The 54,294-nt window shown below is 61.8% G+C and carries 48 protein-coding genes; 28 read left to right on the top strand and 20 right to left on the bottom strand.

From position 1 onward, the window contains the following. Positions 1–141: 141 nt before the first annotated feature. Both NPS29_RS22095 and bfr read left to right on the top strand, forming a co-directional pair. Positions 142–360 carry a bacterioferritin-associated ferredoxin gene (locus NPS29_RS22095; protein ID WP_274135103.1) on the top strand — a complete coding sequence of 73 codons (219 nt, stop codon included), beginning with the start codon at positions 142–144 and terminating at the stop codon, positions 358–360. 201 nt (positions 361–561) lie between these two features. Next, on the top strand, positions 562–1,038 hold the full coding sequence (bfr, locus tag NPS29_RS22090) for a bacterioferritin (protein WP_274135102.1): 477 nt from the start codon (positions 562–564) through the stop codon (positions 1,036–1,038). Between the two features lie 252 nt (positions 1,039–1,290). Here bfr and grxD read toward each other — a convergent pair whose 3' ends face one another. The 3 genes from grxD to NPS29_RS22075 all read right to left on the bottom strand — a co-directional run bounded on the left by grxD (position 1,291) and on the right by NPS29_RS22075 (position 4,296). Continuing rightward, on the bottom strand, positions 1,291–1,620 hold the full coding sequence (gene grxD, locus NPS29_RS22085) for a Grx4 family monothiol glutaredoxin (RefSeq protein ID WP_093461226.1): 330 nt from the start codon (positions 1,618–1,620) through the stop codon (positions 1,291–1,293). 116 nt (positions 1,621–1,736) lie between these two features. After that, positions 1,737–3,845 carry a molybdopterin oxidoreductase family protein gene (locus NPS29_RS22080; protein WP_274135101.1) on the bottom strand — a complete coding sequence of 703 codons (2,109 nt, stop codon included), beginning with the start codon at positions 3,843–3,845 and terminating at the stop codon, positions 1,737–1,739. 148 nt (positions 3,846–3,993) lie between these two features. Then, on the bottom strand, positions 3,994–4,296 hold the full coding sequence (locus NPS29_RS22075; protein WP_062387999.1) for a hypothetical protein: 303 nt from the start codon (positions 4,294–4,296) through the stop codon (positions 3,994–3,996). Positions 4,297–4,743: 447 nt separating this feature from the next. Here NPS29_RS22075 and argF point away from each other — a divergent pair, with 447 nt between their 5' ends. Both argF and NPS29_RS22065 read left to right on the top strand, forming a co-directional pair. Then, on the top strand, positions 4,744–5,664 hold the full coding sequence (gene argF, locus NPS29_RS22070; RefSeq protein ID WP_274135100.1) for an ornithine carbamoyltransferase: 921 nt from the start codon (positions 4,744–4,746) through the stop codon (positions 5,662–5,664). Continuing rightward, on the top strand, positions 5,661–6,740 hold the full coding sequence (locus NPS29_RS22065; RefSeq protein WP_274135105.1) for an ABC transporter ATP-binding protein: 1,080 nt from the start codon (positions 5,661–5,663) through the stop codon (positions 6,738–6,740). The genes argF and NPS29_RS22065 overlap by 4 nt, the downstream gene beginning before the upstream one ends. 128 nt (positions 6,741–6,868) lie before the next feature. On the opposite strand, the gene NPS29_RS22060 is transcribed toward NPS29_RS22065, so the two are convergent. Both NPS29_RS22060 and ybaK read right to left on the bottom strand, forming a co-directional pair. Next, the gene (locus tag NPS29_RS22060; RefSeq protein WP_274135099.1) at positions 6,869–7,657 is read right to left on the bottom strand and encodes a PhzF family phenazine biosynthesis protein; all 789 of its coding nucleotides are present in this window, start codon (positions 7,655–7,657) and stop codon (positions 6,869–6,871) included. 34 nt (positions 7,658–7,691) lie between these two features. Continuing rightward, positions 7,692–8,162, bottom strand: a complete 471-nt coding sequence (gene ybaK / locus NPS29_RS22055; protein WP_274135098.1) for a Cys-tRNA(Pro) deacylase — start codon at positions 8,160–8,162, stop codon at positions 7,692–7,694. Positions 8,163–8,445: 283 nt separating this feature from the next. Between ybaK and glpK the strand changes: the two genes are divergently transcribed. The 13 genes from glpK (at position 8,446) to NPS29_RS21990 (ending at position 22,911) form a co-directional block, all read left to right on the top strand. Beyond that, positions 8,446–9,948 carry a glycerol kinase GlpK gene (gene glpK, locus NPS29_RS22050; protein ID WP_274135097.1) on the top strand — a complete coding sequence of 501 codons (1,503 nt, stop codon included), beginning with the start codon at positions 8,446–8,448 and terminating at the stop codon, positions 9,946–9,948. Between the two features lie 190 nt (positions 9,949–10,138). Then, positions 10,139–10,894, top strand: a complete 756-nt coding sequence (locus NPS29_RS22045; protein ID WP_274135096.1) for a DeoR/GlpR family transcriptional regulator — start codon at positions 10,139–10,141, stop codon at positions 10,892–10,894. 277 nt (positions 10,895–11,171) lie between these two features. Then, entirely contained in the window at positions 11,172–12,710 is a 1,539-nt protein-coding gene (glpD, locus tag NPS29_RS22040; protein WP_274135095.1) for a glycerol-3-phosphate dehydrogenase, read from the top strand. A gap of 382 nt (positions 12,711–13,092) precedes the next feature. Beyond that, the gene (locus tag NPS29_RS22035) at positions 13,093–14,010 is read left to right on the top strand and encodes a glutamate/aspartate ABC transporter substrate-binding protein (protein ID WP_274135094.1); all 918 of its coding nucleotides are present in this window, start codon (positions 13,093–13,095) and stop codon (positions 14,008–14,010) included. A 119-nt stretch (positions 14,011–14,129) separates the two neighbouring features. Continuing rightward, complete coding sequence (locus NPS29_RS22030; RefSeq protein WP_274135093.1) at positions 14,130–14,876, top strand: amino acid ABC transporter permease; 747 nt, start codon at positions 14,130–14,132, stop codon at positions 14,874–14,876. Continuing rightward, complete coding sequence (locus NPS29_RS22025; protein WP_274135104.1) at positions 14,873–15,541, top strand: amino acid ABC transporter permease; 669 nt, start codon at positions 14,873–14,875, stop codon at positions 15,539–15,541. Before NPS29_RS22030 ends, NPS29_RS22025 begins: the two co-directional genes overlap by 4 nt. Beyond that, the gene (locus NPS29_RS22020) at positions 15,538–16,272 is read left to right on the top strand and encodes an amino acid ABC transporter ATP-binding protein (protein ID WP_274135092.1); all 735 of its coding nucleotides are present in this window, start codon (positions 15,538–15,540) and stop codon (positions 16,270–16,272) included. The genes NPS29_RS22025 and NPS29_RS22020 overlap by 4 nt, the downstream gene beginning before the upstream one ends. A 114-nt stretch (positions 16,273–16,386) precedes the next feature. Next, positions 16,387–18,279 carry a sensor histidine kinase gene (locus tag NPS29_RS22015; protein ID WP_274135091.1) on the top strand — a complete coding sequence of 631 codons (1,893 nt, stop codon included), beginning with the start codon at positions 16,387–16,389 and terminating at the stop codon, positions 18,277–18,279. Positions 18,280–18,432: 153 nt separating this feature from the next. Further along, the gene (locus NPS29_RS22010; protein WP_274135090.1) at positions 18,433–19,758 is read left to right on the top strand and encodes a sigma-54-dependent transcriptional regulator; all 1,326 of its coding nucleotides are present in this window, start codon (positions 18,433–18,435) and stop codon (positions 19,756–19,758) included. 287 nt (positions 19,759–20,045) lie between these two features. Beyond that, positions 20,046–20,966 carry an arginase gene (locus tag NPS29_RS22005; protein ID WP_274135089.1) on the top strand — a complete coding sequence of 307 codons (921 nt, stop codon included), beginning with the start codon at positions 20,046–20,048 and terminating at the stop codon, positions 20,964–20,966. Then, on the top strand, positions 20,963–21,337 hold the full coding sequence (locus tag NPS29_RS22000) for a transporter (RefSeq protein ID WP_274135088.1): 375 nt from the start codon (positions 20,963–20,965) through the stop codon (positions 21,335–21,337). Before NPS29_RS22005 ends, NPS29_RS22000 begins: the two co-directional genes overlap by 4 nt. A 7-nt stretch (positions 21,338–21,344) precedes the next feature. Then, positions 21,345–22,505: a GNAT family N-acetyltransferase gene (locus tag NPS29_RS21995; RefSeq protein ID WP_274135087.1), complete on the top strand. Its 1,161-nt coding sequence runs from the start codon at positions 21,345–21,347 to the stop codon at positions 22,503–22,505. Beyond that, positions 22,498–22,911, top strand: a complete 414-nt coding sequence (locus tag NPS29_RS21990; RefSeq protein ID WP_274135086.1) for an EamA family transporter — start codon at positions 22,498–22,500, stop codon at positions 22,909–22,911. Before NPS29_RS21995 ends, NPS29_RS21990 begins: the two co-directional genes overlap by 8 nt. Positions 22,912–23,136: 225 nt before the next feature. Here the strand turns inward: NPS29_RS21990 and NPS29_RS21985 are convergent, their stop codons facing one another. Together NPS29_RS21985 and NPS29_RS21980 are read right to left on the bottom strand one after the other, a co-directional pair. Further along, positions 23,137–24,003: a fatty acid desaturase family protein gene (locus NPS29_RS21985; RefSeq protein ID WP_274135085.1), complete on the bottom strand. Its 867-nt coding sequence runs from the start codon at positions 24,001–24,003 to the stop codon at positions 23,137–23,139. Positions 24,004–24,066: 63 nt separating this feature from the next. Further along, a complete protein-coding gene (locus NPS29_RS21980; protein WP_274135084.1) occupies positions 24,067–24,852 on the bottom strand; it encodes a MipA/OmpV family protein in 786 nt (261 codons plus the stop codon). Between the two features lie 252 nt (positions 24,853–25,104). On the opposite strand from NPS29_RS21980, the gene NPS29_RS21975 reads away from it, so the two are divergent. The 6 genes from NPS29_RS21975 to NPS29_RS21950 are packed head-to-tail and all read left to right on the top strand — an operon-like array spanning position 25,105 to position 32,386. After that, positions 25,105–25,803 carry an MtnX-like HAD-IB family phosphatase gene (locus tag NPS29_RS21975; RefSeq protein WP_274135083.1) on the top strand — a complete coding sequence of 233 codons (699 nt, stop codon included), beginning with the start codon at positions 25,105–25,107 and terminating at the stop codon, positions 25,801–25,803. Further along, positions 25,796–27,190: an aspartate aminotransferase family protein gene (locus tag NPS29_RS21970; RefSeq protein ID WP_274135082.1), complete on the top strand. Its 1,395-nt coding sequence runs from the start codon at positions 25,796–25,798 to the stop codon at positions 27,188–27,190. The genes NPS29_RS21975 and NPS29_RS21970 overlap by 8 nt, the downstream gene beginning before the upstream one ends. Further along, complete coding sequence (locus tag NPS29_RS21965) at positions 27,187–28,095, top strand: alpha/beta hydrolase (protein ID WP_274135081.1); 909 nt, start codon at positions 27,187–27,189, stop codon at positions 28,093–28,095. The genes NPS29_RS21970 and NPS29_RS21965 overlap by 4 nt, the downstream gene beginning before the upstream one ends. 3 nt (positions 28,096–28,098) lie before the next feature. Continuing rightward, positions 28,099–29,226, top strand: coding sequence for a GNAT family N-acetyltransferase (locus tag NPS29_RS21960; RefSeq protein WP_274135080.1), 1,128 nt, complete (start codon positions 28,099–28,101; stop codon positions 29,224–29,226). Continuing rightward, positions 29,223–30,992, top strand: coding sequence for an ATP-binding protein (locus NPS29_RS21955; protein ID WP_274135079.1), 1,770 nt, complete (start codon positions 29,223–29,225; stop codon positions 30,990–30,992). Before NPS29_RS21960 ends, NPS29_RS21955 begins: the two co-directional genes overlap by 4 nt. Next, the gene (locus NPS29_RS21950) at positions 30,989–32,386 is read left to right on the top strand and encodes a sigma-54-dependent transcriptional regulator (protein ID WP_274135078.1); all 1,398 of its coding nucleotides are present in this window, start codon (positions 30,989–30,991) and stop codon (positions 32,384–32,386) included. The genes NPS29_RS21955 and NPS29_RS21950 overlap by 4 nt, the downstream gene beginning before the upstream one ends. Here the strand turns inward: NPS29_RS21950 and NPS29_RS21945 are convergent. From NPS29_RS21945 to NPS29_RS21920, 6 genes are all read right to left on the bottom strand, one after another. Next, positions 32,346–33,320 carry a PfkB family carbohydrate kinase gene (locus tag NPS29_RS21945; RefSeq protein ID WP_274135077.1) on the bottom strand — a complete coding sequence of 325 codons (975 nt, stop codon included), beginning with the start codon at positions 33,318–33,320 and terminating at the stop codon, positions 32,346–32,348. The genes NPS29_RS21950 and NPS29_RS21945 overlap by 41 nt on opposite strands. Then, positions 33,310–34,779, bottom strand: a complete 1,470-nt coding sequence (locus NPS29_RS21940) for a purine-cytosine permease family protein (protein WP_274135076.1) — start codon at positions 34,777–34,779, stop codon at positions 33,310–33,312. Before NPS29_RS21940 ends, NPS29_RS21945 begins: the two co-directional genes overlap by 11 nt. A 177-nt stretch (positions 34,780–34,956) precedes the next feature. After that, a complete protein-coding gene (locus tag NPS29_RS21935; protein WP_274135075.1) occupies positions 34,957–35,973 on the bottom strand; it encodes an ADP-ribosylglycohydrolase family protein in 1,017 nt (338 codons plus the stop codon). Then, a complete protein-coding gene (locus tag NPS29_RS21930) occupies positions 35,970–36,683 on the bottom strand; it encodes a GntR family transcriptional regulator (protein ID WP_274135074.1) in 714 nt (237 codons plus the stop codon). The genes NPS29_RS21935 and NPS29_RS21930 overlap by 4 nt, the downstream gene beginning before the upstream one ends. Before the next feature lie 182 nt (positions 36,684–36,865). Next, a complete protein-coding gene (locus tag NPS29_RS21925) occupies positions 36,866–37,534 on the bottom strand; it encodes a DsbA family oxidoreductase (RefSeq protein WP_274135073.1) in 669 nt (222 codons plus the stop codon). A 73-nt stretch (positions 37,535–37,607) separates the two neighbouring features. Further along, positions 37,608–38,606, bottom strand: coding sequence for an alpha/beta fold hydrolase (locus NPS29_RS21920; protein ID WP_274135071.1), 999 nt, complete (start codon positions 38,604–38,606; stop codon positions 37,608–37,610). A 251-nt stretch (positions 38,607–38,857) separates the two neighbouring features. Between NPS29_RS21920 and metR the strand changes: the two genes are divergently transcribed. Further along, on the top strand, positions 38,858–39,775 hold the full coding sequence (gene metR, locus NPS29_RS21915; RefSeq protein WP_274135070.1) for a transcriptional regulator MetR: 918 nt from the start codon (positions 38,858–38,860) through the stop codon (positions 39,773–39,775). Positions 39,776–39,884: 109 nt separating this feature from the next. Here metR and NPS29_RS21910 read toward each other — a convergent pair whose 3' ends face one another. The 4 genes from NPS29_RS21910 to NPS29_RS21895 all read right to left on the bottom strand — a co-directional run bounded on the left by NPS29_RS21910 (position 39,885) and on the right by NPS29_RS21895 (position 43,864). Then, the gene (locus NPS29_RS21910) at positions 39,885–40,286 is read right to left on the bottom strand and encodes an NUDIX hydrolase (RefSeq protein WP_274135069.1); all 402 of its coding nucleotides are present in this window, start codon (positions 40,284–40,286) and stop codon (positions 39,885–39,887) included. Further along, on the bottom strand, positions 40,283–41,374 hold the full coding sequence (ddlA, locus tag NPS29_RS21905; protein ID WP_274135068.1) for a D-alanine--D-alanine ligase: 1,092 nt from the start codon (positions 41,372–41,374) through the stop codon (positions 40,283–40,285). The genes NPS29_RS21910 and ddlA overlap by 4 nt, the downstream gene beginning before the upstream one ends. Positions 41,375–41,571: 197 nt before the next feature. After that, positions 41,572–42,897: an APC family permease gene (locus NPS29_RS21900; RefSeq protein ID WP_274135067.1), complete on the bottom strand. Its 1,326-nt coding sequence runs from the start codon at positions 42,895–42,897 to the stop codon at positions 41,572–41,574. A 145-nt stretch (positions 42,898–43,042) separates the two neighbouring features. Next, positions 43,043–43,864, bottom strand: coding sequence for a carbon-nitrogen hydrolase family protein (locus NPS29_RS21895; protein WP_274135066.1), 822 nt, complete (start codon positions 43,862–43,864; stop codon positions 43,043–43,045). Between the two features lie 132 nt (positions 43,865–43,996). Here NPS29_RS21895 and NPS29_RS21890 point away from each other — a divergent pair, with 132 nt between their 5' ends. Beyond that, complete coding sequence (locus NPS29_RS21890) at positions 43,997–44,809, top strand: helix-turn-helix transcriptional regulator (RefSeq protein ID WP_274135064.1); 813 nt, start codon at positions 43,997–43,999, stop codon at positions 44,807–44,809. A 78-nt stretch (positions 44,810–44,887) separates the two neighbouring features. Then, on the top strand, positions 44,888–46,501 hold the full coding sequence (locus tag NPS29_RS21885) for an FMN-binding glutamate synthase family protein (protein ID WP_274135063.1): 1,614 nt from the start codon (positions 44,888–44,890) through the stop codon (positions 46,499–46,501). A 42-nt stretch (positions 46,502–46,543) separates the two neighbouring features. On the opposite strand, the gene NPS29_RS21880 is transcribed toward NPS29_RS21885, so the two are convergent. The 3 genes from NPS29_RS21880 to NPS29_RS21870 are packed head-to-tail and all read right to left on the bottom strand — an operon-like array spanning position 46,544 to position 49,396. Then, positions 46,544–48,010, bottom strand: a complete 1,467-nt coding sequence (locus tag NPS29_RS21880; RefSeq protein ID WP_274135061.1) for a glucosyltransferase domain-containing protein — start codon at positions 48,008–48,010, stop codon at positions 46,544–46,546. Positions 48,011–48,047: 37 nt separating this feature from the next. Beyond that, entirely contained in the window at positions 48,048–49,028 is a 981-nt protein-coding gene (locus NPS29_RS21875) for a glycosyltransferase family 2 protein (RefSeq protein WP_274135060.1), read from the bottom strand. Beyond that, the gene (locus tag NPS29_RS21870; protein ID WP_274135058.1) at positions 49,025–49,396 is read right to left on the bottom strand and encodes a GtrA family protein; all 372 of its coding nucleotides are present in this window, start codon (positions 49,394–49,396) and stop codon (positions 49,025–49,027) included. Before NPS29_RS21870 ends, NPS29_RS21875 begins: the two co-directional genes overlap by 4 nt. A 283-nt stretch (positions 49,397–49,679) precedes the next feature. On the opposite strand from NPS29_RS21870, the gene NPS29_RS21865 reads away from it, so the two are divergent. Together NPS29_RS21865 and NPS29_RS21860 are read left to right on the top strand one after the other, a co-directional pair. Then, positions 49,680–50,822, top strand: coding sequence for an OpgC domain-containing protein (locus tag NPS29_RS21865; RefSeq protein ID WP_274135056.1), 1,143 nt, complete (start codon positions 49,680–49,682; stop codon positions 50,820–50,822). A gap of 283 nt (positions 50,823–51,105) precedes the next feature. Next, complete coding sequence (locus NPS29_RS21860) at positions 51,106–54,231, top strand: transglycosylase domain-containing protein (protein ID WP_274135055.1); 3,126 nt, start codon at positions 51,106–51,108, stop codon at positions 54,229–54,231. Positions 54,232–54,294: the final 63 nt, after the last annotated feature.

The following is a 54,294-nucleotide window of genomic DNA, read 5'->3' as shown; positions in this document are numbered from 1 at the left end:
AGTGGAACGTGAGCTTTAGCATCCCTTCACCCGACCATTCATCGGCGTTCATCTGAAGGTTGGGAAGTAGTTTTGACAAGCATTCTCATTAACATTAGTATCCGTCCATATCGCAAATAACTCAGCGACGGTCCTTTTTTTATGTATGTCTGCCTCTGCACAGGTGTCACCGACGGACAAATCCGCGAAGCGATCATGGAAGGATGCTGCAGCTATCGTGAAGTGCGCGAGACCTTGGGTGTCGCCAGTAAATGTGGGAAATGTGCCTGCCTTGCGAAGGAAGTGGTGCGTGAAACCCTGACTGAACTGCAAACGACCCAGGCGGCCCTTGCCTACCCTGCAGAATTTTCTGCTGCCTGATTCAGCGAATTTCAAAGAACCGGACCCAGTGTCCGGTTTTTTTATGCCTGTAATTCAACTAGTTAGCGATAAGATGCGGAACAAAAACATTCTTATTCCTATTAATTTTCACTTATTATTCAATAACTTAGGTTTGACAGGCGATTGTTCGAAGCTCAGACTTGCGGCTTATATACGAACATCTTCGACAGGACCTCGATCATGAAAGGCGACATTACAGTCATCCAGCATCTCAACAAGATCCTCGGAAACGAGCTGGTCGCGATCAACCAGTATTTTCTGCATGCACGCATGTACGAAGACTGGGGCCTGAACAAGCTGGGCAAGCACGAGTACAAAGAATCCATCGACGAGATGAAGCACGCTGACAAACTGATCAAGCGCATCCTGTTTCTGGAAGGCATCCCGAACCTGCAAGACCTGGGCAAGATCCTGATCGGCGAACACACCAAGGAAATGCTGGAGTGTGACCTCAAGATCGAGCGCAAGGGTCATGCAGACTTGAAAGCGGCCATCGCCCATTGCGAAACCGTTGGCGACTTCGGCAGCCGTGAAATGCTCGAGGACATCCTGGAGTCCGAGGAAGAGCACATCGACTGGCTGGAAACCCAGCTGGGCCTGATCGACAAGGTCGGCCTCGAGAATTACCTGCAATCGCAAATGGGCGAAGAAGACTGATTCCAGCCTTCCCCCAAAACGCCCCGCCCGGTGTTCAGCCCGGCGGGGCTTTTTTATGCCCCGGGAAATCGGGCGGGTACCGGATTGGGTTCGCCGCAAAACCGTAGCAGCACGGCTTGCCGGCGGGGGCGGCCGCGGGATCGCCGACGCCGGCAAGCCGGACTGCTACGGGCGGTGGGCGCCAATGAAATGGACGCCCACAAAAAAGCCCCGCATCTCGCAAGAGACCGGGGCCTTTTTCAACAACCTGGATCAGGCAGTCGCGTTCTTCTCGACGGCAGCCTTGATCAGCGGCTGCAGTTCGCCTGCGGCGTGCATCTCGACGATGATGTCGCTACCGCCGACCAGCTCGCCATCAACCCACAGCTGCGGGAAGGTTGGCCAGTTGGCATATTTTGGCAGGTTGGCGCGGATTTCCGGGTTCTGCAGGATGTCGACGTACGCAAACTTCTCGCCGCATGCCATCAGCGCCTGGGAAGCCTTGGCCGAGAAGCCGCACTGAGGGGCATTCGGGGCGCCTTTCATGTAGAGCAGAACGGTGTTTTTGGCAATCTGGTCTTTGATCGTTTCGATGATATCCACGGAGCACCTCGGCTGAACTTTACGACTCTAAATGTCGACACGGTGGCGCATTGTAACGGAAAGCCTAGCGTAACGCTCGGTCTTGGCTTTAATTGCGACGATAGATATGACGCCCATCATGCCGCCGCTACCGTCACGGGTACTCCGTTGAGCGCCGCGTTGCCGGAAATCGCATCCAGCTGCCGTTCGTCGGTCAGGTCGTTGGCGCTCTCCCCCGGCTGCCCCTGGGCGATCTCCATCTGCACGCCCGGCCGGCCGTGGCCCCAGCCATGGGGCAGGCTGACCACGCCCGGCATCATGTCGGTGCTGCCCATCACCTCCACCTCGATCATCCCGACCCGCGAACTCACCTTCACCCGCTGCTCGTCACTGAGCCCGCGCGCGGCCATGTCCTGCGGGTTCATCAGCAACTGATGGCGCGGCTTGCCCTTCACCAGCCGATGATAATTGTGCATCCAGGAGTTGTTGCTGCGCACATGCCGCCGACCGATCAGCAACAGCTCTTCAACCGAAGGCGCCGGCTGCATGGCGAACCGCACAAGGTCGGCGAGGATCACTTCAGGCGCCGCCTGTATCCGCTGATTGGCGGTGCGCAACCGGGACGCAAGGTTGGGCCGCAGGGCGCCCAGATCCAGACCGTGAGGGTGCTCATGCAGCGTCTCAAGGCAAAGCTTGAAGTCCGATGCATCGCCGTACAGCCCTGCGCGCAAACCGCGATCGACCATCTGCGCCGGGGCGATGGTCGGTTTCAACTCCCGCTCGGCACGGGTGGCGAATGCGCGGGCCAGGCCCACGAAGATTTCCCAGTCGTGCAGCGCCCCTTCGGGCTTGGCCAGAATCGCGCGGTTGAAACGGGTGACGTTGCGCACCGCGAACATGTTGAACGTGGTGTCGTAGTGATCGTTTTCCAGCGCCGAAGTGGACGGCAGGATCAGATCGGCATGGCGGGTGGTTTCGTTGATGTAGAGGTCAACGCTGACCATGAACTCCAGGCCGTCGAGCGCCTGATCCAGTTGGCGGCCGTTTGGCGTCGAGAGCACCGGGTTGCCGGCCACCGTGACCAGCGCCCTGATCTGCCCCTCGCCCTCGGTGAGCATTTCTTCGGCCAGCGCCGACACCGGCAGTTCACCGCCATATTCGGGCAGCCCCGAGACCCGGCTCTGCCAGCGATTGAAGCCGCCGCCCGAAGTGGACGCCACCATATCCAGCGCGGGCGAGGTGCACAGCGCGCCGCCCACGCGATCAAGATTGCCGGTGACCAGGTTGATCAACTGCACCAGCCAATGACACAGCGTACCGAACGCCTGGGTGGAAATCCCCATGCGCCCGTAACAGACCGCCTTGTCAGCCGCCGCAAAATCCCGCGCCAATTGCCGAATCTGCTCGGCCGGGATACCGCAGCGCAGGCTCATGGCGTCGGCATCCATCTGCGCGATGGCCGCGCGCACCTCTTCGAGGCCATCCACCGGCAAGTGGCTTTCGCGGGTAAGGCCCTCGGCAAACAAGGTATGCAGCAGGCCGAACAGCAGCGCCGCGTCGGCGCCGGGGCGAATGAACAAATGCTGATCGGCGATGGCGGCCGTTTCGCTGCGCCGCGGATCGATGACCACCACCTTGCCACCGCGGGCCTGAATGGCCTTCAGGCGTTTCTCGACATCGGGCACGGTCATGATGCTGCCGTTGGACGCCAGTGGATTACCGCCCAGTATCAGCATGAAATCGGTGTGGTCGATGTCGGCAATCGGCAGTAACAAACCGTGGCCATACATCAGGTAACTGGTCAGGTGATGGGGCAACTGGTCGACCGAGGTCGCCGAAAAACGATTGCGGGTTTTCAGCAGGCCCAGAAAGTAGTTGCTGTGGGTCATCAGGCCATAGTTATGGACGCTGGGGTTGCCCTGATACACCGCCACTGCGTTCTGGCCATGACGCGCCTGAATGTCCAGCAGGCGCTCGGCTACCAGATCGAACGCCGCCTGCCACTCGATGGCCTGCCACTGATCGCCCACGCGCAGCATGGGCTGGCGCAAGCGGTCCGGATCGTTCTGGATATCCTGCAGGGCCACGGCCTTGGGGCAGATGTGCCCACGGCTGAAGGTGTCCAGGGCGTCGCCCTTGATCGAGCTGATGCGCACCGAGGCATCGTCTTCGCGGGTGGTTTCGATGGTCAGGCCACAGATGGCCTCGCACAGGTGGCACGCACGGTGGTGCAGAGTCTTGGTCATCGCCAGTCTCATATTCTTGTTCGGCGACCGGGGTGATCGCGCAGACAAAACTATGGCGCCTGGGGCAGCACTTCGCCAGAAACGTCAGTGCCGTGAATCGGACAGCATCAGGCGAGCCGATGGCCCGCCTGCGCAAACAGAAAGGAGATCAGGAGGCGGAACCGCCAATGGGGGTGACCACCTTGCGCTGCATCTGGATCTCGTGAACGGTCTCGACCTGTTCCTGGGAAACCTGAACGCCGGTGAGTTCACCGATCAGACGCCAATGATCGTCAAGCCCGGCACTGATAGTGGCCATGCGGTCGATCATGCGACGACCTGCCGAGCGGGTCACCTCATCCTCGCTGCGCATCAGCTCGAACGACATCGACGTCATGGAAGCCGTGAGGTGCGTGAGGGTACGGGCGGTGAGCCCGAGCAGTTCCGTCAGTTGTTTCTCTTTTGAATCCATTCCCCACCTCTTCTGGAGGACATAAGCGGCCTTTATAACCCACGCCACAGGTTTAGGAAACGTCCGGGTTTCCGGGGCGTGAAGCATGTCGCAAGGTTTGCATCAATTTGAAACTATTACAGAATCGGCAGTAATTGCGCATTCTTTAGAGGCCGGTGTACAACCTCTGGCGTTCGACAACGCAGAGATGGCGAAGTGCCTCTCCTGCCCGAGCAACTGTAGCACTTCGTTACATGAAAAGCGTCCTGACAGCGCCGTTTTCAGGCTACCGAACGTCTGACGAATATTTTCCAGCAAGCCGGGCCTTGGCACGAGGCGACATTTTCTTATACCCTCGCGCCTTCCCTATCCGTCGCCCCGTGCGGCTTTTGCCGCAGGTCTCGCCCGTTTTCCCGATAAAACCCGGCTTTGAGGATCTGCGGTCTGTTGCAGACAAGGTAGTTAATGATGAGCGCAAGGCACTTTCTCTCGATGATGGACTACACGCCAGATGAGCTCGTCGGCGTGATTCGTCGCGGCGTGGAGCTAAAGGACCTGCGAAATCGAGGGGTGCTGTTCGAGCCGTTGCGCGGCCGCGTGCTGGCGATGATCTTCGAGAAATCTTCGACTCGTACCCGTGTTTCGTTCGAAGCCGGCATGATCCAGCTGGGCGGCCAGGCGATCTTTTTGTCGCCCCGTGACACGCAACTGGGCCGCGGCGAGCCGATTGCCGACGGCGCGCGCGTCATGTCGCGGATGGTCGATGCGGTGATGATCCGTACCTTCGCCCACAGCAACCTCACCGAGTTTGCCGCCAATTCCCGCGTGCCGGTCATCAACGGCCTGTCGGATGACCTGCACCCATGCCAGTTGCTGGCCGACATGCAAACGTTCCTCGAACATCGCGGCTCGATCAAGGGCAAGACCGTGGCCTGGATCGGCGACGGCAACAACATGTGCAACAGCTATATAGAAGCGGCGATCCAGTTCGACTTCCAATTGCGTGTCGCCTGCCCGGAAGGCTACGAGCCTAACCCGCACTTCATGGCGCTGGCCGGCGACCGCGTTACCCTGACCCGCGACCCGCGCGAAGCGGTCAAGGGTGCGCACCTGATCAGCACCGACGTCTGGACCTCCATGGGCCAGGAAGACGAAACCGCCAAGCGTATCGCCCTGTTCAAGCCGTTCCAGGTCACCCGCGAACTGCTCGACCTGGCCGCCGATGACGTGCTGTTCATGCACTGCCTGCCGGCGCACCGGGGCGAAGAGATCAGTGAAGACCTGCTCGACGACGCCCGTTCGGTCGCCTGGGACCAGGCCGAAAACCGCCTGCACGCGCAGAAGGCCTTGCTGGAATTCCTCGTGGCCCCTGCCCTGCAACCTGCCTGAGTGAACTGATGCTGCTCAAACTGCGCAACCTCGCCTGTGGTTACCAGGACCAACGTGTGGTGCAGAACCTCGATCTGCACCTCAACGCAGGCGACATCGGTTGCCTGCTGGGCTCCTCGGGTTGCGGCAAGACCACCACCCTGCGCGCCATTGCCGGATTCGAGCCGGTGCATGAAGGCGAGATCGTGCTGGCCGACGAAGTCATCTCCCGGCCCGGATTCACCCTGGCCCCGGAGAAGCGCCGCATCGGCATGGTGTTTCAGGATTACGCGCTGTTTCCGCACCTGACCGTTGCCGAGAACATCGCCTTCGGCATTCGCAATCACCCGCGCCAGGCGCAGGTGGTCGAAGAGATGCTGGAGATGGTCAACCTCGGCGCACTGGGCAAGCGTCATCCCCACGAGCTTTCCGGCGGCCAGCAGCAGCGCGTGGCCCTAGCCCGTGCGCTGGCGCCCGAACCGCAATTGCTGCTGCTGGACGAACCCTTTTCCAACCTCGACGGCGAACTGCGCAGACGTCTGAGCCATGAGGTGCGCGACATCCTCAAGGCCCGTGGCACCAGTGCGATCCTGGTAACCCACGATCAGGAAGAAGCCTTCGCGGTCAGCGATCATGTCGGTGTATTCAAGGAAGGCCGGCTGGAGCAGTGGGACACGCCCTACAACCTCTATCACGAACCGGCGACGCCTTATGTCGCAAGCTTTGTAGGCCAGGGCTATTTCATTCGTGGGCAATTGCTCGACGGTGAAACCGTACAGACCGAACTCGGCCTGCTGCGCGGCAATCGCGCCTATGCGGGCGTCAATGGCACCCCGATGGATGTGCTGCTGCGCCCCGACGACATCGTCCACGCCCCGGACAGCGAGCTGAAGGCCAGAGTCGCCAGCAAGACCTTCCAGGGTGCGGCAACTCTCTACCGCCTGCGCATGCCGACCGGTACCCAGCTTGAAGCACTGTTCCCAAGCCACGTGGACCTGCGCGCCGGGGATGAAGTGGGGATTCGGGTTTCGGCTGAGCATCTGGTGTTGTTTGCGGCGGTGGGTAGTGTGCCGGCGCACATGAACACCTTGGCCTAACAAACGCCACAAACCCTGTAGGAGTGAGCTTGCTCGCGATTGCGGCGTGTCAGTCACCTCAACAGCGCCTGAAAAGACGCTATCGCGAGCAAGCTCACTCCTACAGGTGATTGGGTTGCCTGGCGGGGTCAGCCGAGGGTCAGCGTGCCGCTTGCCACCAGCGTCGCATACCCGCCGATCTTCACCCGGTCGCCTTCCAGCCGACAGAACAGCTCCCCGCCGCGTCTCGAACACTGAAACGCCGTCAGGCTGAATTTGTTCAGCCGCGCCGACCAGTATGGAATCAGGCTGCAGTGGGTCGAACCTGTCACCGGGTCTTCAGGAATGCCGTTGCCCGGCGCGAAATAGCGCGAGACGAAATCGTGCAACTCCCCATCCCCTTTGGCGGTGACGATCACCCCCGGCCACGGCAGCCGGGCGATGGCGGCCATGTCAGGCTTGCACTCGCGAACCGCCTGCTCCGACTCCAGCACCACCATCAACGCGGCGGCACCCAATGCGTCTACCACATCGGTGTTCAGCGCCCGTTCGATGTCCACCGTCACCCCGACCTCGCTCGGCGGCATCGCCGGGAAGTCGAGCCACAACCGGCCGCTCTCCCGAGTGACGGTCAAGGGGCCTGACTTGCTGAGGAATTCGATGGTGTCGGCTGTTTCTGCATATTTTTCGAATAACACGAACGCACTGGCCAACGTCGCGTGCCCACACAGCGGCACCTCGTTGGTGGGCGTGAACCAGCGGATGTGCCAGCCCTGGGCCTCGCGCACGACAAATGCCGTTTCCGACAGGTTATGTTCGGTCGCAATGTGCTGCATCAACTCATCCGACAGCCAGGCATCGAGGCGGTAGACCATCGCAGGATTGCCCGCGAAAGGTCGGTCACTGAACGCGTCGACTTGATGGAATTCAAGCTGCATGGAAGGCATCCCCAATCGTTGAAGGTGGCGCGGCTCATTCACGACCAATCTGAGCAAAGATCGCACTGGTGTGTTGTGCGAGTACCGCAGCGGACAACTCGACCTCAAGCCCGCGTCGACCAGCGCTGACAAAAATCGTCGCGAACGGTTGAGCCGACTCATCGATAAAGGTTCGCAGTCTTTTCTTCTGCCCCAACGGACTGATGCCGCCCAACAGATAACCCGTCGCACGCTGGGCCGCCGCTGGATCGGCCATTTCGGCCTTCTTCGCACCGGCAGCATGGGCCAGGGCCTTGAGATCCAGCGAGCCCACCACCGGCACCACCGCCACCAGCAATTCGCCCTTTTCGGTACTGGCCAAGAGCGTCTTGAAGACCTGGGCCGGTTGCAGGTTCAGCTTCTCGGCGGCCTCCAGGCCATAGGAAGCCGCCTTCGGATCATGTTCGTAACTGTGGACACGGTGTTCGGCGCGGGCTTTCTTCAGTAAATCCAATGCAGGGGTCATGCAGCACTCCAGACGACCAGGGTGTTTCTTGTTGGCAGTCATTACTTTAGGCCATCGGCCCTGTAAACGCTGCAAGCGCGCACACTCCTGGCAACGAATTTTCGCGGACGATGCAAAACCCGGTGACAGTTCGCTTTCGACCTTTGACAATGTTCGTTTACGTCTATATTTTTTCGAATACGAATATTGCGCGCAGGCACCCCTGTTGCCTGCGCAACCGGGGCGCTTGCACGTAAACTGATAGCAGCCCCCAGGATACCGGCTTCATTACCAGGCAACCGACATGACCGATAACGACAAGAACTACATTATTGCCCTCGATCAAGGCACCACCAGTTCCCGTGCCATCATCTTCGACCGCGACGCCAATGTGGTCAGCACCGCCCAGAGCGAGTTCGTACAGCATTACCCGCAGCCGGGCTGGGTCGAGCATGATCCGATGGAGATCTTCGCCACCCAGACCGCCTGCATGACCAAGGTCCTGGCCCAGGCCAACCTGCATCACAACCAGATCGCCGCCATTGGTATCACCAACCAGCGCGAAACCACGGTTGTGTGGGAGAAGGACACCGGCCGCCCGATCTACAACGCCGTGGTCTGGCAGTGCCGTCGCAGCACGGAAATCTGCCAGCAACTCAAGCGCGACGGCCTTGAGGACTACATCAGGGAGACCACGGGCCTGGTCATCGACCCGTACTTTTCCGGCAGCAAACTCAAGTGGATTCTCGATCACGTCGAAGGCAGCCGCGAACGCGCCCGTCGTGGCGAGCTGCTGTTCGGCACCGTCGATAGCTGGCTGATCTGGAAATTCACCGGCGGCAAGGTCCACGTCACCGACTACACCAACGCCTCGCGCACCATGATGTTCAACATCCACACCCTGGAATGGGATCAGCGGATGCTGGACGTGCTCGACGTGCCTCGGGAAATGCTCCCGGAGGTCAAGTCTTCATCTGAAGTCTATGGCCACAGCAAAAGCGGCATCGCCATCGCCGGTATCGCAGGCGACCAGCAATCGGCGCTGTTCGGCCAGATGTGCGTGGAGCCCGGCCAGGCCAAGAATACCTACGGCACCGGTTGTTTCCTGCTGATGAACACCGGCAAGAAAGCGGTCAAATCCAATCACGGCCTGCTGACCACCATCGGCTGCGGCCCTCGGGGCGAAGTGGCCTATGCGCTGGAGGGCGCGGTGTTCAACGGCGGCTCGACCGTGCAATGGCTGCGTGACGAACTGAAAATCGTCAATGACTCCATGGACACCGAATATTTCGCCACCAAGGTGAAGAACAGCAATGGCGTGTATCTGGTCCCGGCGTTCACCGGCCTTGGCGCGCCCTACTGGGACCCCTACGCCCGTGGCGCGCTGTTCGGCCTGACCCGTGGCGTGAAGGTCGATCACATCATCCGTGCGGCCCTGGAGTCCATCGCCTACCAGACCCGCGACGTGCTCGATGCCATGCAGCAGGACGCCGCCGAGCCGCTCAAGGCCCTGCGCGTGGACGGCGGCGCGGTGGCCAACAACTTCCTCATGCAATTCCAGGCCGACATCCTCGGCACTCAGGTCGAACGTCCGAAAATGCGCGAGACCACAGCGTTGGGCGCGGCGTATCTGGCGGGCCTGGCCATAGGTTTCTGGAGCGGGCTGGACGAGTTGAAGGACAAGGCCGTGATCGAGCGCAGGTTCGAGCCGCAGTGCGACGATGCCGAGAAGGAAAAACTCTACGCGGGCTGGCGCAAGGCGGTGGACCGCACGCGGGACTGGGAGCCCCACGAAGACGCCGAATAACCCACATACCCCGTAGCAGCACGGCTTGCCGGCGGGGGCGGTGTATCAGTTGAATCATTTTTACCTGACCCACCGCTCCCGCCGGCAAGCCGTGCTGCTACGGGAACGCATCTAACTCCAGATTCTTTTTCCGGCTGACAGGTAATGGCCGCCTGCGGCATCATGGGCGCTCTTGCCCGAAGGAAAAAAAATGAATCTGCCACCCCGTCAACAGCAGATCCTCGAGCTGGTCCGTGAGCGCGGCTATGTCAGCATCGAGGAAATGGCCCAGTCGTTCGTCGTTACCCCGCAGACCATCCGCCGCGACATCAACCAGTTGGCGGAGATGAACCTGCTGCGTCGCTACCATGGCGGTGCTGCCTACGACTCCAGTATCGAGAACACCGCGTACGCCATGCGTGCCGACCAGATGCGCGACGAGAAACAGCGCATCGCCGAGGCGATTGCCGCGCAGATTCCCGATCATGCCTCGCTGTTCATCAACATCGGCACGACCACCGAATCCATCGCCCGCGCCCTGCTCAACCACAATCACCTGAAGATCATCACCAACAACCTGCACGTGGCTTCGATCCTGAGCGGCAAGGATGACTTCGAAGTGCTGCTGGCCGGTGGCAACGTGCGCCGCGACGGCGGTGTGGTGGGTCAGGCGAGCGTCGATTTCATCACCCAGTTCAAGGTCGATTTCGCCCTGGTGGGCATCAGCGGCATCGACGAAGACGGCAGCCTGCTGGACTTCGACTACCAGGAAGTGCGCGTCTCTCAGGCGATCATCGCCAACGCCCGCCAGGTGATTCTGGCCGCCGACTCCAGCAAGTTCGGCCGCAACGCCATGGTCCGCCTGGGCCCGATCACCCTGATCGACTGCCTGGTGACCGACCAGCCGCCGGTGCCGGCCCTTGCGCAACTGCTGACGCAGAACAAGATTCGTCTGGAAGTGGTTTGAAGTGGCAGTCGCTCCGTAGCAGCACGGCTTGCCGGCGGGGGCGGCGTGTCAGACACCCACTTTTTGACTGACACACCGCCCCGCCGGCAAGCCGTGCTGCTACGGGACGAAGCGCCGTCTATGTTCGCTTTTGTTCCTTTACTTTCCCTTCAATCAGTATTTTCAATCGATACTGAGTGGTTAGACCTGTCTTATTGGTTTATCATTTTCGAAAATGAACTCAAATGTTCGATTTCGCCAAAAGCGAACATGATCGAATTCCAGACAGGAGGCCCCGATGGCCCACTCAGCGTTCCCTGCTCCACCCCTTTCAGAGGTCTACGACATCGCCGTCATCGGTGGCGGGATCAATGGTGTCGGGATCGCGGCGGATGCTTCGGGCCGTGGCCTTTCGGTGTTCCTCTGCGAAAAGGACGATCTGGCCAGCCACACCTCCTCGGCCAGCAGCAAGCTGATCCACGGCGGCCTGCGTTACCTGGAACATTACGAATTCCGCCTGGTGCGAGAAGCCCTGGCTGAACGTGAAGTGCTGCTGGAAAAGGCCCCGCACATCGTCAAGCCGATGCGCTTCGTGCTGCCCCACCGCCCGCACCTGCGTCCGGCGTGGATGATTCGCGCCGGCCTGTTCCTGTATGACCACCTGGGCAAGCGGGAAAAACTGCCGGCCTCGAAAAACCTGCGCTTCGGTGCCAACAGCCCGCTGAACAGCTCGATCACCCGCGGTTTCGAATATTCCGACTGCTGGGTCGACGATGCACGCCTGGTGGTGCTCAACGCCATGGCCGCCCGCGAACACGGCGCGCACCTGCACACCCGCACCCGCTGCCTGAGCGCCCGTCGCAACGGTGGCCTGTGGCAACTGGAAATGGAACGCAGCGACGGCACCCAGTTCTCGGTTCGCGCCAAGGCGCTGGTGAACGCGGCGGGCCCGTGGGTCGCCAGGTTCATTCGCGAAGACCTGAAACTGGAATCCAAGTACGGCATCCGCCTGATCCAGGGCAGTCACCTGATCGTGCCGAAGCTGTACGAGGGTGAAAACGCCTTCATTCTGCAGAACGAAGACCAGCGCATCGTCTTCACCATTCCTTACATGGAACGGTTCACCATCATCGGCACCACGGACCGCGAATACACCGGCGACCCGGCGAAGGTGGCGATCACCGATGGCGAAACCGATTACCTGCTGAAGATCGTCAATGAGCACTTCAAGAAGCAACTGAGCCGCAGCGACATCATTCGCACGTACTCAGGCGTGCGTCCGCTGTGCAATGACGAATCCGATAACCCGTCGGCCATTACCCGGGACTACACCCTGGCCCTGTCGGGCGATGCCACGGAGGCGCCGATCCTCTCGGTGTTCGGCGGCAAGCTGACCACCTACCGCAAGCTGGCCGAATCGGCGATGCAGCAGTTGGCGCCGTTCTTCCCCCAGATGAAGGGAAGCTGGACCGCCAAGACCAGCCTGCCTGGCGGCGAAAACATGACCATCCCGGTGCAACTGGCCAGCGACCTGCAACAACGCTGCAGTTGGCTGCCCGCTGAAATCGCCAGGCGCTGGGCCATCACCTACGGCTCGCGCAGTTGGCAGATCGTCGATGGCGTGCAAAGCCTGGCCGACATGGGCGAGCACCTGGGCGGCGGGTTGTACAGCGCCGAAGTGGATTACCTGTGCCGGGCCGAATGGGTGACTCAGGCCGAGGACATCCTGTGGCGCCGGACCAAGCTGGGCCTGTTCACCACGGCTGAAGAACAGCAGAAGGTGCAGGCGTACCTGGACAAGATCGCTCGCCATAAAAGCACCATAGAAGCCGCCTGACCTCCTACACCGCCCCACTGTAGGAGCGCGCTTGCCCGCGACCGCAGTGTGTCAGACGTCATCAACGTCACAGGCACACCGTCATCGCGGGCAAGCGCGCTCCTACAAGCGCCCCCTCCCATTCGGATTTCCGAACGCAATACTACTGGCCATTCGGCATCCCGGACGGCCACAGCCCTCCTCGCACTCATCTCAAAATAAATTCCCTTTATTTTCAATCTGTTATCAGCTGTCACGTGCTTGGCATGACTCATGCTCTACACTCATGCACGATTGCTCCGATGTAGCGTGCCGCCTGTCTGGGCCGCCGTTGTAGCGTTCTGAAACGATAGGGCCGACCCAACACCGGACCCATAAGAAAAACAAAGTCGAGGATTAACAGATGCGTATCGTTCCCCACATTCTGGGCGTGGCCATTGCTGCAGCCGCTTTGATCAGCACCCCGGTTTCCGCCGCCGAACTGACCGGCACCCTGAAGAAAATCAATGATTCGGGCACCATCACCCTGGGCCACCGCGACTCGTCGATTCCGTTCTCCTACATCGCGGATGCCTCCGGCAAGCCAGTCGGCTACTCCCACGACATCCAGCTGGCAATCGTCGAAGCCATCAAGAAAGACCTGAACAAGCCTGACCTGAAGGTCAACTACAACCTGGTCACTTCGCAGACCCGTATCCCGCTGGTGCAGAACGGTACCGTCGACGTTGAATGTGGCTCGACCACCAACAACGCCGAACGCGCCCAGCAAGTCGACTTCTCGGTCGGCATCTTCGAAATCGGTACTCGCCTGCTGACCAAGACCGGCTCGTCGTACAACGATTTCGACGACCTGAAAGGCAAGAACGTCGTGACCACCGCTGGTACCACGTCCGAGCGCATCATCAAGGCGATGAACGCTGACAAGCAGATGGGCATGAACGTCATCTCCGCCAAAGACCACGGCGAATCCTTCCAGATGCTGGAATCGGGCCGCGCTGTCGCGTTCATGATGGACGACGCCCTGCTGGCAGGCGAAATGGCCAAGGCCAAGAAGCCAACCGACTGGCACGTGACCGGCACTCCGCAATCCTATGAAATCTACGGCTGCATGGTTCGCAAAGACGACCCTGCCTTCAAGAAAGCCGTGGACGACGCGATTGTCGGCCTCTACAAGTCGGGCGAGATCAACAAGATCTACGCCAAGTGGTTCACCCAGCCAATCCCTCCAAAAGGCCTGAACCTTGAATTCCCGATGAGCCCTGAACTCAAGAAGCTGATCGAGAACCCGAACGACAAGCCAGCGCCAGAGAAGAAGGCATAAGCCCTTCCCTTTCTATGCTTCACAAGTGAAAGCCTGACTCCCGGGGAGGTCATCGACCTTCCCGGAAGCCGCTGCAAAGCGGTGTGCGTGCATAACGATCGATCAGAGGGGAGACCCTGATGAATTACAATTGGGACTGGGGCGTGTTCTTCAAGTCCACTGGCGTGGGTACCGAGACCTATCTGGACTGGTACGTTTCCGGCCTGGGCTGGACTATCGGCATCTCCATCGTCGCCTGGATCATCGCGCTGATTCTGGGCTCCGTGCTCGGGGTGATGCGTACGGTGCCCAACCGCATCGTGTCCACCATTGCCACGGTCTACGTGGAAATTTTCCGTAACGTGCCACTGCTGGTGCAGTTGTTCATCTGGTACTTCCTGGTACCCGACCTGCTGCCCGAGAACCTGCAGGAGTGGTACAAGCAGGACCTGAACCCGACCACCTCGGCTTTCCTGAGCGTTGTCGTGTGCCTGGGCCTGTTCACCGCCGCACGGGTTTGCGAACAAGTGCGTACCGGTATCCAGGCGTTGCCTCGCGGCCAGGAATCCGCCGCACGCGCCATGGGTTTCAAACTGCCGCAGATCTACTGGAACGTGCTGCTGCCGCAGGCTTACCGGATCATCATTCCGCCGCTTACCTCCGAATTCCTCAACGTGTTCAAGAACTCGTCGGTGGCCTCGCTGATCGGTCTGATGGAGTTGCTCGCCCAGACCAAACAGACCGCCGAATTCTCTGCGAACCTGTTCGAAGCCTTCACCCTGGCCACCCTGATCTACTTCACGCTGAACATGAGCCTGATGCTGCTCATGCGTCTGATCGAGAAGAAAGTCGCCGTGCCGGGCCTGATTTCCGTGGGAGGTAAATAATGGACTTCTCTGGAATCGTTCCCGCCATTCCGGGCCTGTGGAACGGCATGCTCATGACCCTCAAGCTCATGGCGATGGGCGTTGTGGGCGGCATCGTGCTCGGCACGATCCTGGCCCTGATGCGCCTGTCACCGAGCAAGTGGATGTCGCGCATCGCCGGCGCCTACGTCAACTATTTCCGTTCGATCCCGCTGCTGCTGGTCATCACCTGGTTCTACCTGGCGGTGCCGTTCGTGCTGCGCTGGATCACCGGCGAAGACACCCCGGTCGGTGCGTTCACCTCCTGCGTCGTGGCGTTCATGATGTTCGAGGCGGCGTACTTCTGCGAAATCGTGCGTGCCGGCGTGCAGTCGATCTCCCGTGGCCAGATGGGCGCAGCCCAAGCCCTGGGCATGACCTACGGCCAGATGATGCGCCTGATCATCCTGCCCCAGGCGTTCCGCAAGATGACCCCGCTGCTGTTGCAGCAGAGCATCATCCTGTTTCAGGACACTTCGCTTGTGTACACGGTCGGTCTGGTCGACTTCCTCAACTCGGCCCGCGCCAGCGGCGACATCATTGGCCGTTCCAATGAGTTCCTGGTCATCGCAGGTCTGGTGTACTTCACGATCAGCTTCGCGGCCTCGCGTCTGGTCAAGCTCATGCAGAAAAGGTTAGCCGTATGATTTCCATCAAAAATATCAACAAGTGGTATGGGGACTTCCAGGTGCTGACCGATTGCAGCACCGAGGTCAAGAAAGGCGAAGTGATCGTGGTGTGCGGGCCGTCCGGCTCGGGCAAATCGACCCTGATCAAGTGCGTCAACGCCCTTGAGCCGTTCCAGAAAGGCGACATCGAGGTCGATGGCACCTCTATCGCCGATCCGAAGACCAATCTGCCGAAACTGCGTTCGCGTGTGGGCATGGTGTTCCAGCATTTCGAGCTGTTCCCGCACCTGACCATCACCGAGAACCTGACCATCGCGCAGATCAAGGTGCTGGGCCGCAGCAAGGAAGAAGCCACCAAAAAAGGCCTGCAGTTGCTTGAGCGCGTCGGTCTGTCGGCCCACGCCCACAAGCATCCGGGCCAGCTCTCCGGCGGCCAGCAGCAACGTGTGGCGATTGCCCGCGCGCTGGCGATGGACCCGATCGTGATGCTGTTCGACGAACCGACTTCGGCACTCGACCCGGAAATGGTCAACGAAGTGCTCGACGTGATGGTGCAGCTTGCCCACGAAGGCATGACCATGATGTGCGTGACCCACGAAATGGGCTTCGCCCGCAAGGTGGCCGACCGCGTGATCTTCATGGACAAGGGCCAGATCATTGAAGACTGCCCCAAGGAAGAGTTCTTCGGCGACATCAACGCTCGTTCCGAACGCGCCCAGCACTTCCTGAACAAGATCCTGCAGCACTAACAGCCTTTTCGTTTTTAGCCTCACGAGGGCATAGCCCCACAAGGGCACACAACCACCGGCCGTGCGTGTTCACCATCAATGACACGCACGGCTGGTCGGTCCAGGACGACTGTGATGAAATGCGATCCACCTCTTAGCGCGCCACCATCACTTGCCGTGAAACCCCGCCTGATCCGCCAACTGTTCCTGCCGCCGCTGGTCATCCTGCTGATGATCGCGCTGGGCTACTTCACCTATCTGTACAGCGAAAAGAACGGCATCCAGGCTCTGGGCGAGAACGGCCAGCGCCAGCTTGAGTTGCACGCGCGTACCGTCGAAAGCGAAATCAACAAATACAACTACCTGCCCAGCGTGCTGGAGCTCGAATCCAATGTCTCCGACCTGCTCAACGATCCGTCGCCCGAATTACGGGTCAAGGTCAATGACTACCTCGAAGGGCTGAACCGCCGCAGCCGCAGCCGCGCCATCTATGTGCTGGACACCACCGGCCGCGTGCTCGCCACCAGCAACTGGCGTGACGCTGACAGTTACCTGGGCGAAGACCTGTCCTTCCGTGCCTATTATCAGGACGCGATTCGTGGCCTGCCCGGCCGCTTCTACGGCATCGGCAGCACCACCGGCGAGCCCGGTTACTACCTGGCCCACGGGCTTGAAGAGAAAGGCAAGATCATCGGCGTGGCGGTGATCAAGGTGCGTCTGGAAGCGCTGGAAGAGCGCTGGCAGCGGGCGCGTCTGGAAGCCTTCGTCAGTGACGAGAACGGCATCATCATTCTGTCCAGCGACCCGGCCCGACGTCTGAAATCGGTGCGCCCGCTGACAGCTGACATCAAGGAGCGCCTGGCGCGCAGCCTGCAGTATTACTGGTGGCCGCTCAACGAGTTGGTGCCGCTGGAGCGTGAATCGATTGCCGACGGCGTGGAGAAGCTGACCTTCCCTGCCAACGTCAGTGTCGATCATGAACACACTGTGGTCAGTTACCTGGCCCAGACCCGCGACCTGGCCGACACGCCCTGGCACCTGACCCTGCTGACGCCGCTTGAAGACCTGCGCCGGGAAGCCGCCAACCAGGGGATGCTGGTGGCCGTGGCCTTTGCCCTGGTGACCTTTCTGCTGATTGCCTGGAACGAGCGGCGCAAGGTGATTTCCGTGCGTCTGGCCGCCCGCGAAGCGCTGGAGCAGGCCAACAACGAACTCGAGCGCCGGATTACCGAACGCACCGCCGACCTGCGCGCCAGCAACGAACGCCTCAAGGGGCAGATTCGTGAGCGGCGTCAGGCCGAAGAAACGTTGCGCCAGGCCCAGGACGAACTGGTACAGGCCGGCAAGCTGGCTGCCATCGGTCAGATGTCCACCAGCATCGCCCACGAACTCAACCAGCCCTTGGCCGCGTTGCGCACCTTGTCGGGCAACACCGTGCGTTTCATTGAGCGCGGCGCGCTGGACACCGCCAGCACCAACCTGCGCACCATTAACGATCTGGTGGACCGCATGGGCCGCATCACCGCCAGCCTGCGCGCCTTTGCCCGGCGTGGCGAAGACAAGGGCCAGGCGTCGCTGGGCAAGGCCGTCGATGCCGCGCTGCAATTGCTGGCCGGGCGTCTGGAAAACAGCGCGCTGGACCTGCATCAGGAGTTTCAGGATGTCGAGCTTGCGATCGATCAGACTCGCCTTGAACAGATTCTGGTCAACCTGATCGGCAACGCGCTGGACGCCATGCAGGCACAGCCCCTGCCCGTGCTCTGGTTGCAGGGCGACATGTGCGAGGGCCGTTATCGGCTGCGGGTTCGCGACAACGGCCACGGCATCGACGCCGAAGCGCGCAAGCACCTGTTCGAACCGTTTTTCACCACCAAGCCGGGTGAGCAGGGGCTGGGGTTGGGCTTGACCCTGTCGGCCAGCCTGGCAGCCGCCGCCGGTGGCAGTCTCAACGCCGAGGATCCTGCCGAAGGCGGCACGATGTTCGTGCTGGTTTTGCCGTTGGTTGATCGTCCAAAGGCCAGCGCATGAAGGGGATTAGAGCCCCCGTAGCAGCACGGCTTGCCGGCGGGGCGGTGGATCTGTGAAAGATGCATCGCCTGACACAACGCTCCCGCCGGCAAGCCGTGCTGCTACGGGGTCGGAGTATGGCCGCAGCAGATCCAATAAGGATGAGAGTTTCGAATGAACACTGAACTGACCGTCCTCATCGTCGAAGATGACCCGCACGTCCTGCTCGGCTGCCAGCAGGCGCTGGCGCTGGAAGACATTCACAGCCAGGGCGTGGGCAGTGCCGAGGAGGCGCTGGCGCTGGTGGGCGACAACTACGCCGGGATCGTCATCAGCGACATCCGCCTGCCGGGCATCGACGGCCTGGAACTGCTCAAACGCCTCAAAGCGCGCGACCGCAGCCTACCGGTGGTGTTGATCACCGGCCACGGCGATGTGTCGATGGCGGTCGGTGCCATGCGCGACGGTGCCTACGATTTCATGGAGAAGCCCTTCTCCCCCGAACGCCTGGTAGACGTCGCCCGCCGCGCGCTGGAACAACGCGGGCTGGCGCGGGAAGTCTGGTCGCTGCGCCGGCAACTGGCCGAGCGCGACTCGCTGGAAGGCAAGATCATCGGCCGCTCCCCCGCCATGCAAAACCTGCGAGCGCTGATCGCCAACGTCGCCGACACCTCGGCCAACGTGCTGATCGAAGGTGAAACCGGCACCGGCAAGGAACTGGTCGCCCGCTGCCTCCACGACTTCAGCCGCCGTCATTCCAATCAGTTCGTCGCGCTGAACTGTGGCGGGTTGCCGGAAAACCTGTTCGAAAGCGAGATCTTCGGCCACGAAGCCAATGCCTTTACCGGCGCGGGCAAGCGGCGCATCGGCAAGATCGAACACGCCCACGACGGCACGCTGTTTCTCGATGAAGTGGAGAGCATGCCGATCAACCTGCAGATCAAACTGCTGCGGGTGTTGCAGGAGCGTACCCTCGAACGCCTGGGCTCGAACCAGAGCGTGGCGGTGGATTGCCGGGTGATCGCGGCCACCAAGTCGGACCTCGATGAACTGAGCCGCGCCAACCAGTTTCGCAGCGACCTGTATTACCGCCTCAACGTGGTGACCCTGGAGTTGCCGCCACTGCGCGAGCGCCGCGAGGACATTCTGCAACTGTTCGAGCACTTCCTGCAGTTGTCATCGTTGCGCTTTGACCGCGAACCACCGGAGCTTGATCGGCAGACCATGTCGGCGCTGATGGGCCACGACTGGCCGGGCAACGTGCGCGAACTGCGCAACGTCGCCGAGCGCTATGCGCTGGGCTTGCCGGCCTTCAAGAAAACCGGATCTGCGGCCACTGCCCAGAGCCTGGGCTTCTCCGAGGCGGTGGAAGCCTTCGAGAAAAACCTGCTCAGCGATGCGTTGCAACGCAGCGGCGGCAACCTCAGCCAGGCCAGCCAGGAACTGGGCATGGCCAAGACCACGCTGTTCGACAAGGTGAAGAAATACGGTTTGGGGTGATTCGTCTTGTTAGCCTGGTCCTACCTCCCTGGCCTTCGCAAACTCCTGTAGGAGTGAGCTTGCTCGCGATGGCGTCCTTCCAAGTACCACATATGTGCCTGGATTACTGCAATCGCGAGCAAGCTCACTCCTACAGGACGGTGGACGCAGAACCGGCCTTGCTCCCTGTTCAGGTCTCGTTCAAACCCTTGGCCCACCCTTTGCAATCCCCCTGAAAGGCCCGCCCGGCCGGTGTTCATGGCCATGGACCCGGTGTCCGGGGCGGCATTTGATGGGTGAAGGCAACCTTGAACATTCTCGATCTCGATCACAGCCTCACGCAGCAGGCACCGATCAAGGACCGACTGCAGGACGGACGTGCCACGCGGCTTGACCTGCTGGCCCTGGGGCCGGTATTGCGGCTCTGGTCCACTGAAAACAATTACCAGCGCTTCGCCGGGCATCTGGACCACCGCGCCAGGCCATTGGGCAACCGGCCGGAAATCTTCTTCGTCGGCTCCGGCGACTATCACCACCTGACCCCTGCCCTGCTCACCGACCTGCCCGAGCCGGTCACGCTGATCCACTTCGACAACCACCCGGACTGGGTGCACTTCGCGCCCCGCCGCCACTGCGGCTCGTGGGTCAATCGCGCGCTCAAGCTGCCCAACGTACAACGCGTCATCACCCTCGGGCCTTGCAGCGATGACCTGCAAAGCCCGCAGCTCAAGGGCGGCAATCTCGGCGCACTCAGGCGCGGTGACCTGCAATTGTTCCCCTGGCGCCATCCGCCCTCGAAAGTCTGGGGCAGGATCGGCGACGGACCCGGTCATCGGCAAATCGACGGTCACCTGCACTGGCACAACCTGGCCGAGGTGGACTGGCCGGTGTTCCTCGAACAACTGGTCGCCAGCCTGCCCACCGATGCGGTGTGGATCACCATCGACAAGGACGTGCTCGCCTGCGAAGACGCCGCCACCAACTGGGACCAGGGCGGCATGCGCCTGAGCCATCTGCTCGACGCCATCCGCACCTTGGCCGCTAGCACCCGGGTGCTGGGCATCGACGTCTGCGGCGAGTTCGCGCCCCCGGCGTTCAGCAATCCGCTCAAGCGCTGGGAGGCGAAATCCGATCAGCCGCCTGCAGAACGCTGGAGCGAAGCGGACATTGCCCGCAATGCCCAGACCAATGCCGCCCTGATCACCCTGTTCGAGGAGCTGTTCCCATGACCCTGACCGTGGTGCTGCTGACGGCCTTTTCAATCCTGCTCGACGTCATTGGCCAACTGGCATTCAAGCTCGGCCTGGACCGGCTGCCTGCACAGGAAGGCGGGTTTCGCCTGCGCAGCTTCTGGGTGCAGATCGCCGGCGCGCCGATGCTCTGGTTTGGCGTGGGCGCCTATGTGGTCGAGTTCATCACCTGGCTGCTGGTGCTGTCGCTGGCGCCGCTGTCGCTGGTGTTTCCGGCTGCGAGCCTGAGTTACGTCGGCGTGGTGCTGGGCGGGAGGCTGGTGCTTGGCGAGCGGGTCAGCCGGCGCCGCTGGCTCGGCACGATGGTCATTACGTTCGGCGTCATGCTGGTGTGCGCCACCGGCGCGTGAGGTGTTCATGACACAGATTCAATCGATTTACGCCCAAGGGAACCCGGTCACGCTCAGTGACACTTCTGCACTGAGCGTCGAGGTCAGCCACAGCATTCATCGGGTCAGGCGCAGCGACTGGGCGCAACTCGACAGCGACGAGCTTGAAGGCTACGACTACTACGCCGCCATCGAAGACGCCGGATTACCTGGCATCGAGCCGCGTTATTTCATGATCCGCGACGGCCAGCGCCTGATCGCGGTGGCACCGGCCTATCGCCATCGGCTGCCGCTGAACCAGGTGCTCGACGGTCTGCTGGCGAAGCTGTTCGGGCAGCTATCGCTGCCGATCCTGGCGGTGGGTTCGCCCGTCACCGAAACCTGCTCCATCGCCTGCGCCCCGGACTGGCTGGCGCGCACGCCTGAAATCCTGCCGGTGCTGATAGACGCCCTGGATCGCCAGTCGCGACTGGACGGCACCTGGCTGTACCTGTTCAAGGACGTAGCCGAAGAGCGTGTGACTTTGCGCAGCGCGCTGGAACATCTGGGCTTTGCCCGCGTGGCCGGAATGCCGAGAACCCTGCTGCCGTTGCCCTACGCCGATCTGCAGGGCTATCTGGCGAGCCTCGGCCGGGTGACGCGCAAGGGGCTCAAACGCAAGCTGGCGGCGCCATCGAACCTGCGCATCGAAGCGCGGCAGCATCAGGTCGATGACGTGATCGAAACCATGCTGGCGCTGTATGCCGACACCGTGGGCCGTAGCGGCGAGGAGATCGAACCGCTGACCGCCGACTATTTCCGCTCGGTGCTGGCCATGCTGGGCGAGCGTGCGACCTGCTACCTGTTCTGGTGTGGCGACCGGCTGATCGGCTTCAACCTGCTGCTGGGCGACGGGTTGAGGCAGATCGACAAGGTGTTTGCCTCCGATGGCGCAGCCGCCCGTGAGCACAACCTCTACCACCGCACCTGGCTGGCCCATGTGCAGCGTTGCATTGCCCAGGGCATTCCGGCGTTCGAAGCCAGCCAGGCGGCCTATGACGAGAAGCTGCGGCTGGGTTGTCGGCTGCTGGGCAATGACCATTATCTCCATCACCGCCGTGCGTGGGTCACCCGATTGCTGGGCTGGCTGGTGCGCAAGGCCGGGCTGGATCAGTCGAATGTTGTGGCCAGGAAATCCATAGATGAATGAGCAAATCCTGAATGAAAAACCGGCCTGGCGCTGGCTGGAAAGCCGCGCCGCGAGCATCGGGCTCTGGGGGCTGTTGATTGGTTTCGAGAGCGCGGCGCAACTGGCGCTGAAGGTCGGTGGCGATGGACTGTCAGCGATGCCGTTCGGGCTGGACTGGCTGCTGGCGGCGATGGGCAATGTGGCGGTGCTGGGGGCCGTGGGCTGTTATGTGGGCTCGTTCCTGAGCTGGATGCTGATCCTGCGACGTAGCAGTCTGTCGCTGGCCTTTCCCTTGAGTTCGCTGGTGTTCGTGGTGGTGCTGCTGGGGTCGTGGCTGGGGCTGGGCGAGCACATCAGCGCCCTGCACTGGCTGGGGGTGTGGGTGATTATTGGCGGGATAGCGTTGTTGGCAGAGAAAGAACATTAACCCTGTAGGAGTGAGCTTGCTCGCGATGGCGGTGTATCAGGCAAAGTTCAGGTGTCTGACCGAATGCAATCGCGAGCAAGCTCACTCCTACAGGTCCGTGTGAATCACATAAATCCATTCGTAGCAGCACGGCTTGCCGGCGGGGTCGGTGTGTCAGTCGAATAATCCTTGTCTGACACACCGCTCCCGCCGGCAAGCCGTGCTGCTACGGGGCCGTGTTCCAGTTCATTGATTGGTGTGATCCAACAAAAACCCCAACCCATGGGACACCGGTATCTCCTTCACGCCCATCATCCGCTGCTGCTCCTTGATCTCCCGGTGAAAGGCCTTGACCTTGGTCCAGTGCATCTTGGGGCGGTAATGGTGTTCGGCGTGGTAGCCGTTGTTCATCCAGATCAGGTTATAGAGCGGGCTGTACGAACTCACGCCCCAGGCAATTGGCAGGTCGGGGTTGCCGCCCAGGTGCTCGTAATAGCCGTTCAACGACGACAGCGACTGCCCCAGGTACCAGAACGGCAGCAACAGCAACACCGCATGCCAGTCATGGAACGCCAGCGCGATGTAGGCCGCGACGGTCACGTAGATTTCCACCTTCGCCCAGCGCGCATCGTCGGGGTGCTTGCGCTTCATGTCCTCGTAATAGCTCTTGGGCTCGTCACGAAAGGCACTCAGGAACACATAGCGCCATAGCGCCTCTGGCTCGCCGTTGTGGCCGTAGCGGTAGATCGACAGCGGGTCGACGGTTTCGCCCTTGTCGTTGGGCCGGTCGGAGTTGCCGCGATGGTGACGGTTGTGGATGTCGCGGTACATGGTCTGGGAGAAACCGATGGTCACCGACAGCAGCAAGTCGAACGCGCGGTTCATGCCCTTGTGAGTGAAATAGGCGTTGTGGATCTGGTTGTGGGAGATGCTGTTGATGCTCCACGACAGGCTGACGGCATACAGCAGCGCCAGCGGCACGATGGCCCACCATGACAGGCTGTGAAAGGCCATGACCAGCCACAGCACGAAAGCGAAATGGGCCAGCGCCATGGCAATCGGGACGATGTCCCAGAGCGAGTACGCGAGCCAGCGGTAAACGGGACGAGCCATGAAGAACTTCCTCGAAAACGATGAGTGCTTCGGCTCATTGCAAGGCCCAGACCAACCCGCCCGCTACTTGAAGTGATACGCCACGGCGACGTCCAGTTCGCCTTGATTCACACGGCCTTGCTGGCGAACGATGCTGCTGTCGGCGGCCGGTCCCACCAGGTGAATCCAGCTGGCGCTGGTGATCAGCGACCAGTTCGCAGCTATCGGGAAGGCTACGCTCTGGGTCAGGGTCAGGTTCTGGAAACCGCCGCTGGCGTTGTAGGCGCGGATGCCGGAGGCCTGTGACTCGGCGCCGCTGACGCCGAAGAAGGTCTGCGCCTGTTCCGCGTTGGCGTAGTGCGCAGCCAGGGTCGTGCCGCCGAATATCCCGCGGCCCAGCGGGTAATCCAGCTCGCCGCCGACCCGCCCCAACACCCCGCCCTGCCCGTTGCTGCCGCCGAAGGTGCGGCCCACTTCAGCGAAAACACGCCAGGCGTCCGATGGGCTGTATTCGACGAAGCCACCCACCTCGCCCATGTCCGACACGTCATGCAGACCGTGCAGCGCGCCATTGGCCGTGCGGCCCTCGACATAATTGACGAACGGCCCGGCGCTCCAGCCGTTGGCCTTGAGCGCATCCCAGGACAAGCCCTCGTCGGAGCTGAGATTGACCCGCCCCCAGGACAGGTCCAGATAGGGAATCGGCCGGGTTTCGTAGCGCGTGCCAGTGGGGTCATGGGGCTGGTAGGCGACGCCCACGCCCGCATCGCCGGTCAGCGGATCGGCATGGCACGCCGGGCTGAAATACGCGGCGCAGAGCAGCCCGGCGATGCACAGGCGGCGTTTGAAACAGATCGGCAGAAGAGTCATCGCAGAGGTCTCGGGGCAGCGAACATGCGCGCATCAATCCCCAGAGGCGACCACCAGCGCAAGCACTGATGTTGTTTGTAGCAAGCTACAAAAATTGTAGCTTCGCACCCCTCCAGCCACCTCCGGCGACTGCCACAACCCCGGCCCTGCGGGCTTTCATACCCTTGGCACAGTCCCTGCTCTTGCCCTGCCACGAGCAACACGGCGAGCCCTTCGCCCCGCTCTCTCTTTGGACAAGACAGGCAAACGCAGATGATGCATTGGCATATCGTGTGTGATTTCGACGGGACGATCACCCCGACCGACGTGATCGACAACATTCTCGAACGCTTCGCCGATCCCAGTTGGGTAGACATCGAAGACGAGTGGCTCAACGGCCGCATCGGCTCGCGGGAGTGCCTCAGCCGCCAACTGGCGCTGGTCAAGGCGTTTCCGGCGCAATTGCTGGACTACTTCGACAGCGTCAGCATCGACCCCGACTTCCCGGCGTTCGTCGAACACGTGATCGGCCTGGGCGCCACCCTGGACATCGTCAGCGATGGCCTGGAACAAGGCATCGCCCGCATCCTCTCGCGCCACCAGGTGCCGCTGCTGCCGATCATCGCCAACGGCCTGCGTCAGGTGGACCAGAACAGCTGGCGCATCGTCTTCCCCCACGCCAGCGACGCCTGTCGCGCGGCCTCCGGGAACTGCAAATGCAAATCCACACCCGCTGACAAACGCGTGCTGGTGATCGGCGACGGCAAGTCCGACATGTGCGTAGCCAGCACCGCCGATTTCGTCTTCGCCAAGGGCCGGCTGGCCGACCACTGCGTGCACAACGGCATCCCCCATGCGCGCTTCGACTCTTTCGCCCAACTCCCTGCCTTGCTGGCCCTTCTGCCCCACAGCCTGCCGGCTCCCGTCGTTCACCTCTCCAACGAATCCCAGGAACTCTTCCACCATGTCTGATATCCGCATCGCCACCGCCGAAGACCAGATCCTTCTGGAAAAAGAAGCCAAGTACTGCTCCTTTGGCGACACCGTCCACTACATCGACCCGCCGCGCATTTTCAGCCGCTGCGAAGGCTCGTACGTCTACGACACCAGCGACCAGGCCTACCTCGACCTGCAGATGTGGTACTCGGCGGTGAACTTCGGCTACGCCAACCCGCGCCTGAACAATGCCTTGAAACAGCAGATCGACACCCTGCCGCAAATCGCCAGCCAGTACCTGCACAAGGGCAAGATCGAGCTGGCGGAAACCATCGCGGTGGACGCCAAGAACAAATTCGGCCTGGACGGTCGCGTGCATTTCAACGTCGGCGGTTCGCAGTCCATCGAGGACTCGCTCAAGGTCGTGCGCAACGCCAGCAACGGCAAGAGCCTGATGTTCGCCTTCGAAGGCGGCTACCACGGCCGCACCCTGGGCGCCTCATCGATCACCTCCAGCTACCGCTATCGCCGCCGCTACGGCCACTTCGGCGAGCGCGCGCAGTTCATCCCGTTCCCGTACCACTTCCGCGGCCCCAAAGGCATGACCAAGGAAGAATACGGCAGCTACTGCGTGAAGCAGTTCGCCCGCCTGTTCGAGACCGAATACAACGGCGTCTGGGACCCGAAAGTCGGCCAGAGCGAATACGCCGCGTTTTACGTCGAGCCGATCCAGGGCACCGGCGGCTACGTGATTCCGCCGATGAACTTCTACAGCGAACTCAAGCACGTGCTCGACCAGCACGGCATCCTGATGGTGGTCGATGAAATCCAGATGGGCTTCTATCGCACCGGCAAGCTGTGGTCGATCGAACACTTCGACGTCAAACCCGACGTGATCGTGTTCGGCAAGGCGCTGACCAACGGCCTCAATCCGCTGGGCGGCATCTGGGCCCGCGAAGAGCTGATCAACCCGAAAATCTTCCCGCCAGGCTCGACCCACTCCACCTTCGCCTCCAACCCGCTGGGCACGGCAGTGGGGCTGGAAATGTTCAAGATGACATCGGAAACCGACTACGGCTCGATGGTCATGAACAAAGGCAAGTACTTCCTCGAAGGCCTGCGCGACCTGCAGAAACGCTACCCGATCATTGGCGATGTCGATGGCCTGGGCCTGGCCCTGCGTGCCGAGATCTGCGCTCCGGACGGCTTCACCCCGGACAAGGCGACACTGGATTTCATGGTCGAGGAAGGCATGAAAGGCGACATCGAAATCGACGGCAAACGCCTGGGACTGGTGCTGGACGTGGGCGGTTACTACAAGAACGTGATCACCCTCGCGCCGTCGCTGGAAATCAGCTACCCGGAGATCGACCTGGGCATCGCCCTGCTCGACCGCCTGCTGCACCGGGCCATGAAACGATGAGCCCGACGCCCTCGCACACTGCGATCGACATGGGCGAAGGCGATGCCGGGTTCATTCTCGGCAACGGCGCCGTGGGGGTGTTGCTGATCCACGGCCTGACCGGCACCCCGACGGAGTTGCGTCGCGTGGCCCAGGGCCTGGCCGACCGGGGCTGCACGGTGTACGTGCCGACCCTGGCCGGGCATTGCGGCGACAACGACGACCTGCAGCGCACTCGCTGGGACGACTGGTACCAGAGCGCGTTGCGCACCTTCGTCGGCATTCGCCAGCGGCACCGCCAGGTGTTCGTCGGCGGCCTGTCGATGGGCGCCGTGATGTCGATGCACATGGCAGCGGAGCACCCCGGTGAAATCGCCGGGCTCTTGCTGTATTCCACGACCTTGCGCTACGACGGCTGGAACATGCCGTTCGTGGCCAAGTTCACTCACATTTACATGATGGTGCCGTTCGGCGTGCATATCTGCCGCTTCAACGAAAAGCCGCCCTACGGCATCAAGAATCCGCGCCTGCGCGCCATCGTCGAAAAGCAGATGAAGGAAGGCGAAAGCAGCAACGCCGGGCTTCTGACCATGTCCGGGGTCAGCGTGCGCGAACTGCATCGGCTGATCGCCGTGGCCAAGCGCGGCATGCCCTACGTAGACGCCCCCGCGCTGGTGCTGCATTCCCTTGAAGACGACATCACCAGCCGCTGGAACGCCGATTACGTCGAGCGTCACCTGGGCGCACCGGTGGTCAAGGTGCTGCTCGACAACTGCTATCACATGATCACTGTGGACCTGGAATACCGGCAGGTCATCGACCTCAGCGCCTCCTTCATCGAGACTCAGGTGCAGGCCGGATCACAGCTGGACCCCGCACCAGCGAGTCAGCCGCTCGGCGTTGACGATCAACCTCAACTGGCATGAATCATGATCAGCACCCATGCCTTTTCCAGCATCCGTTTCATCCCCCGTGAGGAATGGAACGACTGCTTTCCCGGCCAACTGGAGGACTGGGACTTCTATCTGGCGGTCGAGCAGGCCGGTATCGAGCGTTTCACCTGGCGCTACCTTGCGGTGTTCGACGGCCCGCTGCTGCTGGGCGTGGCGCCTGCGTTCGTCACCCGCTACAGCCTCGATACCACCATGCAGGGCGTGGGCAAGCGCCTGACCGAACAGCTCAACCGCCTGTGGCCTGGGGTGTTCGATCTGCAGCTGTACGCCGTCGGCTCGCCGGTGGCCGAACGCTGCAACGCGGGGATCGCCAGCCACGTCCCCGGGCATCGGCGTCAGGAGGTGTTCAACCGGCTGTTGCAGCGGGCGCGACAGGACGCCGACAGCCTGGGCGTGGGCCTGCTGGCGGTGAAGGATGCGCCCGGCGAGGAGCCGGTCTGGGCCGAAACCTGCCGCCGTGCAGGGTTGCAGGCGATGCCCAGCCTGCCCAGCGCCCTGCTGCCGGTGACTTACCCGTCGATGGATGCCTACCTGGGGTCGCTGGGCAAATCCACCCGCAAGGATTTGCGTCGCACCTTGCGCGCTCCGGCACCGCGTATCGAGTGGCGGCGAGAGATCGACGACGTGCTGCCGGACATCATGCAGCTCTATGAAGCGACGCTTGCGCGCAGTGATCTACAATTCGAACGGCTCGGGCCTGGCTACTTCACCGGCATCCTCGAACAGCTCGGCGAGCGCGCGGTGTGCGTGCTGTACTGGATCGACAACCGCCTGGTGGCGTTCAATCTGATGCTGCTGAACGAGCAACGCCTGATCGACAAAATTTTCGCCCACGACCTGGAACGCACCCGGGAGCACAACCTCTATGCACGCAGCTGGCTGGCCAATGTCGAGTACTGCATCCACAATCGCATTCCGGTGTACGAGGCAGGCCAGGCGGGGTACGCGAGCAAGATTCGCTTCGGGTGTCGCTTCGAGCCCAACCTGCTGTTCTTCCGCCATCGCAACCGGGTAATGAACACCGTGCTCAAACTGGTCAAACGGGTCATCCGCCCCGACCGTTCCGATCCTGCCATGGCTGCGGCACTAAGCGAACATCGATGACTGAATTTCCGGAACGCTCCGCCCGTTCACTGTTTTCCCTCTCGCGCTGGAGCGTGCAGCGCAAGCTGGTGCTGGCGTTCTGGCTGGTCAGCGTGATCCCGACCATGATCGCCGCCGAGCTGGCCGCCTCCACCCTGTCGCAGATCTTCGAGAGCAACGTGCGCATCTGGTTGCAGGAATCGACCAAGATCGTCATCGACGAAACCACCGAGATCATGCACAACAACGCGCGTGTGGCGCAGTTGTTCCAGGCCTACGCACGGCCCGACGCCGAGACCGGCGGCAAGCGTGACAAGCTGATCGCCGATGTCGCGGACGCCATGGGCATCGATGTGGTGGCGCTGATCCGCAGCGACGATCACAAGGTCATGTTTTCCACCGCCGCCGACGACATTGTCAGCCAGATCAGCCTTTCGCCCAAGGCGGTGCTGCAGACCATCCACGAAGGCGGCAGCGCTGTCGGTACCGTGGTCTCGACCTTTCACACCCTGCAGGGCGGGGTCGATTACGAGCTGGTGATCGCGACTTACCTGGACAACAGTTTTCTCACCAGCGTCGCCGATGTGCACTCCCTGGACCTGCGCCTGTACCTGCGCAACAGCGAAGGCTTCGGCGAGATTTTCTCGACCCAGCGCTTCGAAGACCACCCGCCCCAGGTGCCGCCGCGCATCGAAGCCATCCTGCGCGACACCAAGGCCGCCAGCGAGCAATCGACACCGCGCTACAGCGGTCTGTACTCGCCGATTCTCAACGACAACGGCGAGCTGCAAGGGGTGATATTCAGCGGCCTGCTGCGCCATTCTTCGCTGGTGGGGCTGGTCAACCAGACCAACCTGTTCCTGGCGATTTTCCTGGTTGGCTCGGCATTGTCGCTGGGTGTCGGCTCGCTGGTTTCGCAGCACCTGACCCGCCCTTTGCGCGGCCTGCGCGAAGGCGTCCGGGCGGTTACCGCAGGCGATTACCATCGTCAGGTCGAGGTCATCGGCGGCGACGAACTGGCCGAACTGAGCGTGACCTTCAATCACATGACCGAACGCCTGCGCGAGCTGCAGCATCTGGAAGCGCAGCTGCGCAGGCGCGACCGGCTGCATACCCTGGGCGAAGTGGCGATGGGCCTGGCCCATGAAATCCGCAACCCGCTGGGCATCATCAAGACCGCGACCCAGTTGCTGCACCGCCGCGCCAGCCTGCCCGAAACTGATATGCGGCATCTGGAGTACGTGATCAGCGAGGTCACGCGCATCAACGACCTGATCACCGAATTCCTCGACTTCGCCAAGCCCAGCGCGCCGATCCGCTCGACGCAATCTGCACGCGGCCTGCTGGAAGACGTACTGGGTTTCTGCGCACCGGAACTGGCGACCCACAACGTGCAGGCAGTGATCGATGAGCAGACGCCAGGCGCCACGGTGTACGCCGATGCACGGCAACTGACCCAGGCCTGCCTGAACCTGATCCTCAACGCCATCGACGCCATGCCCGAAGGTGGACGGCTGACCTTATCCATCGCGCTGGAAACGGCGGACAGCGAGCGCCCCATCACCCGGATCAGCATCACCGACACCGGCCAGGGCGTCGATCCGGAAGTGATCCAGCGCATCTTCAACCCCTTCGTCACCACCAAGGCGTCGGGCACCGGGCTTGGGCTGGCGAAGGTGTTTTCGATCATGGAGAACCACGACGGTCGTGTAGAGTGCATCAGCGAACACGGCGCTGGCGCGACATTCAATCTCTATCTGCCGGCCGATGAAGGAGAACAGGCATGAGCCACAACGTGCTGGTGGTCGACGATGAACCCAAGCTGTGCGACCTGCTGGCCTCGGCCCTCGGCCAGAACGGCATTCAGGTGTTCACCGCAGGCAACGGGCTGCACGCGCTGACCGTGCTCGAACGTGAAGAGATCGATCTGGTGATCAGTGACTGGCGCATGCCCGGCATGGACGGCCCGCAACTGCTGGCCGAGATCAAGCAGCGTTTTCCGCAATTACCGGTGATCGTCATGACCGCCTACAGCACGGTCAAGAACGCCGTGCAGTCGATGCGCAACGGCGCCTATGACTACATCAGCAAACCGTTCGACATCGACGAGCTGGACATCACGGTACAGAAAGCCCTGCAGTTTCGCGACATCCTGCGCGACAACCAGCGCCTGCGCGCCGAACTCAATGAGCACCAGCAGATCGACAGCCTGGTGGGTGAAAGCCCTGCGTTTCGCCGCGTCTTGCAGGCCGTGGATTCGGTGCGTGAAAGCAGCGCGACGATTCTTCTGACCGGCGAAAGCGGCACCGGCAAGGAGATGGTCGCACGGGCCATCCACAAGCATGGCAATCGCGCGGACAAACCCTTCGTGGCGGTGAACTGCGCGGCTATTCCCGAAGGCCTGCTGGAAAGCGAGATGTTCGGCCACAAGAAAGGCGCGTTCACAGGCGCTGTGTCCGACCGCATCGGGCGCTTTCAACAGGCCGACAAGGGCACGCTGTTTCTCGATGAAGTGGGCGACATGCCGCTGGCGTTGCAGGCCAAGATTCTGCGTGCCTTGCAGGAGCGGGTGATCGAGCCGGTGGGTGATCCTCGCGAGCGCAAGGTCGATGTGCGGGTGATCGCGGCCACCAACAAGAACCTGCTCGATGCCGTGGCGCGCAAGGAGTTTCGCGAGGACCTGTACTACCGCCTCAACGTATTCCCGATCCCGTTGCCCGCCTTGCGCGAACGGGTCGAAGACATCCCCGCCCTCGCCCGCCACTTCGCCCACGTGCTCGGCGCCACGGCCGGTAAGCGCATCACCGGTTTCAGCCCCGAAGCGCTGCTGGCGATGGCCCGCTATCCCTGGCCGGGGAATATCCGCGAGCTGCAGAACTGCGTTGAACGGGCGACCATCGTCGCCTCCTCACAGACCATCGAAGAATCGGATCTGCCAGCGTACCTGTTCGGCTCCAAACCGCTGGACAGCTCGGCCGCCAGCATTCTCAGCGAAGGGCCGGGCATCCCCAAGGACCTCGACGCCGCGCTGGCAGAAGTCGAAAAGGCCTACATCCTCGCCGCGCTGCACGAGACCAACGGGGTGCAGGCCGCGGCTGCGCAGTTGATCGGGATATCCGAGCGCAGCCTGTGGTACCGGCTCAAGAAGCTGGAGATTCACGTGGACAAGATCGTGCGCTGATTACCATACAACTGGCGCCTGCGACCTTTTCGTCGACCTCGGCCGCGAGGGGCGCGGTTGCCGGGCCCCAGCGGGTGACGGCAATGGCCGCTGCGGCGTTGGCGCGCAAGGCGGCCTGTTGCGCAGAGAGGCCAGACGCCAACCCCGCCAGCAACACCCCGGCATGGGCATCGCCCGCGCCGTTGGTGTCGATGGCCGTGACCGGAAAACCGCGTACATGCTGTTCATCGCTGCCCTGCCGGATCCAGCAACCTTGTGGGCCGTCCCGCACGACAATCAGCGCATCATCGTTGAGCCATTGCGCCAGCTTCACAAGCGCATCGGCTATCGCCTCGCACCCGGTGAAACGCAGCGCCTCCTCGCAATTGCTGGTCCACAGCGTAATCAACGGCAACACCGCCTGCATCTCGGCGCCGTCCGGCGAGTTCACCAGCGGGCCCGGATCGAACACCACGTCCGCGCCTTGCGGTAGTTCGCCCAGCCAGCTCAGCAGTGTCGATACCTTGTTCTTGTGCAGCAGGCTGTAGCCACTGACAAACACGAAGTCATCCGGCTGCACGACAACGCTTCGCAGGTCCTGGGCCGACAACCCGCCCTCGGCCCCGACATAGGAGATGAACGAACGCTCCGCCGACGGCTCGATAAGCGCCACCGACAGCCCGGTGTCCTGATCGCTCGACGCAGCCGTGGCGATTTCGATGCCTTCAACAGTCATGGCCTGACGCGCCAGATCACCGAATCGCCCCTGGCCGTGACGACCCAGATAAACCGTCTGCAAGCCATTGCGACGGGCCGCGGCCATCACGTTGAAACCGCCACCGGTCTCGAACGCCGCCGAGCTGGCAAGCACATCGCCTCCCGAACGGGGCAGCGCATCGAGGGCCATGACCAGGTCAACCACAACCTGGCCGGTGTACAGCAATCTAGCGGGCATGAGCAGCCTCTTTGGCAACGACGCGGCGGTCGCGGGAACCACCGAGAATGGCGTACAGACCGCCCGCGACCACGAAGGTCACGATCCAGCCCAGGCCGTTATGACCGAACCAGGAATCGGACAGGAAGCCCTTGAACAGCACGTTCTCCGGCGTGGTGGCGACGGTGGTGAAACTGAAGCCCAGCACGATGGCCAGCGCCCATGCACCCAGGGCGCGCCATTCCACGCCGCCGCTGTACCAGTAGGCGCTGCTCGGGGTGACGTCCATCAGGTCCTTGGCCGAATAGTAGTGGCGGTGAATCAGATCGACCACAAAGATCCCGACCCACGCGGTGATCGGCACGGCGAGCATCGAAATGAAGGTAATGAACGGGCCGTAGAAGCTATCGGCGATCAGCATGAAATAGATGGAGCCGGCGAAGATCGCCACGATGTCGACGATCACCGCATGCACGCGCTTGATCTTCAGCCCCAGGGTCAGCGTGGTCAGGCCCGCCGAATACACCGACAGGTTGTTCGACAGCAGCAGGCCACCGAAGGCGGTAATCAGGTACGGCACGGCCATCCAGGTGGGCAGCAGTTCGCGAATGGCGATGATCGGGTCAGTGGCCGAGGCCAGGTGATCGTTGCCCACCGACAGCAGGCCGCCCAGGGTAATCAGCAGCACCAGCGGAATGCCCGCGCCGAAGGCGGCCGAGGCGACCAGGCGCGTGGCCTTGACGCTGGCGTGCTGGTAGCGCGACATGTCGGCGCCTGCGTTGGCCCAGCCGATGCCGGTGCCCGCCGCCATGGTGCCGACGCCGATGATCATCGCGCTCAGCGGTGCCGGGGTGGCATTGAACACGGCGGTCCAGTCGATGTGAGCAATCAGGAAGCCGCCCACCACGATGTTCAGCGCGCCGAAGATGTAGGTGGCCCACTTCTGGATGACCAGCAGCGTGGCATGGCCCAGGCCGGATACGGTCAGGGTCATCAGCACGAAAATGGCGATGAACAGCAGGGTCAGGCCCGGTGAGTTCTTCGCCTCCACCGCAGTGCCAAACAGAATCGAGCACAACGACAACAGCACGAAGGCCGCGGTGGTGGTGTTGACCGTTTCCCAGCCCAGGCGCGACATCAACGAAACGATGGTAGGACCGATGTTGCCGCGCACACCGAAAATGGCGCGCGAGAGCGTCAGGCTTGGCGCACGGCCGCGACGGCCAGCGATGGAGATCACCCCCACCACGGCGAAGGAACCCGCCGCGCCGAGAATCGCCACGATGATGGCCTGGCCGATGGACAGCCCGCGAAAGGCCACCAGGGTCGCGCCCAGGGGCAAGCCGAGAATGCTGATGTTGGCCGCAAACCAGACCCAGAACAGTTGCAGCGGATGGCCGTTGCACTCGTTTTCCGGAACCGGCTCGATGCCGCGTGTTTCAAGCTGTCCTGCGCCTTGATTGGCGTTGGATGACGTCATGGGAAATGCTCCTGTTGCCATTTGTTCTGGTTGTGGGCAGTACGCAAAGCAAGTGACGTCCGTGTCGATTGGGCCATTCACACCGATATCGGCGCGAATCGACCCCGGATCACCGCTGAGTTCAGGGGCGATGCATGTTTCTCTTGTTCGGTGGTGCAGTGGTCAGATCAGGCTGATTCAGACTGCACGCAGGGACAGCAGGTGTTCGACCAGCTCATCGAGGTCCAGGCTGTTCACGGCCTTGATCTGTTCGATCAGCCCGTGAGGCCAGGCGCCCATACCTTGGCAGGCGCCGAGCATCGCCCCCAGGATCGCTGCAATGGTGTCCGTGTCGCCGCCCAGGCTTGCCGCCGTGCACAGCGCATCGAAGGCCGGCAACTGGCCGGATGCGACCTGATGGGCCAGCGCGAAGGCTGCGACCACCGATTCCTGTGAGGCCACCGAGGTGCCGATGACGTCGTAGATCAGGTCGGCGAGCTGGTGATTGTCCGCCGTCTCGCACAGTTGCTTCGCCCAACGGATCCGCGCCGAAATGCGGCCGCCGGCAATCCAGTGGCCATGGCCTTCGGCGCGCGAGGCGATGCGCACGCCGATGTCCAGTGCGTCGACCAGGCTTGCACCGTTGATGCCCGCCGATACCACGGCGGCCACTGCGGCGGCGCTGGCGATCCCCAGCGTAGTGTTGTGGGTGACCTGGCAGGCCTGGATCACCGACTCGACGAACGCGCCTTCGTCCAGCACGTCCGCCGCGATGCCCACCGGCGTGATGCGCATGGCCGCGCCGTTGGTGGTGCCGAAGCGCCCTGCCTCTTCGGGGCTGTGGCCGGCCAGAATCATTTCAATCGCGCGCTTGGTGGATGGCCCAAGCAAGTCCTGTGAGCCCTTGGCCTGCATCACCGCTTCCCAGTCGATCAGGCTCTGGGCCAGGTCCGACGGATCGATGCGGCCGCCACCGGACACCAGCAGTTCAGCGACGAGCACAGCTTGCTCGGTGTCGTCGGTGATGGAACCTGCGGGCATGTTCGGCGCGATGGGCTGGTCGGCATCGGCGGCCGTCAACGAGGTGATGCGGCCAAAACGCTGTTTGATCTGTTCGCGACTGAGTGATTGCGTGGGCATGCCCAGCGCGTCGCCCAGTGCCAGGCCGTAAAAAGCGGCCAGGGCGCGGTCGCGAGTGTCGATCAATGCGGTCATGTAGAAGATCCAAATGCCAGATGCAGACGAAAATGCACGGGGTCCAACCAGCTCTCCACGTGCTCCATGAAACGTTGTTGCCGGTCAAAGGTGGTGCGTATGGCCTTGAGAAACACGGTGCCTGGCTCGCGCAAGATAAGCGCGGCGTCGTCGGCGCTCAGCGGCTCGGCGCCAATCCACTGGTCACCGCGATCACCCACGTAGCCATGGGCGGCCATGGTCACGGTCAGCGAGTCATCGATCAGCCCGTCGCGGGGCAGGTTCTCCAGGCCGTTGACTGCCGGGATCAGCACCCGCTCCAGCGATACCACGCTGCCGTCGGACGAGGTGCGGCGGCGATCCAGGGCGATGAACTCCTCGGTACCGAAACGGGCCGACAGATCGGGACGCCGGACCGCGACCAGGCGCAGGATCTCGGTGCTGACCCGGGCGCCGGTGTCGGCCAGGGCCTGAGCCCAGCCGGCGCGCTGGTCCAGCGAGATGCCGTCGAAGGTCACGATCGAACCGACACCGGTCTGGGTCGCGATGTAGTTGCGGCGCTTGAGCTCCGACAACGCCTCGCGCAACGTGCCACGGCTGACGTTGAATTCCTGAGCGAGCAGATTCTCGCCGGGCAACAGTTCGCCGGAGCCCATCTGGCCGGTTTCGATGCGTCGGGCGAGTTCGTCGACCACGCGTTTTTTCTTGTCAAATCGAACCTGTCTAATCATGTACAAATTGATATCCGAAAGAGGTGGGTGGGAGCAAGCGATTTTTTCAAGCGCTGGGTAGACGATAGGGGAAAAATGCGCGCAGGAACGCCAATGACACACTCTGTAGCAGCACGGCTTGCCGGCGGGGGCGTCCTCAAGAACGCCCCGCGGGCAAGCCCTGCTGCTACAGGGACCGGGGGTTATTCGGCCGGGTTCACCACACTCGCCTGCTCGCTGATGATCTGACGAATGGCGCCGACAAACACGTCCACCGGCTGCCCGCCCGACACGGCGTATTGGTCGTTGAACACGATGGTGGGCACTGAACTGACGCCGCGGGAGGTCCAGAGTTGTTCGAGTTGGCGGACCTCGCCGGCGAACTCGTCCGACGCCAGGATCTGCTCGGCACGGGCGCGGTCCAGGCCGACTTTCTCGGCCACATCGGCCAGCACCTTGTGGCTGGAGACGTTGGCGTGCTGGCTGAAATAGGCGGTGAACAACGCCAGTTTCAAGGCGTGTTGCTTGCCCTCCCCTTCGGCCCAGTGCAACAGGCGGTGGGCATCGAAGGTGTTGTAAATGCGGCGTTCGCCCTGCTTGAACACAAACCCCAGCTCTGCGCCGCGCTGGCGGATGTTCTCGGCGTTGGCCTGATACTGCTCGCGGGTCGAGCCGTACTTTTCAGAGATGTGCTCGAAGATTTCCTGACCGTCCGGGCCCATCTTCGGGTTCAGTTCGAACGGCTGGAAATGTACGTGTGCCTGCACCTCGGCACCCAGATGATCCAGCGCCTGATCCAGGGCCTGCAGGCCGATGATGCACCAGGGGCAGGACACGTCGGAGATGAAATCGATTTTCAGTGGAGTGCTCATGACGGCCTCTTCGGGCAGCTTCAAGCGACAAGCTTAAAGCTGCAAGTTGATCGTTAGAGCGCCGAGGATCCTCTTACGGCTTGAAGCTTGCAACTTGAAGCTGCTCTTCACGGTGCTCGCGCAGGTACGGCAACACCGCGGCCAGCAACGGCGCCTTGAACGCTTCCTGAAACCTGTGGGCCAGGCCCGGGATCAGCCGTAACTGGCTGCCCTGGATGTGCGCGGCGACGTGCACGCCATGCATCACCGGCAACAGCGGGTCCGCCGTGCCATGGACCACGAGGGTCGGCACCCGCAGGCGGTTCAACAATTCGACGCGGCTGGGCTCTGCCAGGATCGCCAGAATCTGCCGTTTCACGCCTTCCGGATTGAACGCTCTGTCGTAGGAAATCGCCGCCTGTTGCAGCAGCTTCTGCCGGTCGTCTTTCACCTCCGGGCTGCCCAGCGCTGCCAGCAGATCGGCCTGCTGCTCGATGGCGGTCTGTCGGTCAGGTGCGCCACGGCGGGCGAGCAATTGCAGCAATGCGGGGCTTGGCATCGGCAAGCCCGGTGCGCCGGAACTGGTCATGATCAGCGTCAGGCTCTCCACCCGCTTGGGCGCCATGTCAGCCAGATGCTGCGCGATCATGCCGCCCATGCTCGCGCCCAGCACGTGAAACTGCTGGATGTGCATGGCGTCCATCAGGCCCAGGGCATCCTGGGCCATGTCGGTCAGCGAATACGGCGCCGACACCGGGAAACCGATCTTGTAGCGCAATACCTCATACGTCAGGTTGGCGGTGGCCGGTGCCTGAACCCATGTGGAGAGGCCGACATCGCGATTGTCGTAGCGAATGACCCGAAAACCCTGCTGACACAGCGCGACCACGACCTCGTCCGGCCAGTGAATCAACTGCCCGCCCAGGCCCATGACCAGCAGCAATGCCGGATCGGACTCACGACCGATACTTTGATACGCCAGGTGCACCTCATCGAGCTCGGCCACTTGCGTGGGAACGTTGACATCGCATCGAGAAGCCGCAAAAGACGGCAGGCTGCACAACAAGGCAGCCAGGAAGAATAAAACCCGCATGAAAAACACCGAAACGCAGAACCCCAGTAGGCCGCGAGTCTGATGAAGTTTCGTCAGGCGCGCTGCCACACTTGCGTGACAGTTTGATGAAGAGGTACGAACGGTCACGGCAGCTTCAAGCGGCAAGCTTCAAGCGGCAAGAAAAAGCGGTTCGGTGGGTACCTTGAAATGGCTGTGTCGACAGCGCGTTCTGCATGAGGCAGACTCATCGCATTCTTGGTTATCACAAAATCTGCTCATGGAGCGCCCCGGTGCTTGAAATTCGTCACCTCAAAACCCTTCATGCCCTGCGTGAGGCCGATAGCCTGGTGGACGCGGCTGATCGTCTGCATCTGACGCAATCGGCACTTTCGCACCAGTTCAAGGAACTGGAGGAGCGCATGGGCATGCCGTTGTTCGTGCGCAAGACCAAGCCTGTGCGCTTTACCAGCGCCGGTTTGCGGCTGCTACAACTGGCGGATTCGGTGTTGCCGCAATTGCGCAATGCCGAGCGGGATATTTCACGCCTGGCGGGCGGTGTGGCCGGGCGTCTGCACATGGCCATCGAGTGCCACAGTTGTTTCCAGTGGCTGATGCCGACCATCGACCAGTTCCGCGATGCCTGGCCTGAAGTGGAGCTGGACCTGGCGTCGGGTTTTGCCTTCGCCCCGCTTCCGGCACTGGCCCGTGGCGATCTGGACCTGGTGGTGACTTCCGACCCGGTGGATCTGCCGGGCATTACCTACGTGCCGCTGTTTACCTACGAGGCAATGCTGGCGGTCGCCAATCAGCATCCGCTGGCAGGCAAACCGTTCGTGGTGCCCGGTGACCTGGCCAGCGAAACCCTGATTACCTATCCGGTGGAGCGTGACCGGCTGGATATCTTCACCCGTTTCCTGGAGCCCGCCGACGTGGAACCTGCGCAGGTGCGGACCTCGGAGCTGACGGTGATGATGATGCAACTGGTCGCCAGCGGCCGGGGCGTGTGCGGGATGCCCCATTGGGCGCTGCATGAATACAGCTCGCGGGGCTATGTCAAAGCCAAGCGCCTGGGCGAGAAAGGCCTGTTCGCCACGCTCTACGCCGCCGTCCGCGCCGACATGCTGGATGCGCCGTACATGCGCGATTTCCTGCTGACGGCCAAGGACACGTCGTTCTCGACGCTGGATGGGGTGAGTGCCGTCAGATAAGCAAACTCCAATTGTAGGAGCGCGCTTGCCCGCGACGGCGGTGTGTCAGCGACGATATTTTGCACAGGTGTACCGCTGTCGCGGGCAAGCGCGCTCCTACAGGTATGGGTCAGGCGATCAACTGGCGATACAACGGCAAGATCGAATCCCGGGTCAACGGCGCCAGGTTGAGATGATCGACGCTCCCGGCATCGATCCACACCACCTCCTCGATCTCGGCCGCAGGCACCACGTCCTGGGCAACATCCAGCCGGTACAGCTGGCAGTTCACCTCAAAACCTGGCTCATTGGCCGCCACGGCAGAGAACTCGCCGAGAAACTGCGCCTGTTCCGCCGCAACCACCAGTCCCAGTTCTTCGTGCAGCTCCCGCGCCAGCGCCTGGGCCGGCGATTCGCCCGCATCGATCTTGCCACCCGGCTGCATGAACGCCTGGGTGCCACGCTTGCGCACCAGCAGGGTTCGACCGTCGGCGCCGATCAGCAAGGCTGCCGCGATGCGAATCACCTTCATAGCACCACCTCGGTTTTCAGCGCGCGGGTTTCTGCGGCGCGTTCCAGTGCCAGCACGATCAGCCGGTCGATCAGCTCCGGGTAGCTCAAGCCGCTGGCCTGCCACAGCTTGGGGTACATGCTGATGGAAGTGAAACCGGGGATGGTGTTGATCTCGTTGATGATGATTTCCCGCGCCTCGGTGACGAAGAAATCCACCCGCGACATGCCCGCGCAACCCAGCACGCGATAGCCCTGCAAGGCCACTTCGCGCACTTGCTCAGCGAGATCATCCGGCAGCTCGGCGGGAATCGCGATGCGCGCCTGGCCGTCGTTCAGGTATTTGGTGTCGTAGGCGTAGAAATCGTCGTTGGCGACCACTTCGCCGCACACGCTGACCTGCGGTTCGTGGTTGCCCAACACCGCGCATTCGACTTCACGCCCGACGATGCCTTGCTCGATCAGCACCTTGTTATCGTATTCGAACGCCAGCTTCAGGGCCGCTGCGTAGCTGGCCTCATCGGTGACCTTGCTCACGCCCACGGAAGAACCCTGGCACGCCGGCTTGACGAACAGCGGCAGGCCCAGTTGCGCGGAAACGTTGACGAAATCCACCGTCTCGCCGCGATGCAGCACCACGAACGGCGCCACGGCAATACCCGCGTCGCGCAGCAGGCGTTTGGTCACGTCCTTGTCCATGCACGCCGCCGAACCCAGCACGTCGGGGCCGACGAAGGGAATGTCGAGCATGCGCAGCAGACCTTGCAAGGCGCCATCTTCGCCGTAGCTGCCGTGAATCAGCGGGAACACCACATCGATGCGCGGCACTTCAAGGCCGGTTTCCGCTTCCACGAACTGCGGCCCTTGGGCGCCAGGGCGCAGGGACAGAAGACGGCCGGACTCGCTGAGCTTGATGTGCGCCGGGTCGTTGGCATTCTGCAGATAGTCGCGCTCGTCGAAGCGCAGCCAGTGGCCTTGCTTGTCGACGCCGATCAGGGTGACGTAATAGTTGTTGCGATCAATCGCGTTGATCACGTTGCGCGCCGATTGCAACGACACTTCATGTTCGGAGGATTGCCCACCGAAAACGATGGCGACTGACTTTTTCAAAGGGGGAAGCTCCTGGATTTCAGGTCGCAGAGCTAAAAGCAATTTGCGCCGTTAGTCCAGCCCCCGGCACCTTTGTTGGACGGAATGCAGAACGAAATCCCCGCTCACCCCCGTAGCAGCACGGCTTGCCGGCGGGAGCGATCTCGAGGACGCCCCCGCCGGCAAGCCGTGCTGCTACGGATGTAAAGCGCAACTCTTTACGCAGCTTCCTGAAAATCCATCTCCGGCGGCTGGCGGCGGAAACCGCCGGTGAGCCAGGCCAGATAGATGCAACCGATCACCAGCCAGCTCACGCCCAGCATGATCGCCAGCTTGTCGAGGCTGACCATCAGCCACAGGTCCGCCAGCAGGCCGATCAGCGGGCAGATCAGGAACAACACCAGCTCACGCAGGCCGCGCTTCTCGCCACCGATCCAGTAGTGAAAGATCACCGACAGGTTGACCAGGCTGAACGCCAGGAACGCACCGAAGTTGATGAACGAGGTCGAGGTGGTCACGTCCAGTTTCAGCGCCAGCAACGCCACCACGGCGCACAGCAGGATGCTGTTGACCGGCGTGCCGAAGCGCTCGCTCAGGCCTGCGAAGAACGACTTGGGCAACACCCCGTCGCGGCCCATCGCGTACAGCAGCCGCGAACCGCTGGCCTGGGCCGACAGGCCCGACGCGAACTGGCCGACGATCAGGCCGATCAGGAAGATGGTGACGAACAGATCGCCGCCGATGTTGCGGGCGATTTCATAGGCTGCCGAGTCGACGTTATCGAACTGCGCCGACGGATGCGCCAGCTGCACGAAGTAGGACACGCCGACGAAGATCAGCCCGCCGATCAGGGTAATCAGCATGATGGCCTTGGGGATGGTCTTGCGCGGATCGCGGGTTTCTTCGGTCAGGGTGCTGACCGCGTCGAAGCCCAGGAACGAGTAACAGGCAATCGCCGCACCGCTCATGATCAGCGGCATCTGCATGTCACCGTTGATGAACGGCGCCAGGGTCCACAGTGGCTTGCTGGCGTCGCCGCCGATGTAATGAATGCACAGCACCACGAACGCGGCCAGCACCAGGAACTGCACGATCATCAACAGGGCGTTGACGGTGTTGGCCAGCTTCAGGCCGACGATGTTGATGAGGCTGGTGATGACGATGAACGCCAGCACCCAGACCGGTTGCGGCACCGAGGGGAATGCCGAGCCCAGGTAAGCAGCACCGATCAGCCAGATGGCCATCGGCAGGAACAGGTAGTCGAGCAACACCGCCCAGCCGGCGATGAAACCCAGCTTGGGGCTGATGGCCTTGCGCACGTAGCTGTAGGCCGAACCGGCCACCGGGAACGCCGACGCCATGCGGCCGTAGCTCATGGCGGTGAAGAACATCGCCACCAGCGCCGCCAGGTAAGACGCCGGAACCATGCCGCCGGTGGATTGCGCGAGGATGCCAAAGGTGCCGAGCACGATGATGGGGGTCATGTAGGCGATGCCAAACAGCACCACCGACCCCAGCGAAAGGGTACGTTGCAAACGAGCCATGAGCGACTACTCCGAATTTATAGGTTTTATGGCAGAGAAAAGTGCGGCAGAACTTAAGGCGTTCTTTTTATGAACAGCTAACGAGGGAGATGGCGGCCGATGCTCTGTGCAAAGTGCCAGAGCGACCGGCCCTCCCTTCTTTTTTTCAGCGTTTTGGAATCAACAATTCGCGTACGCCATTGGCGTGCTCGACCACCTCGCCCGGCAGGCGCAGGCGCTGGTCGTCCAGGTAGCGATAGTCACGACGCGCCGCCTGCAACTGGCTCAGGTCCAGTTCGGCACTGAACTGGCATTCCTCGCGGCCGGCTTCGTGTAGCAACGTGCCGAACGGGTCCACCAGCGCACTGCCGCCGGCGAACACCAGGCCGCCATCACCCTCGCCCACGCGGTTGACCATCAGCGCGAACGCCTGGTTTTCCTGGGCGCGGGCCATGATCGCGGTGCGGTGGGTGGGGCCGTAAGGGTCCATGTTGCCGTTGGTGACGATAATCAGCTCGGCGCCCAGTTGCGCCAGGGCACGGGCCGACTCGGGGAATTCGATGTCGTAGCAGATCAGCATGCCCACGCGCAGGCCGTTCCACAGGCAGGTCGCGTAGCGATCACCAGGGGTGAACACGCCACGGTCGGACGCCCACAGGTGGGTCTTGCGGTAGCGCAGCGCAATGCCCTCGGGGGTAATCAGCAGCGTGGTGTTGTAGAAGCGCCCTTCGTCGTTTTCGGCCATGCCGATCACCACCGAGACGTTGCGCGCCCGGGCGGCCTGCTGCACCGCCTGAACGGTGGGGCCGTCCAGCGGCTCGGAAATCTCGCCGACGGTTTCGCTGGACGGAAAGCCCATCAAGTGGGTTTCCGGAAACACAATCAACGCCGTGTCGCTGGCGCAGGCGGCAATCGCGTTCAGCGCGTTTTTCAGGTTATGGGCAGTGCCATTGTCCTGGCCCGTCAATTGGGCGAATTCGACCTTCATGGGTTCTCCTTATCGAGTCGCATACCGGTCAGGTACAAAAAGCTGGCCTGACCCTTGCTCTGCGGGCAGTATGCGCAATGCCAAGTATTACGGGGTATTACGCAGCTGTAGTAACCCAATAGGGGTAGATCCATGACACTCGCACTTGCGGACATCGCCTGGCACCGCTCGGTCGCACAGTTGATCGAAGCGCTGGACCGGCCGAACTTCTGGGCCCAACTGGTGCGCCTGCTCAATCAGTACGTCGAATTCGATAGCTGGGTGGCGCTGCAATTCAGTTCCGGCCAGCGACCACTGGTGTTCGCCGAAAGCCCGGCCGAAGACGGCAGCCCTGACCAGTTGTTCCAGGACTACCTCAAGGGCCTGTACCTGCTCGACCCGTTCTACATCGCCAGCCGCGAGCGCTCGCAGGGCGGCCTGTTCCGACTGGCGGAAGTGGCGCCGGAGCATTTTGAACTGACTGAGTATTACCAACGATACTTTCGTCTGAATGTGGTGGCCGACGAAATCCAGTTCAATTGCCAGCTCGATCACGACCGCACGCTGTGCCTCTCACTGGGCTCGACCCGTCGTTTCACTGCCGAACAGATTGCCCTGCTCTCCATGATTCAACCCTGGGTCATCGCATTGCTGCGCCAGCGTCTACCCTTCGAGCTGGCTGAACCTGCCTCGGACGAGGAGCCGGTGATGGCCCCGCTGCCCGCCGCTGACTGGCGCACGCAACTGGAGGCCTCGGTGCAGCAGAGCCGCGGCGCACAACTGACCGCCCGGGAACTGGACGTCGGCCGGCTGATGCTCAGCGGCTGCTCCAGCAAGGAGATCGCGCGCAAGCTGGATATCTCCGCAGAGACCGTGCGCGTACACAAGAAACATATCTACAGCAAACTGGGGATCAAATCGCAGTCCGAACTGTTTTCGATTTTTCTTCAGGCGCAGAGCGCTTGAAGTGAAACAAAGTCTTGCCGAAAAAAAGCGCGGCACAGCGCTAATCCTTCAACCGTGTTAAGACCTAAAGGATCGCCTATGAGCCTGTCCCTTTTAAGCCGCTACGCCTTTTTCGTCGGCTGTGTGCTGTTCACACTTCTGAGCCTGCCATTCCTGCACCACGAATGGCTATGGCCCTTCACCCTCGCCACTGCAATCCTGAGCCTGATCGGTATTTTCGACCTGATCCAGGTGCCGCATTCGGTGCGCCGCAACTACCCGATCCTGGGCAACATCCGCTATGCCGTGGAGAAGATCCGCCCGGAAATCCGCCAGTACCTGCTCGAATCCGACAGCGACGCCCTGCCCTTCTCCCGCGCCCAGCGCTCGCTGGTGTACGCCCGGGCCAAGAACGAGTCGGCGGACAAACCCTTCGGCACCCTGATCGATGTGTACCAGACGGGCTTCGAGTTCATCAGCCATTCCATGCGCCCGGCGCCGCTGGCCGACCCCAATCAGTTCCGTGTCACAGTGGGCGGCCCGCAGTGCACGCAGCCGTACTCGGCGTCGATCTTCAACATCTCGGCCATGAGCTTCGGCTCGCTGAGTGCCAACGCCATTCGTGCCCTGAACAAGGGCGCCAAGCTCGGCAACTTCGCCCACGACACCGGTGAAGGCAGCATCAGCCCCTATCACCGTGAAAACGGCGGCGACCTGACCTGGGAGCTGGGCAGCGGCTATTTTGGCTGCCGCACTGAAGATGGCCGCTTCGACCCCGAGCGCTTTGCCAAACAGGCGCAGGATCCGCAGGTGCGGATGATCGAGATCAAGATGAGCCAGGGCGCCAAGCCGGGCCACGGCGGGATCCTGCCTAAGCACAAGGTCACCCGGGAAATCGCCGACACCCGTGGCATTCCCATGGGCGAGGACTGCATTTCGCCGTCGCGGCACAGCGCCTTCTCGACCCCGACCGAGATGATGCAGTTCATCGCCAAGCTGCGTGAGCTGTCAGGTGGCAAACCGGTTGGCTTCAAATTCTGCCTGGGCCACCCGTGGGAATTCATGGGCATCGCCAAGGCCATGCTGGAAACCGGCATCCTGCCGGACTTCATCGTCGTCGACGGTGCCGAAGGCGGCACTGGCGCAGCGCCCGTGGAGTTCACCGACCACATGGGCCTGCCGATGCGCGAGGGCCTGCTGTTCGTGCACAACACCCTGGTGGGCCTGAACCTGCGGGACAAGATCAAGGTCGGCGCCAGCGGCAAAATCGTCAGCGCGTTCGACATCGCAAGCGTGCTGTCCATCGGCGCCGACTGGGCCAACGCGGCACGGGGCTTCATGTTCGCCATCGGCTGCATCCAGTCCCAGAGCTGCCACACCAACAAATGCCCGACCGGCGTCGCCACCCAGGACCCATTGCGCCAGCGCGCACTTGTGGTGCCGGACAAGGCGCAGCGGGTGTTCAATTTCCACCGCAGCACGCTGCACGCCCTGGCCGAGATGATCGCCGCCGCCGGCCTGGACTCGCCGTCGCAACTGGAAGCCAAGCACCTGGTGCGCCGCCAGTCGCCGACCGAGGTCAAGCTGTTCTCCCAGTCCCACGTGTTCCTGCAACCGGGGCAGTTGCTCAACGGCATCGTCGACGACAGCTTCTATTCGCGCATGTGGCGCATGGCGCGGGCGGACAGCTTCGAGCCGAACGAGATCATTTAAGCCTGATACGCCGCGATCAATGGGGCGCCATTGATCGCGGCATCACCACTGGAACTTGTACCGGTCACTGCCCTCTGGTGTTTTCAACTCGATATAACCGATGTTCCCGATCCGCACGATGTCGTAGAACAGATTATTGACCAGCACTTGAGGATGCGTGTCGACAGTCGCGTCCATGAACGACTGCCGCGTTTTCGAAGCCACATTATTGAAACCCGCCACTGCAAATCTCTCGGCCATGGTTATTTGCGTCTTGTCGAGAATGAACGCCAACGCCGGCATCTGCTCCAGAGTGCCCGCCACCGCCGGCAGCCACAGTCGCAAATCTTCTGGAGGTATCAGGTAGAAGTCCTGAATCTTGCGCAGTTCAGCGCGAGAGGAGAGATCGTAGCCGATGCTCTGCACCACACTTGTCTCCAGCGTTTTTTGCGCCACAAGGACGCGGCCGTACGCAAAGGAGAAAGACAGCATGCACACTAACGGGATCAGCAACAGCCCAGACGCTGCCGGATGTATTTCCCCAAGCGCTTTGCGGGCGAAATAAAACCCCGCAACCATCACACAGGACACTGCCATCAGTGATCGACAGTTAAGTGCGAAATCTTCGATGACTAAAATGATGCCTGGCACCGCAATCATCATCACCAACCACGCAATGGCGCAAAGGACGACGCACGCCATCCGTTCCGTCAGCCTGCGTTCCGAGCGCAGTACGGCAACCAGCATCAGCGCGATACCCGCCACCGCTGCCACGCCCAGCAACGCCATGATCATCCGGTTGCCATCGGTAATGAGCAGGCCGATGACTTCAGCCACTTTGCTCACCCGCAACGTGATCAATGCGCCCCAGCCTTCGCCATCATGGGCCAGCGTCCCGCGCCAACTGGCATAGAATTGAAAGGCCGTGAAGTAGTAGAGAATGCAGGCGACCGACAGTTGCAACATGCGCTCGGCAATCCCCAGCAATATTGACTTCAAGTCAACGCCGTCACACATGCCGCGCAGGCATTCGATACAACACAGGGCAACGAACACCTGCAGCGTAATCTGATAAAGACTGGCAGCCGCCACCAGCAGCAGGCCGGGAATTACTGTGCGCAATCCCAGGTGCCGATGTTTGAAGGTAATGGCAAAGATGACGCAGCATAACGCCAGAATCATCATCGGCCCGTCGTATTGATAACTCAGGTTGCCGAGAAAGAATGGGCTGTACAGCAGCGGCAGAACGACTGAACAATCGAACAGGCAAGGCTTGCGAAAGTAGTGGCGTGTCAATGAGACCAGCGCCAATACCAGCACGGGCAGCATCAACAAGAGCGGCAATGGAAATACATCCACTGAGTGCGAACTGAAGCCCACTACAGTCTGGAACACCTGCATCAACCCGCGACCCTGACTTCGCCACAGGTCTTCACCCAGAAACAGTTGACGTGGCACATCATCGCCGTAGGGATAGTCCGCCTGGATGATCGGGTAGACAAACAGCAGCGTCGCGATGGCAAATACCATGATCAACTTTCGCGAACCCAATGGATTCAGGCACTTGTCAAACATGGCGACTGGCATCTCTGTCCGTCAGGTTATCGCCGGCCGGGAAATCACCTCTATGGATAACCACGTCCTTGATCACATACCGCGGCCGATGTTTGCTCTCCAGATAAATCCGTCCGATGTATTCACCCAGAATGCCGATACCGATCAGTTGCGTCCCACCCAGAAACAGAATCGAAACCATCAGTGAGGAATAACCCGGCACCGGATTGCCGTTAACGGCGTAATCGAGCAGCAGGTATCCGGCGAACAACAGCGTGGACATGGAAATCAGACCGCCGATGTACGTCCACATGCGCAATGGCACAGTGCTGAAAGACGTGATGCCGTCGAGGGCCAGATTCCACAACTTCCACACGTTGTACTTGCTGCGTCCCGCGACCCGGGCAACGCGGTCGTATTCCACGGTCACGGTGTCGAATCCGGCCCAGGCCAGCATGCCCTTCATGAACACTTGCTGTTCGGGCATCCCCTTGATGACATCCACGACCTTGCGATCCAGCAACCTGAAATCACCGACGTTTTCTTCGATCCGGGTCGAGGAAATTCGCCGCAGTACCCTGTAGAACAGAGCGGCCGAATGCCGCTTGAAGAAGCTTTCGGCATCACGATGGCGACGCTTGGCCAGCACGATCTCTGCACCTGCCTGCCAGGCGGTGATGAGCTGGCCGATGACGCTGACCGGATCCTGCAAGTCCACGTCCACCGGAATCACCGCATCGCCAGTGGCGTACTCGATGCCGGCAAACAGCGCGGCTTCCTTGCCGAAGTTGCGCGAAAACGTCAGCAGCACGACATCCGGATCAGCATCGGCAAGGGCCTTGGCGCGGCGACCGGTGGAGTCTTGGCTGCCGTCGTCGACAAAGACGATTTCAATGCGCCAACCCTGCAGGCCGCGATCCTGCCGGATGGCCTGATAAAACAGCTCGACCGTGTGTTCCTCGTTGTACAGCGGCACCACCAGCGAGACTTTCATGACTGGCCTCCGGCAAACACGACGCGTTTGCAGAACAGGTAACCGATCACCAGGCTGCTGGCTGAAAAAACCACAATCGTCACCGCAGGCAACCAGGCAAAGGCGTCGCCCAGAGCGCCGATCACCAGGCTCAGCAAGGCCATAAACGCCATGAACACCCAATAGCGACGCCATGAGCGGTAAGTCTGGAAGGTGAAACGCGCGTTGAGGCAGAACGACAGGGAGGCGGCGGCGAGAAAGCCAGCGAGGTTGCTGCGGGTCTGCGACAGGCCGAAGCCCCCATGCAGCGCGACAAAAACGGCCGCATGGAGAACGGTATTACCCAACCCGACCAGGCTGTAGCGCGCGAACCTGTGCAGCGGTGCCATGATTGACGTTCCGGAGTGGGTGACCGTCCTGGTCAACTGCTGATCCGGTGCGGGGCCGGATCATGATCGTCCTGTCCTTGCAGTGAAGTCGCTCGGCATGACTTGCGCATGACCGGCTGTCGGCTATGCCCGTTGGGGCCGGAGACATCCTGTAATACGCAATCTTTGCAATTATGTGACAAAACCGCCACCCTTCGCGCCGCCGATCAGCCTCCCTGGCCGGCGTTGAACCTGAGCCACTGATGGCTATCTTCTTTAAACAGTCTTGCAAGAGTTCACCGTCATGACGAACGGACGCGACCATCGAATCGACTTCTTTCGAGGCTTGGCGTTGATCTTCATTTTTTGGGATCACGTACCGGAAAACCCCTTCGCGCAGCTGACCCTGCGTAATTTCGGCTTCAGCGATGCGGCGGAGGTCTTCGTGTTCCTGGCCGGTTTCGCGGCCGTGACGGCCTATGGCCGAGTGGCGCAGCGGGATGGCTACGTGGTCGCCTGCCTGAGAATCCTCAAGCGGACCTGGGTGCTCTACGTCGCGCACATCTTTTTGCTGACCTTGCTGATGGGCATCGTCTTCGTCGCCAACAACCATGTCGACACCCGCGACATGGTGCGCGAAATGGGCCTGGAGTATTTCGTCGGCAACCCGCAACAGGCGCTGGCAGACGAACTGCTGCTGCGCTTCAAACCCAATCTGACCGACCCGCTGCCGCTGTACATCCTGCTGATGGGTGCGCTGCCGCTGATCCTGCCGATCATGCTGCGCAACGCGGCGGTCGCGGTGGGGCTGTCGTTCGGGCTGTACCTGATGGTGCCGCTGTTCGGCTGGAACCTGCGCGCCTATGAAGGTGGTGGGTACTGGTACTTCAACCCGGTGGCCTGGCAATTGATTTTCGTGCTCGGTGGCGCTTTTGCCATGTACACCCAGCATGCTGTCGAGCCTCGTCCGGCGGAGCGGCCAGTGTGGCAACAGCCAGTATTTCTGATCGCTGCGCTGTACATGCTGATCGCGGGCACCATCACCTTCCTGTGGAAATTCCCCACCGTCCACGACGCCCTGTTGCCCAAGGCGTTCACTGACCTGATCTACCCGATCAGCAAGACCGACCTCTCGCCCCTGCGCCTGATCCACTTCATCGCGCTGGTGTACGTCGTCGCCAAACTGCTGCCCGCCACCCAGACCTGGCTGGACAACTGGCCCGCCCGGCAGACCTGCCGCATGGGCCGCTATTCGCTGGAAATCTTCTGCCTGGGCGTGCTCCTCGCGCCACTGGCCGACGGGGTCAATGCGCTGGCAGGCGACGTATGGCAAATGCGCGTCATCACCGCCCTGCTCGGGTTGGGGCTGATGTTGCTGCTGTCCAACTGGCTGGAACTGAACAAGCGGTTGGGCAGCCCGAAGGTTGCGCAGGTGGTGAAGGTTTGAGGCCCCCGCACGGCTGACCGCAGGTAGCGAATTCACGACCGCTCCCGCCGGCAAGCCGTGCTGCTGCGGGGGGGTTGGGGTGTGCTTGGATTTGTGTAACGCCGCAGATTCGTAGCAGCACGGCTTGCCGGCGGGAGCGATCTTGAGTGCGCAATCGCTGGTCAGTCGTGGTGTTGACCCGCAGCCCGCTCTGGTACAACTTGTTCACAAATTTTTCACCCTCCCCGCCCAGCGTCTAAGCTTGTAGTCAGGTGCGATTAACAGGTTTAACCGGGCCAACGATATGGGCGCTTTGTGGCATTCCGATGCAAAGAAGGCTGCGGTCAAGGCTGACAGTCAGGGGAAGGTTCCGGTGCCAGCAGGCTCAGGCCATGGTCGTCATGTGTGGCGGGCGCTGCTGGTGTTGATTCTGGTGGCCTTGGTGATCCTGGGATTTGTGATCGCCACGGAAAGCCGTTCTTCAAAGCTGCAGGCCCGGGAATTCAGCCAGTTGGCCCGGGACCTGAACTATCGCGTCGAAAGCGGCCCGAGCGATGCGATCATCTATCCCGGTGATGGCCCGTTCGACAAGCGCCTGGGCTATTCGGCTCTGGGCGACTTCCTGCCGCGCCTGCTCAAGCGCGACTACCGCATCACCGAGCAATCGCGCTTTTCACCAGAACTGGTTTCCTACGTGAAACGCGGCTTTTTCGTGCCCTATCAAGAGAAAAGCCAGTCCGGCCTGACCATCTCCGACTGCCGCGGCGATGCGCTGTATCAATTCACCTACCCGCAACAGCTCTATCCGGATTTCGCCTCGATCCCACCCGTGCTGGTCAACAGCCTGCTGTTCATCGAAAACCGCGACCTGCTGGACAGCAAACACCCGCTGGCCAACCCCGCCGTGGACTGGCCGCGCTTTCTCAAGGCTGCCGTTTCCCAGGTCGCCAAACTGGTCGGCCTGCCCGGTCAGTCGGCAGGCGGCAGCACCCTGGCCACCCAGCTGGAAAAGTACCGCCACTCCCCCGACGGCCTGACTCAATCCGGCGCCGAGAAAATCCGCCAGATGGTCTCGGCCAGTGTCCGAGCCTACCAGCCAGGTCAGGAAACCATGGAGGCTCGCCAGCGGGTGGTGCGCGATTACCTGAACAGCGTGCCGCTCTCGGCAGTGCCAGGCCACGGCGAAGTGCACGGGATGGCCGAGGGTTTGCGGGTTTGGTACGGCGCTGATTTCGACCGCACCAACCAGTTGCTGGCAAGCTCCGCCAAGGACGCCAAGACCCTCGCCGCCCAAGGCTTGGCCCTGCGCGAAGTGCTGTCGCTGGTGATCGCCCAGCGCCGCCCTTCGCATTATCTGGCCAAGGGCCGCAAGGAATTGGCTGACCTGACAGACAGCCACATTCGTGTGCTGGCGCAGAACAATGTGATCGAGCAATCCCTGGCCGATGCGGCGCTGGGCGCCACCGTCACCTATCGGGACTGGGTGCAGCAACCCACCGTGCAGCCCATCGAGACCAACAAGGGCATCACCGTCGCCCGCACGCGCCTGTCCAACATGCTCGACCGGCCGCTGTACGACCTCGACCGCCTGGACCTGTCGGCGACCAGCACCCTGCAGAATGATCTGCAAGTCAGCGTCGGCCAGTACCTGCGTGACCTCGCCAACCCGGAGGTCGCGGGCAAACTGGGGCTGCTCGGCGAACACTTGCTGACACCTACCAGCACCCAGGCGGTGCGCTACAGCTTCACCCTCTTCGAGCGCGACATCGACGGCTCCCGCGTGCGGGTGCAGACCGACAGCACCGACCAGCCGTTCGACATCAACGAAGGCAGCAAGCTGGAGCTGGGCTCGACCGCCAAGATGCGGGTGCTGACCACCTACCTGCAGATCATTCAGGAACTGCACGACAAGTACTCGGGCATGAGCACTGCCGATCTCAAGAAAGTGCCGGTCGAGCCCCCTGACCAGTTGAGCCGCTGGGCGCTGGACTACCTGATGCAGAACAATGACCGCAACCTGTCGAAGATGCTTGCCGCAGCCCTGGACCGCAAATACTCCGCCAGCCCCGGGGAGAACTTTTTTACCGGCGGCGGGCTGCATCACTTCAACAATTTCCGCAAGGAAGACAACGCCCGCAATCCGACCCTGCGCGAAGCCCTGCGCGAGTCGATCAACCTGCCGTTCATTCGCCTGATGCGCGATGTGGTGCGCTACGTCACCTACCAGGGCCCGAACAACAGCGCCGTGCTGCTCAAGGACGACAGCGACCCGCGGCGTCAGGAGTATCTCGCGGATTTCGCTGACCGCGAGGGCACCTCCTTCCTGCTCAAGTTCTGGAAGCGCTACCGCAACAAGACCACACAGGATCGCCTCGATACCTTCATGGATGGCGTACATCCGTCCGCCAGCCGCATCGCGGCGGTGCATCGTTACCTGTTGCCCAATGCCAGCCAGAGTGCTTTCAGCGCCTTCGTCAAAGCCCATGTGGTGATCGACAAGACCCAGCCGCCGCTCACCGAGAAGCGCCTCGACGACCTGTACTACGCCTACGGCCCCGGCAAGTTCGACCTGCCCGATCAAGGCTATATCGCCCGCGTTCACCCGCTGGACCTGTGGCTGGTGGGTTACCTGTTGCAGAACCCCGAAGCGAGCTTCAAGGACGCCGTGGCCGCGAGCCGTTTCGAGCGTCAGGAAGTCTACAGCTGGCTGTTCAAGAGCCGGCACAAGAGCGCCCGTGACAACCGCATTCGCACGATGCTGGAGATCGAAGCCTTCCTCGACATCCACCAGCGCTGGCGGCGCCTGGGCTATCCGTTCGACCACCTGGTGCCCTCGCTGGCGACCGCAATTGGCAGTTCGGGCGACCGTCCTGCGGCGCTGGCCGAGCTGATCGGCATCATTCAGAACGACGGGATTCGCCTGCCGGTGCTGCGCATCGACAGCCTGCACTTCGCCGCCGATACGCCCTATGAAACGCTGCTCAACAACAACCCGGAACTGGGCAAGCGCGTGCTGTCGCCGCAAGTAGCCGGGGCGATGCGCGAGGCCCTGTCGCAGGTGGTGGACGCCGGTACTGCGCGAAGGGTGTCGGGCACGTTCAAGACGCCCGACGGCACCACGCTGGCCATGGGCGGCAAGACCGGGACCGGTGACAACCGCATCGAAAGCTTTGGCTCGGGCGGGCGGATTCTGGCCTCCAAGGCGATCAACCGCACGGCGACGTTCGTGTTCTACATCGGCGATAACCACTTCGGCACGCTGACGGCTTACGTACCGGGCCGCGCCGCCGAGGCCTTCAAGTTCACCTCGGCCCTGCCCGTCCAGGTGCTCAAGGGCATGGCGCCGATTCTCAATCCGTACCTTCAGGCAGGCACTTACACCCAGTGCAAGGCGCCTGCGGCGACGCAGGTGGCAAGCCTGTCGCAATAATTCCCCCCGTAGCAGCACGGCTTGCCGGCGGGGGCGGTGTGTCAGTCAACTCATTCATCAGAT

It is taken from the genome of Pseudomonas putida, assembly GCF_028682175.1.
GTDB classification, from domain to species: domain Bacteria; phylum Pseudomonadota; class Gammaproteobacteria; order Pseudomonadales; family Pseudomonadaceae; genus Aquipseudomonas; species Aquipseudomonas putida_AD.
The sequence above is the reverse complement of the archived record's forward strand: the minus strand, read 5'-3'. Positions and strand labels throughout refer to the sequence as shown.

Bases quoted from the DNA above. Each gene is read 5' to 3' on its own strand.
- NPS29_RS21885 (WP_274135063.1), top strand. From the start codon at position 44,888: ATGAGCCTGTCCCTTTTAAGCCGCTACGCCTTTTTCGTCGGCTGTGTG.
- NPS29_RS22010 (WP_274135090.1), top strand. From the start codon at position 18,433: ATGAACACTGAACTGACCGTCCTCATCGTCGAAGATGACCCGCACGTC.
- NPS29_RS21935 (WP_274135075.1), bottom strand. From the start codon at position 35,973: ATGACCGCATTGATCGACACTCGCGACCGCGCCCTGGCCGCTTTTTAC.
- NPS29_RS21900 (WP_274135067.1), bottom strand. From the start codon at position 42,897: ATGGCTCGTTTGCAACGTACCCTTTCGCTGGGGTCGGTGGTGCTGTTT.
- NPS29_RS22030 (WP_274135093.1), top strand. From the start codon at position 14,130: ATGAATTACAATTGGGACTGGGGCGTGTTCTTCAAGTCCACTGGCGTG.
- NPS29_RS21990 (WP_274135086.1), top strand. From the start codon at position 22,498: ATGAATGAGCAAATCCTGAATGAAAAACCGGCCTGGCGCTGGCTGGAA.
- NPS29_RS21970 (WP_274135082.1), top strand. From the start codon at position 25,796: ATGTCTGATATCCGCATCGCCACCGCCGAAGACCAGATCCTTCTGGAA.
- NPS29_RS21945 (WP_274135077.1), bottom strand. From the start codon at position 33,320: ATGCCCGCTAGATTGCTGTACACCGGCCAGGTTGTGGTTGACCTGGTC.
- glpK (WP_274135097.1), top strand. From the start codon at position 8,446: ATGACCGATAACGACAAGAACTACATTATTGCCCTCGATCAAGGCACC.
- NPS29_RS21865 (WP_274135056.1), top strand. From the start codon at position 49,680: ATGACGAACGGACGCGACCATCGAATCGACTTCTTTCGAGGCTTGGCG.
- NPS29_RS21960 (WP_274135080.1), top strand. From the start codon at position 28,099: ATGATCAGCACCCATGCCTTTTCCAGCATCCGTTTCATCCCCCGTGAG.
- NPS29_RS22095 (WP_274135103.1), top strand. From the start codon at position 142: ATGTATGTCTGCCTCTGCACAGGTGTCACCGACGGACAAATCCGCGAA.
- NPS29_RS22035 (WP_274135094.1), top strand. From the start codon at position 13,093: ATGCGTATCGTTCCCCACATTCTGGGCGTGGCCATTGCTGCAGCCGCT.
- NPS29_RS21875 (WP_274135060.1), bottom strand. From the start codon at position 49,028: ATGAAAGTCTCGCTGGTGGTGCCGCTGTACAACGAGGAACACACGGTC.
- glpD (WP_274135095.1), top strand. From the start codon at position 11,172: ATGGCCCACTCAGCGTTCCCTGCTCCACCCCTTTCAGAGGTCTACGAC.
- NPS29_RS21955 (WP_274135079.1), top strand. From the start codon at position 29,223: ATGACTGAATTTCCGGAACGCTCCGCCCGTTCACTGTTTTCCCTCTCG.
- NPS29_RS22045 (WP_274135096.1), top strand. From the start codon at position 10,139: ATGAATCTGCCACCCCGTCAACAGCAGATCCTCGAGCTGGTCCGTGAG.
- NPS29_RS21860 (WP_274135055.1), top strand. From the start codon at position 51,106: ATGGGCGCTTTGTGGCATTCCGATGCAAAGAAGGCTGCGGTCAAGGCT.
- NPS29_RS22000 (WP_274135088.1), top strand. From the start codon at position 20,963: ATGACCCTGACCGTGGTGCTGCTGACGGCCTTTTCAATCCTGCTCGAC.
- NPS29_RS21940 (WP_274135076.1), bottom strand. From the start codon at position 34,779: ATGACGTCATCCAACGCCAATCAAGGCGCAGGACAGCTTGAAACACGC.
- NPS29_RS21895 (WP_274135066.1), bottom strand. From the start codon at position 43,864: ATGAAGGTCGAATTCGCCCAATTGACGGGCCAGGACAATGGCACTGCC.
- NPS29_RS21975 (WP_274135083.1), top strand. From the start codon at position 25,105: ATGATGCATTGGCATATCGTGTGTGATTTCGACGGGACGATCACCCCG.
- NPS29_RS21930 (WP_274135074.1), bottom strand. From the start codon at position 36,683: ATGATTAGACAGGTTCGATTTGACAAGAAAAAACGCGTGGTCGACGAA.
- NPS29_RS21950 (WP_274135078.1), top strand. From the start codon at position 30,989: ATGAGCCACAACGTGCTGGTGGTCGACGATGAACCCAAGCTGTGCGAC.
- NPS29_RS21870 (WP_274135058.1), bottom strand. From the start codon at position 49,396: ATGGCACCGCTGCACAGGTTCGCGCGCTACAGCCTGGTCGGGTTGGGT.
- NPS29_RS21985 (WP_274135085.1), bottom strand. From the start codon at position 24,003: ATGGCTCGTCCCGTTTACCGCTGGCTCGCGTACTCGCTCTGGGACATC.
- NPS29_RS22080 (WP_274135101.1), bottom strand. From the start codon at position 3,845: ATGACCAAGACTCTGCACCACCGTGCGTGCCACCTGTGCGAGGCCATC.
- ybaK (WP_274135098.1), bottom strand. From the start codon at position 8,162: ATGACCCCTGCATTGGATTTACTGAAGAAAGCCCGCGCCGAACACCGT.
- NPS29_RS22060 (WP_274135099.1), bottom strand. From the start codon at position 7,657: ATGCAGCTTGAATTCCATCAAGTCGACGCGTTCAGTGACCGACCTTTC.
- NPS29_RS22020 (WP_274135092.1), top strand. From the start codon at position 15,538: ATGATTTCCATCAAAAATATCAACAAGTGGTATGGGGACTTCCAGGTG.
- NPS29_RS21995 (WP_274135087.1), top strand. From the start codon at position 21,345: ATGACACAGATTCAATCGATTTACGCCCAAGGGAACCCGGTCACGCTC.
- NPS29_RS21965 (WP_274135081.1), top strand. From the start codon at position 27,187: ATGAGCCCGACGCCCTCGCACACTGCGATCGACATGGGCGAAGGCGAT.
- argF (WP_274135100.1), top strand. From the start codon at position 4,744: ATGAGCGCAAGGCACTTTCTCTCGATGATGGACTACACGCCAGATGAG.
- NPS29_RS21910 (WP_274135069.1), bottom strand. From the start codon at position 40,286: ATGAAGGTGATTCGCATCGCGGCAGCCTTGCTGATCGGCGCCGACGGT.
- NPS29_RS21920 (WP_274135071.1), bottom strand. From the start codon at position 38,606: ATGCGGGTTTTATTCTTCCTGGCTGCCTTGTTGTGCAGCCTGCCGTCT.
- NPS29_RS22015 (WP_274135091.1), top strand. From the start codon at position 16,387: ATGAAATGCGATCCACCTCTTAGCGCGCCACCATCACTTGCCGTGAAA.
- bfr (WP_274135102.1), top strand. From the start codon at position 562: ATGAAAGGCGACATTACAGTCATCCAGCATCTCAACAAGATCCTCGGA.
- NPS29_RS21925 (WP_274135073.1), bottom strand. From the start codon at position 37,534: ATGAGCACTCCACTGAAAATCGATTTCATCTCCGACGTGTCCTGCCCC.
- NPS29_RS21980 (WP_274135084.1), bottom strand. From the start codon at position 24,852: ATGACTCTTCTGCCGATCTGTTTCAAACGCCGCCTGTGCATCGCCGGG.
- NPS29_RS22075 (WP_062387999.1), bottom strand. From the start codon at position 4,296: ATGGATTCAAAAGAGAAACAACTGACGGAACTGCTCGGGCTCACCGCC.
- NPS29_RS21890 (WP_274135064.1), top strand. From the start codon at position 43,997: ATGACACTCGCACTTGCGGACATCGCCTGGCACCGCTCGGTCGCACAG.
- NPS29_RS21880 (WP_274135061.1), bottom strand. From the start codon at position 48,010: ATGGTATTTGCCATCGCGACGCTGCTGTTTGTCTACCCGATCATCCAG.